The sequence below is a fragment of the uncultured Parolsenella sp. genome (genome assembly GCF_934660935.1).
Lineage (GTDB): Bacteria > Actinomycetota > Coriobacteriia > Coriobacteriales > Atopobiaceae > Parolsenella.
Map to the genome: position 1 here is coordinate 1 of NZ_CAKUIH010000008.1, position 56630 is coordinate 56630.

The 56630-nt window shown below is 62.5% G+C and carries 52 protein-coding genes; 34 read left to right on the forward strand and 18 right to left on the reverse strand.

Translation table 11 applies throughout. From position 1 onward, the window contains the following. Positions 1 to 301 precede the first annotated feature (301 nt). Together Q0H23_RS05330 and Q0H23_RS05335 are read right to left on the reverse strand one after the other, a co-directional pair. Positions 302 to 625, reverse strand: coding sequence for an AzlD domain-containing protein (locus tag Q0H23_RS05330; protein WP_293836414.1), 324 nt, complete (start codon positions 623 to 625; stop codon positions 302 to 304). 5 nt (positions 626 to 630) lie between these two features. After that, positions 631 to 1353, reverse strand: coding sequence for an AzlC family ABC transporter permease (locus Q0H23_RS05335; protein ID WP_293815352.1), 723 nt, complete (start codon positions 1351 to 1353; stop codon positions 631 to 633). Between the two features lie 259 nt (positions 1354 to 1612). Between Q0H23_RS05335 and Q0H23_RS05340 the strand changes: the two genes are divergently transcribed. The 10 genes from Q0H23_RS05340 to Q0H23_RS05385 all read left to right on the forward strand — a co-directional run bounded on the left by Q0H23_RS05340 (position 1613) and on the right by Q0H23_RS05385 (position 10846). Beyond that, positions 1613 to 2629, forward strand: a complete 1017-nt coding sequence (locus tag Q0H23_RS05340; RefSeq protein ID WP_293815354.1) for a LacI family DNA-binding transcriptional regulator — start codon at positions 1613 to 1615, stop codon at positions 2627 to 2629. Between the two features lie 337 nt (positions 2630 to 2966). Continuing rightward, positions 2967 to 3692 (forward strand): hypothetical protein, encoded by a 726-nt coding sequence (locus Q0H23_RS05345; RefSeq protein WP_293815356.1) that lies wholly within the window; start codon positions 2967 to 2969, stop codon positions 3690 to 3692. Between the two features lie 190 nt (positions 3693 to 3882). After that, the gene (locus Q0H23_RS05350) at positions 3883 to 4566 is read left to right on the forward strand and encodes a metallophosphoesterase (RefSeq protein WP_293836417.1); all 684 of its coding nucleotides are present in this window, start codon (positions 3883 to 3885) and stop codon (positions 4564 to 4566) included. Then, positions 4551 to 5270 (forward strand): metallophosphoesterase, encoded by a 720-nt coding sequence (locus tag Q0H23_RS05355; protein ID WP_293836419.1) that lies wholly within the window; start codon positions 4551 to 4553, stop codon positions 5268 to 5270. The genes Q0H23_RS05350 and Q0H23_RS05355 overlap by 16 nt, the downstream gene beginning before the upstream one ends. Before the next feature lie 32 nt (positions 5271 to 5302). Next, positions 5303 to 6274, forward strand: a complete 972-nt coding sequence (gene bsh, locus Q0H23_RS05360) for a choloylglycine hydrolase (protein WP_293815362.1) — start codon at positions 5303 to 5305, stop codon at positions 6272 to 6274. Between the two features lie 73 nt (positions 6275 to 6347). Then, on the forward strand, positions 6348 to 6812 hold the full coding sequence (locus Q0H23_RS05365) for a hypothetical protein (RefSeq protein ID WP_293836421.1): 465 nt from the start codon (positions 6348 to 6350) through the stop codon (positions 6810 to 6812). Beyond that, entirely contained in the window at positions 6809 to 7516 is a 708-nt protein-coding gene (locus tag Q0H23_RS05370) for a class I SAM-dependent methyltransferase (protein ID WP_293836424.1), read from the forward strand. Before Q0H23_RS05365 ends, Q0H23_RS05370 begins: the two co-directional genes overlap by 4 nt. Positions 7517 to 7664: 148 nt before the next feature. Beyond that, a complete protein-coding gene (locus Q0H23_RS05375; RefSeq protein WP_293836426.1) occupies positions 7665 to 8999 on the forward strand; it encodes an amidohydrolase family protein in 1335 nt (444 codons plus the stop codon). A 553-nt stretch (positions 9000 to 9552) separates the two neighbouring features. Then, entirely contained in the window at positions 9553 to 10206 is a 654-nt protein-coding gene (locus tag Q0H23_RS05380) for a hypothetical protein (RefSeq protein WP_293815370.1), read from the forward strand. 223 nt (positions 10207 to 10429) lie between these two features. Further along, a complete protein-coding gene (locus Q0H23_RS05385) occupies positions 10430 to 10846 on the forward strand; it encodes a peptide deformylase (RefSeq protein WP_293836429.1) in 417 nt (138 codons plus the stop codon). Positions 10847 to 11076: 230 nt separating this feature from the next. Here Q0H23_RS05385 and Q0H23_RS05390 read toward each other — a convergent pair whose 3' ends face one another. Continuing rightward, positions 11077 to 12456 (reverse strand): aldehyde dehydrogenase, encoded by a 1380-nt coding sequence (locus Q0H23_RS05390; RefSeq protein WP_293836431.1) that lies wholly within the window; start codon positions 12454 to 12456, stop codon positions 11077 to 11079. Beyond that, positions 12453 to 13835 carry an iron-containing alcohol dehydrogenase gene (locus Q0H23_RS05395; protein ID WP_293836433.1) on the reverse strand — a complete coding sequence of 461 codons (1383 nt, stop codon included), beginning with the start codon at positions 13833 to 13835 and terminating at the stop codon, positions 12453 to 12455. The genes Q0H23_RS05390 and Q0H23_RS05395 overlap by 4 nt, the downstream gene beginning before the upstream one ends. A 339-nt stretch (positions 13836 to 14174) precedes the next feature. Here Q0H23_RS05395 and Q0H23_RS05400 point away from each other — a divergent pair, with 339 nt between their 5' ends. The 3 genes from Q0H23_RS05400 to Q0H23_RS05410 all read left to right on the forward strand — a co-directional run bounded on the left by Q0H23_RS05400 (position 14175) and on the right by Q0H23_RS05410 (position 18258). Continuing rightward, the gene (locus tag Q0H23_RS05400) at positions 14175 to 15734 is read left to right on the forward strand and encodes an aminotransferase class I/II-fold pyridoxal phosphate-dependent enzyme (RefSeq protein ID WP_293836435.1); all 1560 of its coding nucleotides are present in this window, start codon (positions 14175 to 14177) and stop codon (positions 15732 to 15734) included. A 196-nt stretch (positions 15735 to 15930) separates the two neighbouring features. Further along, positions 15931 to 16980, forward strand: a complete 1050-nt coding sequence (locus Q0H23_RS05405) for a hypothetical protein (RefSeq protein WP_293836437.1) — start codon at positions 15931 to 15933, stop codon at positions 16978 to 16980. A 303-nt stretch (positions 16981 to 17283) separates the two neighbouring features. Continuing rightward, entirely contained in the window at positions 17284 to 18258 is a 975-nt protein-coding gene (locus Q0H23_RS05410) for a cation diffusion facilitator family transporter (protein ID WP_293836439.1), read from the forward strand. Between the two features lie 11 nt (positions 18259 to 18269). On the opposite strand, the gene yihA is transcribed toward Q0H23_RS05410, so the two are convergent. From yihA to Q0H23_RS05430, 4 genes are all read right to left on the reverse strand, one after another. Further along, positions 18270 to 18854, reverse strand: coding sequence for a ribosome biogenesis GTP-binding protein YihA/YsxC (gene yihA, locus Q0H23_RS05415; protein WP_293815383.1), 585 nt, complete (start codon positions 18852 to 18854; stop codon positions 18270 to 18272). 156 nt (positions 18855 to 19010) lie between these two features. Beyond that, positions 19011 to 21653 (reverse strand): DEAD/DEAH box helicase, encoded by a 2643-nt coding sequence (locus tag Q0H23_RS05420; RefSeq protein ID WP_293836541.1) that lies wholly within the window; start codon positions 21651 to 21653, stop codon positions 19011 to 19013. A 625-nt stretch (positions 21654 to 22278) separates the two neighbouring features. Then, on the reverse strand, positions 22279 to 22926 hold the full coding sequence (locus Q0H23_RS05425; RefSeq protein ID WP_293836442.1) for an amino acid ABC transporter permease: 648 nt from the start codon (positions 22924 to 22926) through the stop codon (positions 22279 to 22281). 36 nt (positions 22927 to 22962) lie between these two features. Further along, positions 22963 to 23874: a transporter substrate-binding domain-containing protein gene (locus tag Q0H23_RS05430; RefSeq protein WP_293836444.1), complete on the reverse strand. Its 912-nt coding sequence runs from the start codon at positions 23872 to 23874 to the stop codon at positions 22963 to 22965. Positions 23875 to 24144: 270 nt separating this feature from the next. Here Q0H23_RS05430 and Q0H23_RS05435 point away from each other — a divergent pair, with 270 nt between their 5' ends. Beyond that, on the forward strand, positions 24145 to 24834 hold the full coding sequence (locus tag Q0H23_RS05435) for a phosphatase PAP2 family protein (RefSeq protein WP_293836446.1): 690 nt from the start codon (positions 24145 to 24147) through the stop codon (positions 24832 to 24834). 187 nt (positions 24835 to 25021) lie between these two features. Here the strand turns inward: Q0H23_RS05435 and Q0H23_RS05440 are convergent, their stop codons facing one another. The 7 genes from Q0H23_RS05440 to Q0H23_RS05470 form a co-directional block, all read right to left on the reverse strand. Next, positions 25022 to 25951, reverse strand: a complete 930-nt coding sequence (locus Q0H23_RS05440) for a helix-turn-helix domain-containing protein (RefSeq protein ID WP_293836448.1) — start codon at positions 25949 to 25951, stop codon at positions 25022 to 25024. Further along, on the reverse strand, positions 25948 to 26766 hold the full coding sequence (locus Q0H23_RS05445) for a hypothetical protein (protein WP_293836450.1): 819 nt from the start codon (positions 26764 to 26766) through the stop codon (positions 25948 to 25950). Before Q0H23_RS05445 ends, Q0H23_RS05440 begins: the two co-directional genes overlap by 4 nt. A 347-nt stretch (positions 26767 to 27113) precedes the next feature. Next, positions 27114 to 27908, reverse strand: a complete 795-nt coding sequence (locus Q0H23_RS05450; protein ID WP_293836543.1) for an ABC transporter ATP-binding protein — start codon at positions 27906 to 27908, stop codon at positions 27114 to 27116. A 5-nt stretch (positions 27909 to 27913) separates the two neighbouring features. Then, positions 27914 to 28828, reverse strand: a complete 915-nt coding sequence (locus tag Q0H23_RS05455) for an ABC transporter permease (protein WP_293836452.1) — start codon at positions 28826 to 28828, stop codon at positions 27914 to 27916. 156 nt (positions 28829 to 28984) lie between these two features. After that, positions 28985 to 29968, reverse strand: coding sequence for an ABC transporter substrate-binding protein (locus tag Q0H23_RS05460; protein WP_293836454.1), 984 nt, complete (start codon positions 29966 to 29968; stop codon positions 28985 to 28987). Between the two features lie 667 nt (positions 29969 to 30635). After that, positions 30636 to 31646, reverse strand: coding sequence for an asparaginase (locus Q0H23_RS05465; protein ID WP_293836456.1), 1011 nt, complete (start codon positions 31644 to 31646; stop codon positions 30636 to 30638). Further along, complete coding sequence (locus Q0H23_RS05470; RefSeq protein ID WP_293836458.1) at positions 31643 to 32527, reverse strand: HD domain-containing protein; 885 nt, start codon at positions 32525 to 32527, stop codon at positions 31643 to 31645. Before Q0H23_RS05470 ends, Q0H23_RS05465 begins: the two co-directional genes overlap by 4 nt. Positions 32528 to 32927: 400 nt before the next feature. Here Q0H23_RS05470 and Q0H23_RS05475 point away from each other — a divergent pair, with 400 nt between their 5' ends. Further along, positions 32928 to 33077 (forward strand): hypothetical protein, encoded by a 150-nt coding sequence (locus Q0H23_RS05475; protein ID WP_293836460.1) that lies wholly within the window; start codon positions 32928 to 32930, stop codon positions 33075 to 33077. Between the two features lie 143 nt (positions 33078 to 33220). Here Q0H23_RS05475 and Q0H23_RS05480 read toward each other — a convergent pair whose 3' ends face one another. Together Q0H23_RS05480 and Q0H23_RS05485 are read right to left on the reverse strand one after the other, a co-directional pair. Further along, on the reverse strand, positions 33221 to 34048 hold the full coding sequence (locus Q0H23_RS05480) for an HAD family hydrolase (RefSeq protein ID WP_293836462.1): 828 nt from the start codon (positions 34046 to 34048) through the stop codon (positions 33221 to 33223). A gap of 191 nt (positions 34049 to 34239) precedes the next feature. Next, positions 34240 to 35103 (reverse strand): MurR/RpiR family transcriptional regulator, encoded by an 864-nt coding sequence (locus Q0H23_RS05485; RefSeq protein ID WP_293815412.1) that lies wholly within the window; start codon positions 35101 to 35103, stop codon positions 34240 to 34242. A 294-nt stretch (positions 35104 to 35397) separates the two neighbouring features. Here Q0H23_RS05485 and Q0H23_RS05490 point away from each other — a divergent pair, with 294 nt between their 5' ends. The 13 genes from Q0H23_RS05490 (at position 35398) to Q0H23_RS05550 (ending at position 48220) form a co-directional block, all read left to right on the forward strand. Next, positions 35398 to 36603: an MFS transporter gene (locus Q0H23_RS05490; protein ID WP_293836464.1), complete on the forward strand. Its 1206-nt coding sequence runs from the start codon at positions 35398 to 35400 to the stop codon at positions 36601 to 36603. A 143-nt stretch (positions 36604 to 36746) separates the two neighbouring features. Further along, positions 36747 to 37601, forward strand: coding sequence for a class II fructose-bisphosphate aldolase (locus Q0H23_RS05495; RefSeq protein ID WP_293836466.1), 855 nt, complete (start codon positions 36747 to 36749; stop codon positions 37599 to 37601). Between the two features lie 10 nt (positions 37602 to 37611). Further along, the gene (locus Q0H23_RS05500; protein ID WP_293815417.1) at positions 37612 to 38040 is read left to right on the forward strand and encodes a PTS sugar transporter subunit IIA; all 429 of its coding nucleotides are present in this window, start codon (positions 37612 to 37614) and stop codon (positions 38038 to 38040) included. 33 nt (positions 38041 to 38073) lie between these two features. Further along, positions 38074 to 38577: a PTS sugar transporter subunit IIB gene (locus Q0H23_RS05505; RefSeq protein ID WP_293836468.1), complete on the forward strand. Its 504-nt coding sequence runs from the start codon at positions 38074 to 38076 to the stop codon at positions 38575 to 38577. A 39-nt stretch (positions 38578 to 38616) separates the two neighbouring features. Continuing rightward, positions 38617 to 39429 carry a PTS sugar transporter subunit IIC gene (locus Q0H23_RS05510; protein WP_293815421.1) on the forward strand — a complete coding sequence of 271 codons (813 nt, stop codon included), beginning with the start codon at positions 38617 to 38619 and terminating at the stop codon, positions 39427 to 39429. Next, a complete protein-coding gene (locus Q0H23_RS05515) occupies positions 39426 to 40262 on the forward strand; it encodes a PTS system mannose/fructose/sorbose family transporter subunit IID (protein WP_293815423.1) in 837 nt (278 codons plus the stop codon). Before Q0H23_RS05510 ends, Q0H23_RS05515 begins: the two co-directional genes overlap by 4 nt. Before the next feature lie 97 nt (positions 40263 to 40359). Then, the gene (locus Q0H23_RS05520) at positions 40360 to 41307 is read left to right on the forward strand and encodes an aldo/keto reductase (protein WP_293815425.1); all 948 of its coding nucleotides are present in this window, start codon (positions 40360 to 40362) and stop codon (positions 41305 to 41307) included. A 2-nt stretch (positions 41308 to 41309) separates the two neighbouring features. Beyond that, positions 41310 to 42401, forward strand: coding sequence for an alpha/beta hydrolase (locus Q0H23_RS05525; RefSeq protein ID WP_293836470.1), 1092 nt, complete (start codon positions 41310 to 41312; stop codon positions 42399 to 42401). Positions 42402 to 43031: 630 nt separating this feature from the next. Continuing rightward, positions 43032 to 44291 (forward strand): PTS transporter subunit IIC, encoded by a 1260-nt coding sequence (locus Q0H23_RS05530; RefSeq protein ID WP_293836472.1) that lies wholly within the window; start codon positions 43032 to 43034, stop codon positions 44289 to 44291. A 180-nt stretch (positions 44292 to 44471) separates the two neighbouring features. Continuing rightward, complete coding sequence (locus Q0H23_RS05535; RefSeq protein WP_293815431.1) at positions 44472 to 44756, forward strand: hypothetical protein; 285 nt, start codon at positions 44472 to 44474, stop codon at positions 44754 to 44756. A 54-nt stretch (positions 44757 to 44810) separates the two neighbouring features. Next, positions 44811 to 45284: a PTS sugar transporter subunit IIA gene (locus Q0H23_RS05540; RefSeq protein ID WP_293836474.1), complete on the forward strand. Its 474-nt coding sequence runs from the start codon at positions 44811 to 44813 to the stop codon at positions 45282 to 45284. A gap of 2 nt (positions 45285 to 45286) precedes the next feature. After that, positions 45287 to 46063, forward strand: coding sequence for a tryptophan synthase subunit alpha (gene trpA, locus Q0H23_RS05545; protein ID WP_293836476.1), 777 nt, complete (start codon positions 45287 to 45289; stop codon positions 46061 to 46063). Positions 46064 to 46078: 15 nt separating this feature from the next. After that, positions 46079 to 48220, forward strand: coding sequence for an HTH domain-containing protein (locus tag Q0H23_RS05550; RefSeq protein ID WP_293836479.1), 2142 nt, complete (start codon positions 46079 to 46081; stop codon positions 48218 to 48220). Between the two features lie 646 nt (positions 48221 to 48866). Here Q0H23_RS05550 and Q0H23_RS05555 read toward each other — a convergent pair. Then, positions 48867 to 49718 (reverse strand): MurR/RpiR family transcriptional regulator, encoded by an 852-nt coding sequence (locus Q0H23_RS05555; protein ID WP_293836482.1) that lies wholly within the window; start codon positions 49716 to 49718, stop codon positions 48867 to 48869. 305 nt (positions 49719 to 50023) lie between these two features. On the opposite strand from Q0H23_RS05555, the gene gnd reads away from it, so the two are divergent. The 6 genes from gnd to Q0H23_RS05585 all read left to right on the forward strand — a co-directional run bounded on the left by gnd (position 50024) and on the right by Q0H23_RS05585 (position 56151). Beyond that, positions 50024 to 50959, forward strand: a complete 936-nt coding sequence (gene gnd / locus Q0H23_RS05560) for a phosphogluconate dehydrogenase (NAD(+)-dependent, decarboxylating) (protein ID WP_293836484.1) — start codon at positions 50024 to 50026, stop codon at positions 50957 to 50959. Positions 50960 to 50962: 3 nt separating this feature from the next. Further along, positions 50963 to 51451, forward strand: coding sequence for a PTS sugar transporter subunit IIB (locus Q0H23_RS05565; RefSeq protein WP_293815443.1), 489 nt, complete (start codon positions 50963 to 50965; stop codon positions 51449 to 51451). 14 nt (positions 51452 to 51465) lie between these two features. Next, positions 51466 to 52236, forward strand: a complete 771-nt coding sequence (locus Q0H23_RS05570) for a PTS sugar transporter subunit IIC (RefSeq protein ID WP_293836486.1) — start codon at positions 51466 to 51468, stop codon at positions 52234 to 52236. A 2-nt stretch (positions 52237 to 52238) separates the two neighbouring features. Then, the gene (locus Q0H23_RS05575; protein ID WP_293836488.1) at positions 52239 to 53069 is read left to right on the forward strand and encodes a PTS system mannose/fructose/sorbose family transporter subunit IID; all 831 of its coding nucleotides are present in this window, start codon (positions 52239 to 52241) and stop codon (positions 53067 to 53069) included. Between the two features lie 124 nt (positions 53070 to 53193). Further along, complete coding sequence (locus Q0H23_RS05580; protein ID WP_293836490.1) at positions 53194 to 54384, forward strand: M20 family metallopeptidase; 1191 nt, start codon at positions 53194 to 53196, stop codon at positions 54382 to 54384. Positions 54385 to 55263: 879 nt separating this feature from the next. Continuing rightward, on the forward strand, positions 55264 to 56151 hold the full coding sequence (locus Q0H23_RS05585; RefSeq protein WP_293836492.1) for a sugar phosphate nucleotidyltransferase: 888 nt from the start codon (positions 55264 to 55266) through the stop codon (positions 56149 to 56151). The last annotated feature ends 479 nt before the right edge of the window (positions 56152 to 56630 follow it).

The following is a 56630-nucleotide window of genomic DNA, read 5'->3' on the forward strand; positions in this document are numbered from 1 at the left end:
GGCATTTGCGTGCCGGGAGGGCCCCGTCACCCGCGTGGTGGCGGGGCCCTCTTGCGTATGGCGGGGCTCTTTGATTGTTCGCGGGTGTCGGCGGGCCCTTCCTCGTTTATGAGCGCGTTGGTTGTTATTTGAAAGCCCTCAGGCCACCTCTTTTACCGTCGTAAAAGGGCCAAATTTATGGCATCTGTCCAAGGCGAATCGCTATCACATTTTTTGAGCGGTCTATTTGAATTGCTTTGTGCTTTCTCGTGTGAAATTCTGCTGTCTTCCGTTGGCTGCTGGCCATTGACCTCCGTGCTTTCTAGATCAGGCCCAGAACGATATAGGAAGCTACTCCGGCGATGCAGCACCAAATCATCGAGCGTGTCTTCTTGGCTACAAGAAGAACCGCCATCGATGCGATCAGCGGCATAACGTTTGCCCAGAGCCCCATTGCCGATGCTTGCGTTGAGTACAGGTCGTTTGCGATTAAGGCGGCAAAAGCTGCTGGCGGTATATAGCCAAGAGCCTCCGTAATTCGATAGCTAAGTGGGCGGCCCCTAAGAATGAGGGCGGGGAGAACCCTGCAAGTTGCTATTTCGGCGCTGATCACGACCCATATAAGCAGAAACTCGCTGATGGTCATCTTCGTCATCTTTCGGCGTTTTCATCGGCGTGATGCGTCCGATTCATTCCTAGTGGCTGATCAAGTATCAATGCTGATACGACTCCGCAAATTGCTGCAAGGGGAACGGCCACACCCGAGGCACCTATGTTCTTGCAGATAATCACGGTTGCTGCGGCCGCAGCAATTGCTACAAGGTTTCCCTTGGTGTGATTCTGCACGTATAGCAGGTATATGAACATAGAAGTCATTGCAAAGCTGGCTATTGACGTCGGTACGTTCAATGCATTTCCCAGCAATGTTCCTGCTCCACAACTCAATGCCCACGTGATTTGAAGCATCGTCGATAGGGCAAATGAGTGCCGTGCTGTCCATGTTGGATCGGCGGCGAACTTGGAGAGCGTGATGCCATAGGACTCTTCGGTGAAATTGTAGGTTGCGAGGATCGTCTCCCTTTTCGGCTTGTTTTTAAGGAAGGGCGCGAGAGATGCCGAATAGAGGGCGAAGCGTGAGGTGATGGCCGCAGTGGATGCGAGGATGGATAGCATGGGCGTGCCTGCGATCCAAAGATTGCTGATCATGAATTGACCGCCGCCCGAGAGGTAGGTAAAACCCAGCAGGGTGCTCATCCATGGGGTCATTCCCGCCTTGGCGGCTAATACGCCGCAGGCCAAACCAACGGTGACATAGGAGAGCATGAGTGGCCATGCGGCTTCAAATGCGGTTGTGACCGTGCCTTTGTCTCTCATGCTGTTCTTTCGGTTTTGGATGTGCGCCTGCGTCTTTGGCGGGATACCTCGAGATCGAACGCTTTGAAGGACTTTAAACGCACCATCGGCATGTGTGGAGGCTCCGGATGCCGAAATTAATGAACAGCTAACGAATTGTTGGTCGCTAAGCTTCACAATGATTTGATACTGATTCTGCTGGCTTGGGTTCGAACGCTCTTGGGGTTCGCGACGGCAGAGGCCGTGCGTCGCGGCGCGTGCGCGCGGGTTTGGAGGACGCATGGCAGGCACGAGGATCACCGTAAAGGACATCGCGCAAATGGCCGGCGTTTCGGTTGCGACGGTGTCTCGTGTAATCAACCAAAATGGAAGGTTTTCTGCTGAGACCGAGCGCCGCGTACGCAAGATCATCGAAGAGTATGACTACCAGCCTAATCAGCTGGCCAAGGGTCTGCGCCAGAGGCATAACTCCGCGGTTGGCATCATCGTCCCCAATATCGCCAACGAATTCTTCTCGTCAATGATTCTTGCGATGCAAACGAAGCTGTTCGAGTGTGGCTACGCCACCATGATTTACAATACGAATGCTTCCCTTGATCTCGAGAGGCAGTGCCAGGCGCTGCTCGCGGCTCAAAGCGTCTCAGGTGTTATCGCCGTAAACAGCCTTGATGATGTGCGCTCGGCTCTCAAGAGGTCCGTGCCTACGGTTTACGTAGATCGCTTCGTGAACGAGGAGGCGAACGCCGGCAAGGTCGCCTGCATTTCGTCTGACAACGAGCGAAGCGGACGACTCGCGGCGCGCGAGCTACTGAGTGGCGGATGCGTCAGTCCGGCGTTGATTCAGGCGCGCGAGGACTCTCCCATCACCAAGATTCGTACGCAGGGCTTTGTTGACGGGCTGCGAGTGGTTGGCGTAGAGCTGAGGCCCGAGCTAGTGCGTTCCTCTGCCGTGACTTCGTTCGACCGAGGCTATGAGCTTATGTGCGACCTCATTGACTCCGGGCACAAATTCGATGGCGTGTTCTGTCAGGCGGACTGGCTGGCGATGGGTGCCCTTGAGGCGTTGCGTGGACGGGGCATGAGCGTCCCCGCTGATGTTTGTGTCGTTGGACATGACGATATCTCGATCGCTCGCTTTGGACGGCCTCCTCTGACGACGATTCGCCAGGAGCCGCGTGTTCTCGGGGAGAAGGCGGCGGCTGCTCTTCTCGGGATGATGAATGACGAGACGCCGGACCAGTTGGTTACGTATGTTCCGGTCGAGATCGTTCGGAGGGAATCGACTCAGCGGGCATAGGTGCGGGCTGGCGCGGCCTTGGCGCCGAGCGCGCATGAGCATGAGTGGGTTGGATTGTGGCGCCGGGTGCTCATAAGTGTGGCGAAGGCATGAGTGAAACCTTATGAGCGCAAACGTTTACCCAAACGGTTACCCACAAATAATGAACCGCTAGCCGAGCGATCGCGGCGGTGGGTACAGGCGTGCTGGCCTGAATTGAGTAAACGATTACGCTATAAGCAGTCAGAAAGTCCTCGAGCTTGGCTGTCAGAGTAAACGTTTACTTAATTATCTGCAGTAAACGAACGAAGTGATGCCGACAAGCCTTCGACGGAATGTGCGTGAGAAGGAGAGAAGAATGAACAAGCCCCTTATGGCTCCGTCCCTTATGTGCATGGACCCGATGAACGTCGCTCGTGATATCAGCATCATGGACGAGCATTTTGACCTCTATCATGTCGACGTCATGGACTCTCGCTTCTGTCCCAACATGGCTTTGACGCCGCAGTTTGCCAATACGCTGCACAAACACAGCTCGCTTCCCATGGATGTCCACCTCATGGTCGAGGACCCGGTGATGTTCACGGAGATGTTTGAGCTCGGCCCCGATGATTGCCTGTCATACCAGGCAGAGACCGTCGAGCGCAATGCCTTTCGCCTCTATGAACGCACGCGTCAGCTTGGCGTGAAGTTTGGAATCGTGCTCAGCCCGATGACTCCGCTTTCTGCGATCGAGACGATTTGCGAACGCATCGATATCCTTACGATCATGACCATCGACACGGGCTTTGCGGGGCAGAAGGTCATTCCGGAGACGCTCGCCAAGATCGAGGCGGCCCGCAAGCTTCGCGAGAATCGAGGCTGCCACTTTAAGATTCAGGTTGACGGCGGAGTTAAGCAGGCCACTTTCAAGACGTTCCAGCAGGCCGGCGCCGACATCCTCATCGTGGGCAACTCGGGCCTGTTCTCGCTTGACCCGAGCCTTCCGCTTGCTATTGAGAAGTACAAGTTGGCGTTCAAGGCAGAGACGGGCATTGACCTCGACGGTCCGGATGAGCCGGAGTCTCTTCGCTTCTGCGCATGATCTCCTCGGAATAGATAAGCGGCCCGACGTCGGCTATCGTGCTAGCGTCGGGCCGCATTCGTTTTGCCGTCTGGGGCGGGCGAGCAAGTGGGTCTACGGCGATATGGGATTCCAGTTGCCTGTCTCGCCACGGGGCCGTGGCGTGGTTAAGTGTCCGCACGGGAGAGGATAATGGCCAAAAGGAGGCCACATGATCTACTTCACCTCGGATACGCACTTCGGCCATGAGAACGTTATTAGATTCACCGGCCGTCCCTATGGGACGGTCGCGCAGATGAACCATGCGCTCGTGGCAAACATTAACGCACGAGTTCAACCTAGGGATGAGTTGTATATCCTGGGGGATTTTTCGTTTCGGATCACGGCCGAGGACGCCAAGGCAATTCGCGAGCAGATCAGGTGCGAGCGCGTCCATCTTATCCCGGGCAATCATGACAAGGATTGGGGCTCAAAGGGGCTGGCGGGCACGTTTGACGTGATGCCGCCAGTTTCGCGCCTCAAGGTGAATGGCCATAAATACATCCTTTCGCACTATCCGTTGGTGGATTGGGAGGCTATGGAGCGCGGCTCGATGATGTTGCACGGACACATTCACAGCCGGGGCTCAGACTACAACGAGCTGAATCGTATGCAGGGTATCTATCGCTATGACGTGGGCGTGGACGCGAACGGGCTTAGACCGGTTTCGATTGAGGAGGTCGACGCATGGTTTGCCGGTGTCGAGAACGCGGGCATAGCTCGTTGGCAAAGTTGGGTTGCGCCCAATCCGGGGCCTGCGCGAGACATCGCGCGGTCTCTGCTCGCCGATGAGCTGGAGAGGGAGCCGGACAGGCATTCGGCGAACGGGAAAGGAGCGGCATGGCCGTCTTTGTAACGGGAGATATCCACGGTGGATGCGACATGCAGAAGCTCTATGACTGGGATTCGACGGTGGGCGAGTCCCTCGATGCGGATGATTACCTCATTGTTGCCGGGGACTTCGGATATCCGTGGGATTACTCTCGTGGCGAGTGCGATGAAATCGCCTGGCTCGAGGCGCGCCCCTACAACGTGCTGTTTGTTGACGGCAACCACGAGCAGTTCGCCCATTGGGAGACGCGTCCGCTTGAGATGTGGCGCGGCGGCCTTACGCAGCGTCTCTCGGAGGACTCGCCGATTCGCAGGCTTTGTCGTGGTGAACTGTTTGAACTCGGCGGCTCGCGTGTCTTCGTGTTGGGCGGGGCCGCAAGTACGGATATGGACTGGCGCACGCCTGGTATTGATTGGTGGCCTCAGGAGCTTCCCTCTGAGGAGGAGCTAGCGCATGCGGATGAGGTGCTTGCGGGTTGTGGCTGGAAAGTTGACTACGTAATCACGCATACATGTTCGAATCGGATGCTGTCACATGCGCTCTACCCGGATAAGACCTGGCAGACTCCGGAGCGCGATCGCTTCACGGGGTATCTCGACACCCTTGAAGACCGGCTGTCGTTTAGGCGTTGGTATTTTGGCCACTTCCATCGAGATCGCGACTTGGACGATGCGCATACTGTGCTCTATAACGAGGTGGTGCGCTTGGGTGACGGCGTGTTCGGGTAGAACTCCACGTATATGCGTCGAAGGGAGCTTTTATGTGCACGAGCGTTAGGTTTACCAGCAAGAATGGTTCCATGTACCTCGGCCGCAATCTCGATTGGGGCTGCGGCTATGGCGAGCGCGTGCGCGTGATGCCCAAGGGGTTTCTCGTGCGTTATCGCTTCCTTGACGATGCGCCTTCTGCGCACGCGGTAATTGGTATGTGCGTTGACTTCCAGAACCTGCCGATGTTCTTTGATTGCGGCAACGATGCCGGCCTTGCTGTTGCCGGTCTTAACTTCCCCGGCTTTGCGGAATACGCCGAGGGCCCCGCGGAGACGGGGAGAAACGTCTGCGCCTACGAGCTCCCGATGTGGATTGCCGCGAGCTTCTCGAGCGTGGATGAGGTCGTTGCCGCGCTTGAGGGCACCACGGTCGTCGGCGTGCCTGCGGGCGAGGGGCTCGGCGTCTCTTACCTGCACTGGATCGTGGGAGACGCGACTCGCAGTATCGTCATCGAATGCCGTGCGGATGGCATGCACGTGCTTGACGATCCCGTTGACGTTCTTGCGAATCAGCCCTCGCTTGAGTGGCACCTCGAGAACCTCCGCAGCTATATCACCGCGACGAGCGATGCTCCCGCTCCCGCGAAGTGGCGTCGTGCCGAGCTTGCCCCCTATGGTGCCGGTGCCGGCATGCGTGGAATCCCTGGCGACTCGTATTCTCCCTCGCGCTTCGTGAAGGCCGCTTTCCTCAATGCCAACTATCCCGATAAAGAGAGCGAACACGATAACGTCATCCGCATGTTTCGTACGCTCGAGGGTGTGGCCATGGTCGAGGGTTCGGCGCGCATGACGAACGGTGACCTGGAGAAGACCCTCTATACCAGCTGCTTTTCTGCCGAGACGGGCTGCTATTACTACAACACGTACGAGGACCTTGCGATTCGTTGCGTGAGCCTTGCGGATGCCGAGGGAGCGCCCGTGGATAAGCTCGTCTGTCCAGATCCTGTCAGGATTGATGGCTAAGCGCGGCGCTGGGCCGGGCACCTTTCGGGGCGTGGACGGATCGAATGGGGAAGGCGGGCGGACGTCGCCTCGCATGAAGGTTCTCGCGAGCCTGCTCGCCCTTGCGGTTGCCGCGCTGCTTTCCATCGCGGGCGTTGGCGGAGGCTCGGGGCTTGGCGGCTCGGGCATACGGCCCAACGCGGTCGCGAGGACGGAAATCGCGTCCACCGCGTTGCCCTCGTCCGTTGCGGACCAACTGACGGATGCCCCTGCGAGCCAGGTCCAGGCCGCACGGGCCGGCGAGTTGCGTTTCCGCGGGGCGGATCGACTCTCCTCGCACTTCGGGAAGCACGGGGCGGAGGTCGGGTGTTCTACGGAGCCGGAATATGTCGCCGCAGCCAATGCCGTGGTGGCGAATGATGCCGCCCTCCATAAGGAGGAGGCGGACGGTGACGATATCTACTATCTTGAGGAGACGGGTGAGCTCGTCGTCGTTTCGACGAAGGGGTATATTCGCACCTACTTCATTTCTAACCTCGACTATTTTGGACGACAGTGAGCGTGGACACCGTGATGGATGAGATGGCGGGCACCGTGGCGCCGGGTGAGATGGGCTTGACGCTTCCCGAGGGGGTTGAGCTTCGCCGCGTCGACGGGCGGCTCACGCTTATGGCGGACGGGATGGAGCTCGCGGAGGACTTTCGCGAGATGCTTCCGCGCCTGCGCCCCGACCGCCTTGGTCGCGAGCTTCTCGTAAAGGCTGTGCGTGTGCGCGGCGTTGAGGGGATTCGCGTCTTTGATGCGACGGCGGGCCTGGGCGAGGATTCGATGCTGCTCGCCGCTGCCGGCTTTTCCGTGACGATGTGCGAGGGTGACCCCGTTATCGCCGCGCTCCTTGGCGACGGGCTTAGACGCGCGGTGGATGATCCCGAGTTGTCGGGCACCGTGGGGCGCATGAGCCTCGTTGAGGGCGATTCCATCGAGATTCTCCCCTCGCTTACGGAGGCGCCCGACGTGGTCTATCTCGATCCGATGTTCCCGGCGCGCACGAAGAGCGCCGCGGTGAAGAAGAAGTTCCAGCTCTTGCATCGGCTTGAGTCTCCCTGTGCGGACGAGGCTTCCCTCATGGACGCGGCGTTGGCCGCGCGTCCGCGAAAGATCGTCGTCAAGCGGCCGATTAAGGCGCCGGCGCTGGCCGGGGTTCGCCCGAGCCACAGCATCTCCGGCAAGGCGGTTAGGTATGACGTCATCGTGCCGGCATAGCGCGAAAACCAGAAAAAGGGACAGTCCCTTTTTCTGGTTTGCTGGCTTTCCGTTCGCGTAGGGTGCGTGGCCTCCTGTCGAGCGGGTGGCGCGCGCCCTTTACATAACATGTAGGCTTGTCTTCACGGAAGCGGGAGAAGGGGAGCTAATGGCTAAATCCGACGTAACGGTATTCCTGAATGCGACGGTCCTCGATGGCACCGAGCATATGGAGCCGCAGCGTGGTATGGCGGTAACTGTCGAGGGTGGCAAAATCGCCCGCATCGAGCCGTCCGCCGTGGCTCGCGTTGCCGAGGGTGCGAAAACGATCGATCTCGATGGCGCGTTTTTGTTGCCCGGCCTCATCAACATGCATGTGCATTTTTGCGGCTCTGGTAAGCCCGTGAGCTCGGGAGATGCCGGCAGTCTGATGTCGAAGCTGGACAATCCGGTGGGGCGCGCGATTTTGCGACGCATCATCAAGGGTTCTGCGCAGCAGCAGCTTGCCAGCGGCGTCACCACGGTGCGCGGCGCCGGAGACCCGCTCTTTGCAGACATCGCCGTTCGCGACGCTATCGAGTCTGGTCGCTACGTTGGCCCTCGCATCGTCGCTCCCGGTACGGGCGTTACCGTTCCGGGCGGCCACGGCGCCGGCCTCTTCGCCATGGTGGCGGATACTCCCGAGCAAGCTGCCCAGCAGGTGCATGACATCGCCGCGCATGGTGCTGACGTAATCAAGCTCTTCGTGACGGGCGGTGTGTTTGACGCCACCGAGCCGGGTGAGCCCGGCGTGCTGCGCATGTCTCCCGAGATCGCGGCGGCGAGTTGCAAGGCGGCTCACGAGCTGGGCCTTCCCGTCATGGCACACGTCGAGAGCAGCGAGGGCGTACGTGTGGCTCTTGCCGCCGGCGTTGACACCATCGAGCATGGCGCCGAGATGGATGATGAAATCCGCGAGCTCTATAAGGGGGCTGCCGGGACGCAGCTGGCGGGTCGTCCGGCGTCTGTCACTTGCACGATCTCGCCGGCACTGCCCTTTGTTCTGCTTGCGCCTGAGAAGACGCACTCGACGGAAGTGCAGAAGGTCAACGGCGACATCGTCTGCAACGGCATCATCAACAGCGCTCGCGAGGCGCTGGAGGCCGGCATTCCCGTTGGCCTTGGTACGGATTCGAGCTGTCCATACGTCACGCAGTATGACATGTGGCGCGAGGTTGCCTACTTCGCCAAGTATGCTGGCGTCTCCAATGCCTTCGCGCTTCACACGGCAACGCAGGTCAATGCCGGACTTTTGGGTCTTGGTGACGTGACGGGCACCGTCGAGGTGGGCAAGGACGCCGACCTCCTCGCCGTCGCAGGTGATCCGCTCGTCGACCTTTCGGCTCTGCGTGCCCCGCTGCACGTGATGGCTCGCGGCAAGCTTGCGGATAAGCTCAAGGTCAAGCACATTGGCGAGCTCGATCGGGAGCTTGACTGGATCCTCGACCAGCCTGTTGAGCGCTAGATTCTCATCGATCACCCGTAGCGTAGCCGCGGGTTGATAGGGCGGCCCGTCGAACGCGGGCCGCTTTTTTGTATCGGATGCGAGCTTCCACCTTGCGTCGCGAGCGGGTGGTTGCTTGTGCCGCGGGCGGTTGCTTGCGACGCGGGCGGGCCCCGTCTTGCATCGCGAGCGAGCTATCCGCGAGCGTGCGACTATTTGCGCCGCGGGCGGGGCTGCTTGTTTCGTGCGCGAGCCCCGTCTTATGCCGCGCGTGCGGCTCTTTGGATGGCGTTCCGCAGCTCATTTTGCTCTGCGCGATCAACTTTTCCGCGAGTGCTCGGGAGCTTTCAACACGAGACGCGAGGCTTGTACCTGCGGTGTCGGCGTTTGTTTGACGCGTCTTGGCATGTTTTTGCGTTTTCCGGTTTGGAACGTGTCTGATGCGGGTTTGAGCGCATGGGACTTTCTTGGCGCGGAGGCCTTCGAGATCTCCTCTTCCCCGTACTCTCGGGATGAGCGGAGGGCGTGTGTTCATGGTGGCGCGCACGCCCTCCCTTCATTCGAAGGGAGGAATATGAGCACGTATGATCTGGTCCAGGAGGACGTCGCGGATGTGTTCGAGCGCTGGGCGGATAGGGACGCCCCGTATTTCGAGACCTCACGACTCTTGTTCGAGTACCTCGTGATGCCCGCGGCGGAGTATCTGGAGAGCCCGCCGGAGTCGCTTCTCGAGCAGACGAGTCTTGCCTATACGGAGTGGCTGCTGTTCGAGTATCCCATTGACGGCCTACATACGCCCATTGAGCTCTACGCGATGATGCCGCCAGGCATGGTGTCGGAAAGCCGAGCGGGGCGCATCGAGCAAGTGGCGCGAACGCAGCGCTTCTCCCAGTTTGCTCTGGGGGAGAAGAACCCGAGGGAGGGAACGGTTCGCGTGCGAGATGTGAATACGGGAGATGAGCTCGAACTGTGCTGCCCCGATGCGGCAACGCGCCACAGATGGAAGAGGGGGCTTCTGGGGACTCGGATTGCGCTGGTGAACGGCTCGTGGGTCTGCGTTGGGGGCGTGAAGTTCTATGACCGTGCGCCGGATGCGGACCCGAGCCTCAGGGATAGGCCGACGGACATCGACTGTGTCACGGGTAGCTTTTACCTCGATCTTCTGCGAGAGACCATCGGAATTGACGGGGCGTATTTCGACAGCTTGAACCTGGTGCGCCTGGGATAGACGTGCTGCTCGCGAGGAATTGAGCCTCCCACGGAGCCGCGCCTGAGGCGGCTCGCCTGCTCCGGTGCGTTCAAGGGCGCTGAAACGATCGCACCTAGTGCGCGTGGGATGAAGGGAGATGCTGCCGCTGCCGCACGGGCGGGTAATCCCGTATCATCGTGAGGATGAAAAGGCCGCGCGTGCCCGCGGGGACGGGCCGCGCGCTTCGATGAAAGGGAACCACATGATTAAGGACATCGTGAAGGACGAGGAGTTCCTCTCCAAGCCGGCGGAGCCCGCCACTCCCGAGGACGCGGATGTTGCCCAGGACCTGCTCGATACCATGGCTGCCAATGAGGATTGCGCCGGCCTTGCCGCCAACCAGATTGGCTCAACCAAGGCCATCATCGCCTTCCTCGGTGCCCATGGTCCGCAGGTTATGTATAACCCCAAGATTGTTGCCACGATGGTGCCGTACAAGGTCAGCGAGGGCTGTCTTTCGCTCGATCGCGAGACCGTGGTTCAGCGTTTCCAGCTGATTCGCGTCCAGTTTGACGCCCTGGTCAATGGCAAGTTCGAGTCCCGCACGCGCAAGCTCAGCGGCTGGGTTGCCGAGGTTGTCCAGCATGGCGTTGACCACTGTGCTGGCAAGCTGGTCTAACTGGCAAGCTGGTCTAACTGGGCAAGCTAGCCAAGCCGGCAGCTGGTCTAGCGACTGGTGCGTCTGATCGCGTAGATGATGACGAGGGGCGGTTCCTTATGGAGCCGCCCCTCTTTCTGTTCATTGGGACATCTGATGGGGTGCGGGGCGCCCGATGGAGTGTGGGGCCCGACGGGGTGCGAGGCGCCCGATGCGCCGCGGCGCGCCTGCTGTTGGCGCGATTGACGCAGCTAGTGCACGAACTTGCGCACGAAGAAGCGCTTCCAGCTCGCGTAGGGCTGATAACGGAAGGGAGCGTCGAAGAACGTTGCCTTGTCCACGATGCTCTTCTCGTGCGTAAAGGCCTCGAAGCTCTTGCGACCATGGTAGCTGCCCATGCCGGAAGCTCCCATTCCGCCGAAGCCCATGCGGCTTGTGGCGAGGTGCATGATGCAGTCGTTGACGCAGCCTCCGCCAAACGGGACTTCGCGCATGACGCGGCGTGCGAGTGCGCGGTCTTCGGTGAAAAGATAGAGGGCAAGCGGGGTGGGGCGCTCCTCAACGAAGCGCAACGCCTGTCCGAGGTCCTCATAGGCTATGACGGGAAGAACGGGACCGAAAATCTCTTCTCCCATGACGGCGTCGGCGGGGGTCACGTTGTCCATGACCGTGGGCTCGATGCGCAGCGTTGTCTCGTCTGCGCGGCCGCCCATGATGACCTTGGCGGGATCGATGAGACCTGTGACGCGGTCGAAGTGCTTGCGATTGATGATCTTGCCGTATGTGGGGTTGGCGAGGGTGTCGGCGCCGTACATGGAGATGACTTCCTCGCGGATAAGGCCGATGAGCTCGTCCTTCACGGCCTGATCGACCAACAGATAGTCTGGAGCCACGCATGTTTGCCCCACGTTGAGCCACTTGCCGAAGGCGATTCGGCGTGCGGCGACGCGCAGGTTGGCGGTCTTCTCGACGATGCACGGGCTCTTGCCGCCCAGTTCGAGCGTTACGGGCGTGAGGTTCTCTGCGGCGCGGCTCATGACGAGCTTTCCGACGCTGACGCTGCCGGTGAAGAAGATGTTGTCCCAGCGCTGGTCGAGCAGGGCCTCGTTCTCAGAGCGACCACCTTCGACGACGCTAACAAGCTCGGGCGGGAAAGCCTCCTCGCATATCTGGCGCAGCATGGCGGATGATGCCGGTGCGTAAGCGCTTGGCTTGACGACGACGGTGTTGCCTGCGGCGATGGCGCCGGCAAGCGGCTCGAGCGTGAGCAGGAAGGGGTAGTTCCATGGGGCCATGACGAGCGTGACACCGTAGGGCACGCGCTCGACGCGGCTTGTTGCGATGGCGTTCGCGAGGTCGGTTGAACGGCGCCGCGGACGTGCCCAGCGTGCGACGTGGCGCTCCTGATAGCGAATCTCAGAGAGGGCGAGGCCAATCTCGCACATGTAGCTTTCATCGTGAGACTTGCCGAGGTCCTCATAGAGGGCGTGCGCGATGTCGTCCTCGTGTGCCTGGACCGCCTCGCGCAGGCGAGCAAGGTAAGCTCGCCTTGAGGAGACATCCATCGTGGCATGGCTCATGAAGAAGGAGCGTTGACGCTCGACAAGCTCCTTGATCTGCGGTTCTTTCACGCAAACGCCTCTCTCGTCTGGGGCATGCTGCTTGCATTGGCGCCGGAGTTGCTGGCGCGCTTGCCGGGCGATTCAATAGGCGCCTGGACTGCCGCCGCGATCGGGACGCGAACGGTTTCGGGGGCGTTGACGGTCTCCGGAACGTTCGTCGGCGCAACCGCGGGTTCATCGGCGAAGCGGCCGCCGGCAACAATACGATACATGTGCTCGAGGTCCGTGCGATCCCATAGGACGGGAACGGGGTAGAGCGGATTTGCCTCCGCGTCCGCATGGGCTGCCATGGCCTCAAGGTCTTCGGCGCGAATGCCATCGAGATGCTTGGGAATGCCGAGCTTGCCATTCATGTCCTCAATCCAGCGGATGAAAGCGCAGGAGGCGTCGTGGTCCGACGTGCTCGTCGATGCGATGCCAGCGTGGCGCGCGAGGATGGCGAGCTTGGGTGCCGCCGCATCCCCGTAGGCGCGCAGGACATGCGGCAGGATGATGGCGTTTGCGAGGCCGTGGGGAATGCCGTACATGCCGCCGAGGCTGTGCGCGATGGCGTGAACATAGCCCACGTAGGACTGCGTGAACGCGATGCCCGCCTCGTAGGATGCCGTGAGCATGTTGCGACGGGCGGCCTCGCCGTTGCCGTCTTCGAAGGCCTCGAGGAGGTTGTCGTGAATGAGGCGTACGGCGTCGAGGACCATCTCGCGCGTGTGAGCCGTGGTGCTGCGCCCGATGAAGGCCTCAACCGCGTGCGTGAGCGCGTCCATACCCGTCTGGCCCGTGAGGGAGGCGGGGAGCCCGGCCGTGAGGCGCCAGTCGTGGACGGCGATGCTTGGGATGAGGAAGAAGTCGTTGATGGGGTACTTGTAGTGCGTCTTCTCGTCCGTGATGACGGCGGCGAGCGTGACTTCGCTACCGGTACCGGCCGTGGTTGGGACGGCAATGAGTAGGGGTAGACGGTGGTGGACTCGGAGAAGGCCGCGCATGTCGCCTACGGTCTTGCCGGGCCTGGCGACGCGCGCGCCCACCGCCTTGGCGCAGTCCATCGAGGAGCCGCCGCCAAACCCGATGATGGCCTGGCAGCTGTTGTCGCGGTAGAGCGAGAGCGCGTGCTCGACGTTCTCGACGGTGGGATTGGCCACGGTATTGGAGAAGATGGCGCACGAAATGCCCGCACGCTCGAGCGCGTCTTCGAGGCCGTGCGTGAGGCCGACGCGGGCAATGCCCGGATCGGTCACGAGCAAGACGGAATCGATGTCCTTCTCGGCCAGAGCGGCGGGAATTGCCTCGACGGAATTGAGGATTTGCGGCTCGCGATACGGCAAGACGGGCAGAGCAATGCGAAATGCCGTCTGGAAGGTGCGGCACCAGGCCTTACGCAGTGGGTTCATGGTTCTCCTAACGTAACCCGTTGGGGTGGGCGGAAAAGCCTAGCGGGGATTGTATGGCCGAGATGTTAAGCAGTCAACAAAATTTGCGAAGGCTCCATAGGGTGCGCGGTTGGGGCGCGTACGGCTTGCGGCGCTGCCCGCGACCACCGAACGAGTATGCGCGCGTGCAAAAAAGAGGAAGGAAGTTCAATTTGTTGTGCTAGTATTGCCCAGGAATTGAACTACTGATAGCGAAGTTCAATTCCTGCACCTAAGAGCAGGCAAAATTGAACTTTACGCGCCTAGAAGCTTGCCTGTGGACAAGGCGAGACGTGAGGTCTAGGCAAACCTGGAGGGGCCATGAATCAGGAGAAGTTCTCGGAACGCCTTAGGCAGGCGATGGACGTGGCCGGACTCAAGCAGGCGGACCTCGTGCGCCTTGCTGACGAGCGCGGCTCGAAGCTTGGAAAGAGCCAGGTCAGCCAATACGTCTCCGGTAAGGTCACTCCGCGTCTCGCCACCCTTACCCTTGTCGCTGACCTTCTCGGCGTGAGCCCGGCTTGGCTCGACGGCACTTCTGCCGTTGGTGGCCCCTCGGGCGCTCCTGACGCGGCGGCTGCGCGAGCTACCGCGCGGCATACGGCCGCTTATACCTCGAACGCTACATCTGACCAGCAGATTTCAAATAAAGGGAGCATCCTCATGCGCCAGTTCAAGAAGTCCAACAAGCTCGACAACGTGCTCTATGACGTCCGCGGCCCGGTCGTTGACGAGGCGGCGCGCATGGAGGCGGAGGGCGAGCGAATCCTCAAGCTCAACATCGGCAACCCGGCGCCGTTCGGATTCCGCACGCCCGACGAGGTCGTGAAGGACATGCGCCAGCAGCTCACCGAGTGCGAGGGCTACTCTGACTCGCGCGGCCTGTTCTCCGCTCGCAAGGCGATCATGCAGTATGCGCAGCTCAAGCACCTGCCCAACGTGGACATGGAGCACATCTACACCGGCAATGGCGTCTCCGAGCTCATTCAGCTGTCCATGCACGCCCTGCTTGATGACGGCGACGAGGTCCTCATCCCCAGCCCCGACTATCCGCTGTGGACCGCCTGCGCCACGCTTGCCGGTGGCAATCCCGTTCACTACATCTGTGACGAGCAGGCCGAGTGGATGCCGGACATCGCCGACATGGAGTCCAAGGTCACGAGCCGCACCAAGGCTATCGTCATCATTAACCCGAACAACCCCACCGGTGCTGTCTATTCGCGCGAGGTGCTCGAGGAGATCGTCGACGTCGCCCGCCGTCACCAGCTTATGATCTTCTCGGATGAGATCTATGACCGCCTGTGCATGGACGGCGTCGAGCACGTCTCCATCGCGTCGCTTGCCCCGGATCTGCCGTGCGTGACCTTCTCCGGACTTTCGAAGAGCCACATGATCGCGGGCTACCGCATCGGCTGGATGATTCTGTCTGGCAACCTCCGCTGCATGAGCGACTTCATCCTGGGCGTGAACATGCTCTCTAACATGCGCCTTTGCTCGAACGTGCCGGCGCAGTCCATCGTGCAGACGGCGCTTGGCGGATACCAGAGCGTCGAGACGTACGTGCGTCCGGGCGGCCGCGTCTGCGACCAGCGTGACTTCATTTGGCGCGCGCTCAACGAGATCGACGGCATCACGGCTGTGAAGCCCAAGGCGGCGTTCTACATCTTCCCAAAGATTGACGTGAAGAAGTTCAATATCACGGATGACGAGCAGTTCGCGCTCGACCTTCTCCATGACAAGAAGATTCTGATTACGCGCGGCGGTGGCTTCAACTGGGACGAGCCCGATCACTTCCGCATCGTCTATCTGCCGCGCATCGAGGTTCTGGCTGAGTGCATGGATGATCTCGCCGACTTCCTGACCACCTATCGTCAGGAGTAGCTCGCCGTCTTGCTGCGGCGTTTCGGTGGAGGAATGCCGCAGCACGCGTTGGCGCAGCTTACAGGCCATATACTAGTTCGCCGTGCTGGCCACCCCGGGAGGGGTAAGACGAATGACACAGATGATCAGAGTTGAGGAATCCGGCACGCGGCGCGGGAGCGCCACATTCGCCCGAGGGGCGCAAGAAGGAGACACCATGTCTGAGTTCGAGAATGACGAGATGCTAAACGACGAGGTCGAGACCATGGCCGACGCTGACGAGGAGACCCTCGAGGCCGACGACGAGCTTCTCGACGAGACCGAGACCGATGACGTCGACGCCGCCGAGGCTGCCGACGAGACCGAGGACGCCCCCGCGCAGGATCCGGATGACGCCCTCTTCGATAAGGCCAACAAGGCCGCCCGCCTGCTTCGCTGCCGCCGCGCCGTCCAGCGCCGCGAGCAGGAGGAGAAGGGCAACCAGGCCAGCTCTCTGGTCCGCGCACTCAAGCTCCTGCAGCTCAAGCCCAAGATGGAGCAGAAGGAGATGTCCGAGCTTCTCGGCATGCGCCTTCGCGAGCTCGACGCCATGATGGCCGAGGCCGAGGAGAAGGACCTCGTTGCCCGCGTCGAGCCGTCTGAGCCCGACATGCGCAAGATCGTCGTCATGGCCGACGATGACGCCGTCGAGCGCGCCGAGGCCGAGGAGAGCAAGGGCGAGAACCTCGTCCCGGGCCTCTCCGACGAGGAGCGCGAGCAGCTCGTGGCCCTGCTCGACAAGGTCATTAACCCGCTCGTGGCCCTTGGCCTCGACGAGGACCGCGAGGAGCGCGGCGGTTTCCACGGCAAGCGCGATGACCGCGGCCCGCGCGGTGGCTTCGGTGGCCGTGGCGGCGACCGTGGTGGCGACCGCGGCGGCTTCCGTGGCGGCGATCGTGGTGGTAACCGCGGCGGCTTCGGTGGCCGTGGCGGCGACCGTGGTGGCTTCCGTGGCAACGACCGTGGCGACCGCGGCGGCTTCCGCGGCGGCAACGACCGTGGCGGCTTCCGCGGCAACGATCGCCCCGGCGATCGCGGTGGCTTCGGCGGTCGTGACTCCCGCGGTGGCGACCGCGGCGGCTATCGTGGCGGTAATGACCGCGGCGGCTTCCGCGGCAACGACCGTGGCGGCTTCCGCGGCAACGACCGCCCCGGCGACCGTGGTGGCTATCGCGGCGGCAACGACCGTGGCGACCGCGGCGGCTACCGTGGCGGCAACCGCTACTAAGAGCGCTCCGCTCCCATAGCTCGTGACTGAAGGCGTCCGGGGCCGCATGGCTTCGGACGCCTCTTGTTGTTGGGCGTGGGGTTACGCACGTCGCGCGGGCGGTTCGGGCGGCTCACCGTGGCGGCGGGCTACGCGCACCGCACGGGCGATTCGGGCGGCGTGCCGTTGCAGCGGCTACACACGCCGCGTGGGCGATTCGGATACTCTACCGCGCTGGTGGGTATAACGTCGTGATATGCTGCAATCTTTAGTCCTTGAGCGGCATTTGCGGCGTTGAGGTACGAATTGAAGGGAGGGGCGACAATGACCGATTGGCTTTCGCGCATGTTCGTGCGTGATTATGGTCGCGTGAATGATCCGGGCGTGCGCGTCTCCTATGGCATCATGGCGGGCGTTGTCGGCATTGTGCTGAACGTGGCCCTTTGCGCCGCGAAGGCGGCCGTGGGCGTGGCGGCTGGTTCGGTCTCGATTGTTGCAGACGCCGTCAACAACCTCTCGGATGCTTCGAGCAACATCGTGACGCTTACGGGTTTCAAGCTCGCAAGCAAACCTGCCGACTCCGGCCATCCGTACGGCCACGGGCGCTTCGAATACCTCGCTGGGCTGGTTGTGGCCGTTCTTGTGACTGCGGTTGGCTTTGAGATCATTCGCGGCGGCATCTCGCGCATCATCGATCCCGAGCCTGTCGAGGTGAGCCTTCCGCTGCTCATCGTCATGCTGCTCTCCATCGCCGCGAAGGCGTGGATGATGAGCTTCAACACGAAGCTGGGAGACCGCATCGAGAGCGAGACTTTGGCCGCCACGGCGGTCGACTCTCGCAACGATGTCATCACCACGACGGCGGTTCTCGTGTGCGCGCTCGTCTCGCGTTTCACGGGTCTTGAGCTTGACGGTTGGGCGGGCCTTGCCGTTGGCATATTCGTGCTGGTGAGCGGCCTCGCGCTTGTCCGCGATACGGTGAACCCGCTCCTGGGCGAGGCGCCTTCTCAAGAGATGGTCGACCGCGTCGTGGCCCTCGTGCTGGCGACTCCAGGCATCCTTGGCGTGCATGACCTCATGATTCACGATTACGGTCCGGGAAGGAAGGTCGCGAGCGCCCACGCGGAGATGGATTCGCGCACGAGCCTGCTTACCGCGCACACGACGCTCGATGGCATCGAGCGTCGTGTCGCGTTCGAGACGGGCATCACTCTCACGCTGCACTGTGACCCAATCGATGTGAGCCAGGTGCGCAAGCGTCCGAAGGCTGGCGGCGCACCTGCGGGCCTGCGCAAGTAGACCTCGCGGCCCTACTTGCGCAGGGCGCGCTCGATGGTGTCCTTGAGGTCGCCGATACCGGTGCCGGCGGTCGAGGAGACGAGGACCCAGGGAACCTCGGGCTCAAGCTCGAACTGCTTGCGGAGCATTGCTGCCTGCGTGAGACCCTTCGAGCGGCTGAACTTATCCGCCTTGGTGAAGGCGACGCAGTAGGGAAGGCCGAGGCTCTCGAGGTAGCCGATCATCTGGAGGTCGAGCGGGCTCGCGTCATGGCGGATGTCCACGAGGGCGACCACGAGCTTGAGGTTGCGCTCGCCCTCGAAGTAGCCCTCCATGAGATTGTTCCAACGCTCCTGCTCCGTGGCGTTGACGCGCGCGAAGCCGTAGCCGGGCAGGTCGACGAAGTCCACGTTGCCGATGGCAAAGAAGTTGATAGTCGTGGTCTTGCCCGGCTTGGAGGAGACCTTGACGAGGTCCTTGCGGCCGAAGAGTTTGTTCATGAGCGAGGACTTGCCCACGTTCGAGCGGCCGACGAAGGCGATCTCCGGGCGTCCGGGCTTCGGGAGCTGCTGGGCGGTGCCGGCGCTCATCGTGAACTTTACGAGGTTGTAGTTCATGTCATTTCTCCGTTTCTGAGCGGCGATGCCGCTGGGGCTTCTCTGGGTGTAGCGGAAGGGCTGCGTGGCGCAGCTGCGATTGCGTGGTTGGTGTGTCCGTCGCGGAAAGGCGTGGCCGACGGACGCTCCGTCGCAGAAAGGCGGGCGCGGCGGGCGCTACTCCGCGAGGTCCTCGGCCGAGCCGGCGCGATAGCGTTTGAAGCTGACCTCGCCCTCGTTCTGCGTGACGTCGAGGTCAACATCGGCGAGGATGCGGAAGTCGTTGTCGCCGTCGACATCATGGATGATCTGCGTCACGTGCCAGACGTGGTCCGTGAGCTCGTCTGCCGTATCGATCAGGAAGTACGCGGCAGAGCGGGCGTCCGCGTCGAGCAGAACCTCGTCGTGGGCGTCGCGGAACTCCTCCAGGACTTCGCGCCAACGGCGCTCGCCCATACCAAAGGGCTGGTCGAGTTCGCCGAGCGTGGGAATCTCCTCGGCGGCGAAGAGGCGGATGCGGTGCCAGAGGGCGTTGCGCACGAGAATCGTGAGGCCGTGGCGGTCCTGCACGACGGCCTCCTTGGCGCCGGGCGGCAGCTCGCCGGGCATCTGGCCGGCAGACTCCCACTCGTCCATAAGGCTGGAGTCCGTGGTGCGGACGATGAAACCAAGCCATGCGATGGCGTCATCCAGGTAGGGCGTGCGCTTGTCAGGCGGGACCGTGCGGTCGAGGACGCGCCAGGCGTCAGACAGGTAGCGCAGGAGCGTGCCCTCGCTGCGGGAGAGCTTGTAGCGCTGGATGTAGGTCTTGAAGTCCGACATGCTCTCGAGCATGTCGCGCACGACGGACTTGGGACGCAGGCAGTAGTCGCGCGCCCAGGGGACCTCGTCGCAGTAGGTGGCGAAGGCTGCCTCGAGCTCCTCCTCGAGGGGCTTGGGGTAGGCGACGTCCTCGAGCTTCTCCATGCGCTCGTCGTACTCGATGCCCTGCATCTTCATCTCGGCGATGGCGCGTCCCTTGGCCTCGCGCTCCTGCGCGCGAAGTACCTGCCAGGGGTCCTCGAGCGTTGCCTCCACCATCGAGACGAGGTCCATGTCGTACGTTTCGCTCTCCGGGTCGAGGAGCTCGAGCGCGGCGAGGAGGAACGGCGAAAGCGGCTGGTCGAGGGCGAAGTCCTCGGGCAGGTCGACCGTGAGCGAGTAGCTTGCAGTCGCGGCGAGGGGAGAGGCCGCGGCGGCGGGCAGGAACAGTTCGAGTTCCTCGGCTGCGGCTTCGGCAGCCTCCGCGGCGGCGGCGCGGTCTGCCTCTGTGGCGTCCTCATCCGCGGGCAGGCCTTCCTCGCGAACGATGACGCCGGCGTCCATGAGGGTGGCGAAGATCTCATCCGCGCGAGCGACGAGCTGGACCTTCTCGGCATCAGTTTGGAGGGAGTCCGCGATGAGGCGCATGATGCGGGCGTGCGAGTCGCCACCCTGGCTCGTCTCGGAGAGAACCATCGAGTGCGTTACGCGCATGCGGGGCGTGAGGGTCTCCGGCGCGGCCTCGGCGAGGCGCTCGAAGGTGTCCTTGTTCCAGTTGACGAAGCCCTCCGGCGCTCGCTTCTTCTTCAGCTTGCGGAGCTTCTTTGCGTCGCCAGCGGCCTTGAGCTCGAGCTTTGCGTTTTCGATCTCGTGTTCGGGCGCTTCGGCGATGACGCGGCCCTCCGTGTCGAAGCCTGAGCGACCGGCACGGCCGGCAATCTGGTGGAACTCGCGGGCGCGCAGGCGGCGCATGCGGTGGCCGTCGTACTTGGTGAGGGCCGTGAGCAGGACGGTGTGGATGGGCACGTTGATGCCGACGCCCAGAGTGTCCGTGCCGCAGATCACGGGGAGGAGCCCCTGCTGGGCGAGCTTCTCCACGAGGAGGCGGTAGCGCGGGAGCATGCCGGCGTGGTGCACGCCGACACCGCATGCGAGCAGGCGCTGGAGCGTCTTGCCAAAAGCCGTGGTGAAGCGCGTGCCCTTGCAGGCTTCCTTTACGGCATCACGCTGCTCTTTCGTGGCGACGCCGTAACTTGCGAGGGACTGCGCGGTGTTGAGCGCGGCGTCCTGGGCGAAATGGACGATGTAGATGGGGGCGTCTCCCTCGCGCAGGGCGAGCTCGACGGTGGCCTCGAGCGGGGTATTGACGTACTCATAGGTGAGCGGCACCGGACGCTCCGCGTCTGTCACGGAGTCGACGGTGCGGCCGGTCTGGCGCTCGAGCGCTCCGGCGATGGCGGAGACGTCGCCAAGCGTGGCGCTCATGAGAAGGAATTGTGTGTTGGGGAGGGTGAGCAGTGGGACCTGCCAGGCCCAGCCGCGGTCCGCCTCGCCGAAGAAGTGGAACTCGTCCATGGCGACGGCGGCGACCTCGCTTGAGGCGCCTTCGCGCAGGGCCTGGTTCGCGAGGATCTCTTCGGTGCAGCAGATAACGGGGGCGTCCGTGTTGATCTGCGTGTCGCCCGTGATCATGCCGACGCTGTCCTTGCCGAAGGCGTCGACGAGGTCGAAGAACTTCTCCGAGACGAGCGCTTTGATGGGTGCCGTGTAGTAGGCGCGCTTGTGCTGGCAAATGGCGAGGTAGCACAGGCCGAGTGCGACCATCGACTTGCCTGAACCCGTGGGAGTGCCGAGGATGACGTGGTCGCCAGCGGCGAGGTCGAGCAGGGCCTCCTCCTGATGAGGCCAGAGTTCGAGGCCGCGGCTCATGCACCAGTCGAGGTAGCGCTCAAGGGCCTCGTCCGCGGTGAGGGGAGCCTCGGGCTCATAGTCCGGCCATTTCTCGGGGTCAAACCACATGTCCGGGACGAGCTCGCCGAGCGAGCCCGGGGCGAACGGGTCTGTGTTCTGCGGGGTGTCGCTGCCGTGCGCGGGGGATTCGGCGGCATGCGGGAAGTCCCCGTTGGCAACTGGGGATCCGGTGGCCTGCGCGTCCGTTATGTTGGCTGTCTGCTCGTCTGCCACGATGCGTCCTTTGAGCTGCGATTGTTTTTCGCACCCAATCTTACCGAACGAGGCGGCCGCTGCCGGGCGCAACGTCTCGGCCCCGCAAAAGCCGCCAAGACGAGCGACCTCGAGAAGTAAATGCGAAATGACGTGGCAAAAATGGGCCACACAAAGTAGAGCGGCCATTTGCATTTACGAAACCGCAGGTAAACGGCGTGCAGGTATTTCGTCTACTCGTGGATTGCGGTTTTTGCCACGTCATTTCGACTCCACTATTTGCGCGCAGCGCATGGAGCGCGTTCAAAGCCGTGGAAAGCCGGCGAAAATGGCACCAAGGGTACCGTTTTCAATGCAAGGTAGCCCCGACAACTGCAATGCGCGCCATGTTTTGCGTGCGCGGCGTTCTGAGAAGCGGTCGATGATGGCGTTACGAGGGAGTGCGCATGCGCCTGTCGCTCTAGGGGGCGACGCGAGGGCGCTAGGCGCGCATGCGGCGTTCGAGGCGGTTGGCGATGGCGACGAGTGCCATGACAATTACGTAATAGACGATGGCCACCACGATGAACGGCTCGAAGGCGCGGTAGGTGATGGCCTGCACGCTTTGAGCGGCGCGCATCATGTCCATGAGGCCAATGGTTGCTACCAGCGACGAGCTCTTGAGCACGGTGATGACCTCGTTTACCAAGGCGGGGGCCACGCTGCGAAGCGCCTGAGGGATGATGACCTTACTCATCATCGTTATGTAGGAGAGGCCGAGCGCGCGGCTCGCGTCGTACTGGCCGCGGTCGACGCCTTCGATGCCGCCGCGCACCGTCTCCGAGACGGTTGCGGAGCCATTGAGGCCCAACGTGAGAACGCTGGCGGTGAACATCGTGATCTTATAGCCCGTGAGCTGCGGCGTCGCGAAGTAGGCGATGAAGAGCAGCACGATGAGAGGTACGCCTCGGAAGATCGAGGTGTAGAAGTCGAGCAGCAGACGCAGCGGCTTGCAGGGGATGACCTTGAGCACGGCAATGGTGAAGCCCACGACAAACGCGAGCAGGAGGGCGGCCGCCGTCACCTCGCAGGTGACGGCGAGACCGCCCACAAACATCGGCGCATAGGGTTCTATCAGCGAGAATTTCATGCTGAGCTGCCTGGATGCTGACCGGTGGATGAGGTGCTAGTTTGCGGCAACGCCGGTGGTCGCGGTGCCGGAGGCGCTGGTGTCGTCGCCCCACTTGAAGTCATCGCCCACGTACTGGCCGATGAACTCGTCGATCGTGCCGTCGGCAAGCATCTCGCCGATGCACTCGTCGAAGGCGGCGACGAACGAGGCGCCCTTGGCGGCCATGATGCGATAGACGCCCACGTAGTCCTTCGTCTCGGAGCGATCGAGGAAGCCGAGGACGAGGCCCTCGTTGGCATCGCGCATGGACTGGCCTTCCGCGCCGTCGCACAGGTAGGCGTCGATGCGGCCGGAGAGGACCTCCTGCAGGCACTGGTCGCCACCGTCATAGGTGTGGATGTCACCATCGGGCAGGATGGCGGAGATGAACTTGTTCTGGACGGTGCCCGTGGTGCAGGCGATGGACTTGCCCTTGAGGTCGTCGATGGTCTTGACCTCGTCGTTCATCGTGAGAACGCCAACGAGCGGCTGGTAATAGCCGCGCGTGAAGTCGAAGGTCTCCTCGCGCTCGGGATTGGAGGACATGGCCATGGTGAACGAGGTGTCGCTGCTCTGGACGGAGGCGAGGGTTGCGGTGAACTCCTGCGGCTCAAAGTCATAGGTGAAGCCGAGGCGGTTCGCCATCTCGTCTGCGACGGCGATGTCGAGGCCGACGACCTTCTGGGTGCCATCGGCCTGAACCTCGAGGTAGCGATAGGGGGCGAAGGCGTCGTCGCCGACGAAGGTGAGCTTGGCACCGGAGATGTCGGCCGCGCCGGCGGTGGTGGCAGCGGAGGTCGTGGCGGCCTGCTGGTTGGAGCCGCAGCCGGCAAGGGCGAGCGGCATGGTCGCGGCGCCGGCGGCCATGAGCTTGAGGAAGCCGCGACGGTCGATGCCGGCGGAAGTGACGTGCTTGGAAGTGGACATAGTCATCCTTCTCTTTGGGGGAAGCGTTGTTTACATCTTAAACCACTGAATGCTGCGGAGTAACAAGCATGATAGACCTGTCGGCGAGAGGCCGTTATTAATTGTGCGTGTCATATGGGCGTGGCGCTGCGCGGGCGGACGCGGCGCGGGCGGGCGTGGTGCCGCGTGTGTCGGGCGGGCGTGGCTGTGATGCGCGCGGGCCGCGCGGGCTCGCGCGCGCAGGCTTGGGTATCATTCCCGTGTGCAAGTTCGATTTATGGGGGAACGCACATGTCTTCTGGCAAGGGCAGGGATTCAAAGACGATCGCGAGTCAGTTTTGCTCGCTTATCCGCGACAACGCGCGTTTTGTTGTGATTGCCGTGTGCTCCGCGATGTTCGTGATGATTCTCGAGGATGTCCTCGAGCTTGAGTCGATGAGGCTGGATCGTGCGGCATATTGGCTCATCGTCGAGCACCTGCGTCGTCCGTGGCTCACACCAATCATGGAGAGCTTTTCCGCGCTGGCAACGCCGCTGACGCTGCTCGTGCTGCTGCTGGCGGTCGCCGCGTTTGCCCCGGGAAGGCGCCCGGGATGGTGCTGCGCTGTTAACCTCGGCCTTGTTGTTCTCATCAACCAGGCGCTCAAGTTCATCATCCAGCGTCCGCGCCCGGACGGATTCCGTCTTGCGAGCGTGAGCGGCTTCAGCTTCCCGTCGGGCCATTCGATGGTAGCGATGGCGTTCTTTGGTCTTCTTGCCTGGTTCGTCTGGAAGTACGAGAAGGACCGTAGGCAGCGCACGCTTCTGCTTGCCGCCTTTGGCGTCGTCATTGTCATGGTGGGCGTGAGCCGCATTTACTTGGGCGTTCATTACGCTAGCGACGTTGTCGCGGGCTTCTGCCTCTCGCTCATTTGGCTCGCGCTTTACACGCGCATCGCCGTGCCGTTGTTCTTGGAGGACGGCGAGGATCCGATCCACTAGGTGGCGCGTCCGTGATTCGGCGATATGACACGAGGGCCGTCCCGTGGTGGGGCGGCCCTCGTTCGTTTTGGCTCGCGCGGGTGGAGCGAAAACTGGCCTCGAGTTCACGCTCGGATGAGTGTGCGCCAGCGGAGCGGGTCTGGCCTCGGGTTCGTGCCCGGGTGGGCGCGTGCTGGCTCCGGGTGCGTTACTGGTTGGCGCGCTCGCTCACGGCGGCGGCGGAGATGCGCCAGCTGCGACCCTTCTTGCTTGCGGGCAGCTCGCCCGACTCAATGAGCTTATAGATGGTGGGCCGGCTCACGCCGAGAATGGCGACGACCTGGTCGACGCTGAGCGTCTCGTCCGAAGGGGCGGGGACGGTTGCGGGCTCGGGCTGGGCACCCGTGGCGGTTGCAGGCTCGTCACCTGCCGCGGGCGTTGTCTCTGTTGCGGGGGCGGCCTCCTCCGGCTGCGCGTCCTCGCCGGCAGCGGCGGGCGCGGCGTCCTCGACGGGTGCGACCGGCTCCGAGGCCTCGGCAGCCGGCTTCTCTGCCTTGCGGGTACGACGCCTCTTGGGCTTCTCGGGGACGGAATTCTCTGCCGCATCTTCTGCGGGCGCGGGCTTGGGTGCCGGCTCGTGCTCCGGCGTCGTCTCCTGGTCGCTCGCCTCGGCTATGTTGCTCTCCGCGGTTTCGTCCGCCTTCTGCTTGCGGTTGCGGCGCTTCTTCTTGGGCTGGGGCGTCTCCTCGGCGGGCATCTCCTGCTCGTTCGCGGCGTCACCGTGGCCCTCGTACACCTCGGGCTTCGGTTCGGGCTCGGGCTCAGGCTCCGATTCCGGTTCAGGCTCGCGGTGGGTGCGGACCCAGGTGCGAGCGATGCGCTCTGCGGTGAACTCGTCCACCTCGCCGCGAGCGTCCGCGGCGTCCATGGACTCATAGATGGCGGCGAGCGCCGCGTCGAGTGCGTCATCGATGGCGCCGCAGGAAAGTGCGAGGTCGTTCAGTGCCTCGCAGCTCTTGAGGGGGTTCTCGGTAAGGTGCTCGACCACGTCGGACGGAATCTGCGTTCCGGTGTCCTCGATTGCGGCAACAAAACAGCCAACGAGACGAGCGAGCGCCTCGGAAGTCTCGGTTCTCATGGGCTTGCGCCCTCCTTGTTATCGTGGGGTGAGGTAAAGCTAGCGTTGAGCATAGCACGTGCGTGCTGGGGCGTGGGGCTACCTCGGGGGCTCGCGGCGGAGCCGTGCTCTAGTAGTGCTGGCGCGCGAGAGGGGTCCCCTCGCCGGGATTCGGCACGGGTGGGTTTTAACACGCACGCGCCTGGCTCGTCACGGGCGTGACCCGCGGTCTTCTCCAGGTCTGATTGAGCGAGCTCCACAAGGTCGCTCGGTGTCTGGACCAGCTTGTGGAGCGCTGCCAGACGGAGGCGGTTCTCGATGATGAACGTGCCGCCGGGTTTGGTGGCCGAGCTAAGGCGTTTGATCCTCCCGTCGGTGACGATTGCGCCGCGGAAGGGGAGGAGAACAAGCTCGATAAGGCAGGGAATGGTGCGGAAGAGCTCATCCGCCTCGCGTCTGATGAGCTTGACGATGATGAGGCGGGGCGGCGTGCCAGCGTCTGCGGGCAGACAGGAGAATCGTTTGCCCTGGATACCAGTCACAACGAAGCGGCCCATGACGGGGCTGCGCCAGGATGCAATCGTGGCGAGATCCCGCTCGTCGAGGTGCGCGGGATTCTCGGCCAGAAACTCGTCGATGAGCTGAGGGACTTCCCACAAGCGGTCGAGCGCGTCTGACGCGGCGGCGATCCTCGCTTGCAAATCGCGACTCGGGCTACGAGGCGCGTCGCTCCGTACCATCACAAACGTAAGCAGCGCTTTCATGAGGCGGAGGAAATCCGCGTCGCTGCAGGCCGCGTCGTCATTCGCCGCCTTGTCCGTTCGCTTGCCTGTCATCCGGTCTCCCTTCGTATGGTGGGAAGACCCTAGCGGAGACGAACCTGACAGAACCTTGCGGCTGGCAGACACAAACCTGACATCGCAGCTCGGCGTGGGCGTTGCGCAAAAGAAGACCGCCGCTCGCCGACGTGGTTATCGGCGAGCGGCGGTTCATGCGCGTGCGTTGGGGTTCGTTGCGGGTGCCGCCTGCGCGGGGAAGAGAAGACGAGGCCGCATTGGACGGGCCGTGGCGTGTTGCGGGCACCAGGCTAATGCGGTAAAGCGGAAGCCTGGCCGGGTTGGTCGGCGCCGGCGCCTCGGCGAGGGTGCCGTGGCGTGTTGCGGGCACCCGCTGCCCGGCCGCGCTAGCTCAGGAGCATGCGGTCGTTCGCGAGCTCGCCGCCGGAGACCTCCTCGAACTTCTGCAGCAGGTCGGGCACGGTGAGGCTCTTCTTCTCCTCGCCCGCCACGTCGAAGATGACGTTGCCCTCGTGCATCATGATCAGGCGGTTGCCCAGGCGGATGGCGTCGTTCATGTTGTGCGTGACCATGAGAGTCGTGAGGCCGCGCTCGGTGACGATCTGCTCGGTCAGATCGAGGACCTTCTTGGCGGTCTTGGGGTCAAGTGCGGCAGTGTGCTCGTCAAGAAGCAGCAGCTTGGGGTTGGTAAGCGTCGCCATGAGCAAGGTCAGCGCCTGGCGCTGGCCGCCGGAGAGCAGGCCGACCTTGGCGGTCATGCGGTTCTCGAGCCCGAGGTCGAGCGTGGCGAGGAGCTTGGGATACTCCGCCTTCTCCCGTGCGGAGATGCCCCAGGCAAGGCCGCGCTTCTTGCCGCGGCGCTTCGCGAGGGCGAGGTTCTCGGCGATCTGCATGTCTGCGGCGGTGCCGCGCATGGGGTCCTGGAAGACGCGGCCGAGGTACTTGGCGCGCTGCGGCTCGTTCATGCGCGAGACGTCAGTGCCATCGAGCTCGATGGTGCCCGCGTCGAGCGGATAGACGCCGGAGATCATGTTGAGCAGCGTCGACTTGCCGGCGCCGTTGCCGCCGATGACGGTGACGAAATCACCCTCGGCAAGCTCGAGGTTCACGCCGGTGAGGGCGCGCTTCTCGGTCACGGTGCCGCGGTTGAACGTCTTGGTGACGTGGGAGAGCTTGAGCATGGCCATTACTGCTCGCCTCCCTTCGAGTAGGCGCGTCGGCGTTGCGTGCGCTCCCAGACAACGGGGACGCAGAGTGCGGCGGCGACGATGATGGCGGAGAGGAGCTTCATGTCGTTGGCATCCATGCCAAGCTGCAGCACGATGGCGCGGATGAGGAAGTAGACGATGGAGCCCGCCACGGCGGAGATCAGGCGCGGAGCGAACTTCGTGAGGCCGCCGGGCAGGAGGCGCCCGAGTACCTCGCCGATGACGATGGCGGCAAGGCCGATGACGATGGCGCCCGTGCCCATGCCGATGTCCGCGTACTTCTGCTGCTCACAGATGAGGCCGCCGGAGAGGCCGACGAGCGCGTTGGAGAGCGTGAGGGCGATCATCTTGGTGGTGTTGGTGTTCACGCCGAGCGCTCGGATCATGGCCTCGTTGTCACCGGTGGCGCGCAGGGCGGAGCCAATCTCGGTACCGAAGAACCAGTACAGCCCCGCGACGATCACGACGGCGACGACGGCGCCTACGATGATGGCGCAGACGTTGGAGGGCAGCCCCGTCGCGTCGCCGAGTGCGGAGAAGACCGTCTTGCTCGTGAGCAGCGGGGTGTTCGACTTGCCCATGACGCGCAGGTTGATCGACCAGAGGCTGATCTGTGTGAGGATGCCCGCGAGGATAGCGGGAATCTCGAACGCCGTGGTCAGGAATCCGGTGACCGCGCCGCAGAGGGCGCCGGCGATCATGGCGGCCAAAATGGCGAGTGCCGGATCGACGCCGGCGACCACGAGGACCGCGCAGACCGCGCCACCGGTGGCGAAGCTGCCGTCGACCGTCAGGTCGGGGATGTCGAGCAGCTTGTACGTGATGAAGACGCCGAGCACCATGATGCCCCAGAGAATGCCCTGGGAGACGGCGCCGAGCATTGCTGTCAGCATGTCTTTCCTTCCATCCAAACGCGCCCCGGCGGCAATCCCGTCGGGGCGCGCAACGCAAAAACTCAAGCTAGTCTAGCGCGGCGGCATGTCGTCCGCGGTGTAGACGGGCGTGGCGCTCGCCGGCTCGACGACGCCCGCGAGCACGGTGCCGGCGTCCTAGGCGTCGAGCACGGAGAGATCGATGCCGAGGGCCTCGGCCATCTCCTCATTCTTGATGACCTTGAGCTGGTCGCCGGACTCGGACTCGATCGCCATGTCCGCGGGGTCGGCGCCCTCGGTCAGGATCTTGACGGCCATCTCGCCGGCCATCTTGCCGAGCTCGGTGTAATCGATGGAGAGGGTGCAGATGCCCATGCCCATGCACATGTTCTCCTCGCCGGTGACGAAGGGAAGCTTGCCCTCCTTGCAGATCTGGCCGACCTGGGCGGCAGCGGCGGCGATGGTGTTGTCGGTGGGGGAGTAGCCCGCGTCGACCTTGCCGATCATCGACTCGACGACGCTCTGGACCTCGTTGGAGCTGGAGACGGTGAAGCGCTCGTGCGTGAGGCCAGCCTTGTCACACGCGGCCTCGGCCATCTCGATCTGGAGGAGCGAGTTGGACTCGGCGGTGCAGTAGAGCATGCCGACGTGCTTGGCCTCGGGGAGGACCTTCTGGAGCATGGCAATCTGGTCATCGACGGGGTTCATGTCGGAGGTGCCGGTGAGGTTGCCGCCGGGCTTCTCGTTGTCAGCGACGAGGCCGGAGGCGGCGTAGTCCGTGATGGCGCAACCGACGATGGGGATCTCCGTCGTGGCGGCGGCGACGGCCTGAGCGGCCGGGGTGGCGATGACGTAGATCAGGTCATCGTTGTCGCCCACGAGCTTGGAGGCGATGGTGGAGCAGGCGCTCTGGTCATTGTTGGCGTTCTGCTGGTCGATGGTGTAGTTGATGCCGGAAGCGTCGAGGGCGGCGACGAAGCCCTCATTAGCGGCGTCGAGGGCGGCGTGCTGGGTGAGCTGCAGAACGCCGATCTTGTAGGACTTCTCGCCGTCGGCGGCAGCGGTGGTGGCGGAGCTGCCGGAGTTGCCGCAAGCGGCGAGGCCGAGCGCGACGGTACCGGCGCCGGCGGCCACGAAAGAACGCCTGGAAATGGACTTCATGGTTCCCCCTCTTATTTGTGGCGAAGCTGCGCGGAACGCTCGCTAGACGCAACGGCACCACGTTGGTAAGCGTAGGCAGAATTCTAATCGCACGTGCTCTGATGAATGCCTCTGCCTGCGCATTTAAAGGGGCATCAGATACGCAGTTTTAACTTTTGGGGGAGCGTAGAGCTTGCTGGCTCGCCTTCGCTGTCGCATGCGCGTGCGCCGAACGCGTCAACGACATAGATAGCGTGCGTATGGGTGGGGTCACATGGGCGGCGTGCGTATGAGTGACGTGCGTATGGATGGGGTCACATGGCAGGCGCGTGTGGGTGGGGTCACATGGGCGGCGGGGCTTTGGCGCTACGGCAAATTTTCGAGCAGGTGGTCAAAAAGGGCATCTTGGCGTACGCGAGAACCGCTAATAGAGGACTATGACGTGTGACCCGTGCGTTGGCGATTTCTAAAACCGCAGGTAGACGGATTGACTAATTACTGAACCGGAGGCAGTAGCGTCCGGATGGGACCGATGGGCTCGGGACAGGCCCTTTGGGCCAAGAAAAAAGGCGGCTCCAGGGCCTCTGGCGTACGCCAAGATGGGTATTTTGACCACCTTGGCGAAGAAACTCTATTAAGGGATAGCTTTGATTATTGAGGGAGAGCAAAAAGTCCGGAGACGGCGCGTCTAGGCAAGGCGGTCGTGGTTGACGGGGCGATAGAAGAGCTCGCGAAGCTCGCCCGGCTCGCGAGTCTGGCCAAGCGCCCACATCGTCTTGGCGACGAGTGCCTCGCAGGTCATGTCGTCGCCCTTGAGGATGCCTGGGTGCTCCGCATAGGCACGACCAACCTCATATACGCCGAGGTCAAGGCCCTCCTCGGGCACCTGGGTGGTGACCACGAGCGTGCGGTCGGAATCAACCCAGCCAAAGATTGCGTCATGGAGCGAGTCCGGAATGCCGCCAATGCCAAAGGTCTCGAGGATGATCGCGTCGTAGTCTTCGCGGAGAAGTTTGAAGACGTGGGGGTTTACCTCGGGCGTCAGCTTGAGGACGAAGACGCGCTCGTTGAGGTCATGGTAGACGCGGGGCTCCGCGCCCGCCGCACAGCTTGCTACCTGTGTGACGGGCGTCTCCACGGCGCGAACGATGCGATTGTTCCGAATAAGCGCGAGGTCAGGATAGTTAACGCTCGTGAAGGCGTCGAAGCTCATCGTGCGCTGCTTACGCGCGCGGGTGCCGGCAACAACCTTTCCCCCAAACACGACGGAGACGTCGCGCGACGCGGGGTCAGCCGCATAGAGGACGCTCTGAAAGAGGTTGAGGCGGGCGTCGGTGAAGGGGCTCGCCATGGGCTGCTGCGAGCCGGTGAGCACGATGGGGCGCGGGCTGTCCTGGATGAGGTAGGAGAGGGCGGCGGCGGTGTAGGCCATGGTGTCGGTGCCGTGCAGCACGACGAAGCCGTCGTAGTCCTCGTAGCTCGCGAGGATGGCGTCGCCGATCGCCTGCCAGTCCGCGGGGCGCATGTTGGTGCTGTCGATGTTCATGACCTGGACGACGTCGACATCCGCAAGCTGGGCGATCTCCGGGACATATCCGGCAAGCTCGTCGCCCGTGAGCTGGGGTGTGAGGCCGGAGCCCTCCTCGGCGGAGGCGATGGTGCCGCCAGTGGCGACGATGAGGACGCGTGGCTTGCTCATTCGTGAACCCCTTCAAGATAAAGGTCGAGCTCGTGCGCCATGCGCTGGAGCTCCGACCGGGTGTGCGGATTGTGGAACGGCGCTTCGATGCCAAAGGGCTTCGTGAGAAGTGCCGTCGCGTAGCCTTGCTCCCTCATTATCCCGCGACTTTGCGGGTAGGCGACCTCGAACGCGAAGCAGGCGAAGCTGACGAGGAAGTCCGCGGGTTGGGAGCGGTCGTCGCGCAGCATGCAGCGACGAGCGTCGAAGGCCTGTGTTGCCTCGGGTGAAAGTGAGCTCGCGAGCAGCTCGTCTGCGTCGCAGCCGAGGATGGTCTCGGGAGTGTCCGCGTCGACGGTGCGGAGGATGTCGATCTTGTCGGCATCGCGAACGAGTTCAGTGAAGGCGTGTGTGCGCGGGTCGAGGTCACGGGGAAGCCTGTAGTCGCTATGCAACTCGATGGCGGTGCGAATGACGGCGTCTTCCGCGGACGAGTCGATAAAGTCGCGGATGCGAGGGATACCGAAGGCCGGAGTGCCGGCGGGGACGGGTTCTCCGAGGCACTCGCGTTCGCCGAAGAGCACGGAGGCGCCCAGCTTGGCATGGCTACAAGAGACGGCGTCGCGGAAGGTGTTCCAGCGGCGTACCTGCTCGAAGCGACCCATGTCGTGGAGGAGGCCGCAGAGCCAGGCGAGGTCGATGTCGGCGGCGGGCCAGCCCTGCTCGCGGGCGATGCGGTCGCAGAGGTCTGCCACGTGGAGAGTGTGCGTCACCTTGAGCGCGATGCGTGGGTTGTCGGGGTCATACGGCGCGACGTAGGCGAGAAAGGCGGCGCGAGCGCGCTCGCGGTTGATGGCAGGGCAGTTGGGCGCGAGGCCGAAATCAGCGGGCGTGTCGGGCATGGTGGCGTCTCCTGGTTTGATGGCGCTGTCATCATGCGCGCTTGAGCTGCGATTTATTTGAGTCTCTGTCCGTGCCATCTGCCGTACGTGCCCCTTCGCGCCTCGATCTTGGCTCGCGGGATTGAGCCGTGTCTTGGCTGAGGGTACCACGAGCGTGCGTGGGCGCGCGGGGTTCATGCGGGAGGGCGGCTTGGGGGGCGTGCGTGGGCGCGCGTGCGTGGACGTGGGCGGCCGCGAGTATGCGGACGGCCGTGCCCGGACAATCGCGCGGATGCAGGTGCGCAAGCCTGCCCACTCCTCTCCTTACAGAACTGAAAGCTGGGCGTAAGGCAAATCGATGGCACGTGACCTGGGCTTTCGCGACCATAGACAGTGAAAAGCGAAGGCTAAGGAGGCCATCATGAACAAGATGTATGACAACTGGTTCTGGCGTGCGAATGACATGGCAGTGGCGGGCGACATGAACCCCATAGTACGCGTCCTGTGGGTGGCGCTTATCGTGGGCATCGGCATCGCGACCATGGCAACGCTGTGGGTTGTGACCAGGTAACGGTGGGGCCGCCGCGAGACGGGCTAGGTTTGTATCGAATCGCCGCATGAACGCAGTCACGCCGCAGGCGGCAATAAGCAGCGGGCGCCGAGAGATTTCTCGGCGCCCGCTGTTGGTTTCTGCTCGGAGGGCCGCCCCTCGCCCTAGCTCTGCTCCCGCACGATCTGCTCGATCAGCTGTGCCACGGAGTCGTCCGCGGCGTCGCCAATCAGGAAGTGCGCGGCCTCCTTGGCCTCCGGCGTCGCGCTCGCGACTGCGTAGGAGTGCGGCACCTTCTCGAGGAGCGTCACGTCGTTTTCCGAGTCTCCGATAAAAGCGATCTCGTCTAGTGTGATCCCAAGGCTGCCGAGCAGCGCGTCGAGCCCGTTCACCTTGCTCCAGCCGGCTGGAACAACATCCAGGAAAAACGGGGCGGGCGCTGGGAAATCAAGCTCTGGGCAGGCTTCCTTGCATTGGCTCCGAACGACTTCCGTCGGGGCGGAGTCGACGTTGACGAAGATACCAGCGGTGATGACGTCGCGGTTGGTGGGCACATCTCCGGGCGTCATGTCCCTTCCGGAGTCCTCGACGACCCCCAGGGCGAATTCGTCATCGGGCTCGACGCCGCAGAGGAACTGCTCGCAGCGCATGCCCGTCTCGTCGGCATCGGCGACTAGCCAGAGCGATGTCCCCGCGTAGGGGCGCACGGCACCCTCGAGTTTGACGAGAGCCTCCGTCGAGAGCGTCTTTTTGAACACGAGCTTGCCGTCGGAGAAGACCTTCTTTCCGTTGGCCATGATGCCGGTTGAGAAACAACGCGCATCGCCGTCAAAGGCATCGGCGAGATCGACGTAGTCGCGGCCGCTGGCCGGACCAAACGAGATTCCCGCCGCAAGGGCGGAGAGAATCGCCTGGTGCGTGCGCTCCGATATGACTCTCGAGCCAAAAGGCAACAGGGTTCCGTCCATGTCTGCGAGGATGAGCTTGATCATGCCGCCTCCTATGCCCCCGCTCGTGCGGTTGGCCATTTATCTGCGTGACGCTGACTGTGCTGTGTGCCGTGTGCGCTGGTACCAACCGCGCGCGTTGATGTCGCGCGTTGCTGCCGCGCGTTGGTGCCGGCCGTGCCCCACGCATGCGCGCCGCACGGCCGGCGCACCCTTTTGCGTCGGCGCCCGTCGACCTAGCTGTATTGCCTGTCTCCCATAAGGTTCTTCGAGATGATCCTATTGAGTTCGACGGGGTCGTCCCAGCAAGAGACGAGGAAGAGGAACAGCAGCTCGATAATGAAGTTGATCGAGTTGTGGGAGAAATAAATCTCGCTCCCGACGATGGCTCGGTCGCGCGAAACGGCTCGAATGATATGCGTTGCGCGTTTTGCGAGGGGTGTATCGGGACTGTCGGTGATCATCACGATGGGGGTATTCGAGTCCTCGGCGGAGTCAAAGAGGTTGACGAGGCGCTTCGAGTATCCAGACGTTGAAATGACGAGCAAGACATCATTTTCCGTGAGGTTAGCGGCGACGGAAGCCATGGCCTCAGTGGTGCTGGGGCAAAAGGCCCTAACCCCAACTTGCGAGAGCTTGAACGCCGCGTTCGCGCCCATGCTGATTGTGTTGCCCACGCCGGCAACCAAAACGAGGTTGGCATTGTGAAGCAGATTAACAACAGCCGCAAAGTCATCGGAGTCAATGAGCGAGGTCGTCTCGGCGAGCTCTTTGACCTTGTGCGACAAAACGTACTTGATTGATCCCTCGATGTCATCGAGGGTGACCTTGCCGCCGGTGGCCTTCTCTTCGCCGGATGCCCTGCTGATTGAGATACCTAGGGCCAGACGCATATCCGAGTACGTTCGGTAGTCGAGGGTCCTAGCGAACCTCGAGACGGACGCCGGTGACGTACCGGTCTCCGCTGCCAGTTCGCGAACGGTCATCGCCGCGACGTCAGACGGATGGTCGAGTACGTATGACGCGATTGCCTTTTCTGAGGGGGATAGGCTGCTCATGACCGCACAGATGTGGCTGAGCACGTCCCCTGTCTTATCCATGGTTACTCCTTACCCCTGGTTTGGTTTGTATGTTAGGGCAAGCGAGATGAAAACCGGGCAAGTTATTCCAAGAATTACGAAACAGCGTTTCACCGTCGATTTACTACCGTTCGCGGCAAACCGACGCCTCTGGGGCGGAATCGCAGCGTGAGTGGCTATCTTATGAGCCGTGAAACAACAGCACAAAGAACATGAAACATGTGAACGAAGTTCCAATACTAAGTAACAACGTTTCAGGTTCAGTTCAGAGAAAGCGCCGTCAGACGAGACGCGAGCGGCCGGGAGGAGGGGAACATGGCACAGCCTGGCAAGAAGGAGACCGGCATGGTCACGTTGTTCTTCGCGAACGTCCTCTACTGGGTCTGCGCCGGCGTGTACTCGCCGTTCCTCTCCGCTCACTACACGAGCCTCGGGCTCACCGCCGCCGAGACCGGCATCCTCCTCGCGGCGACTCCGGTGTGCGCCCTCGTCATCCAGCCGCTCTGGTCGACGACCGCCGACAAGCTCGGGCGTCGCCGCGCGGTCATCGTGGTCCTGTGCCTGGCCGCCGCGGTCCTCGCTCCTCTGTACTACCTCGCCAAGACGTTCATCCCGGTCCTTCTCGTGACCTTCGCGTTCTCGGCGTTCTTCTCGGGTCTTCTGCCCCTGAGCGACTCCCTCGTTATCGAACTCGCGGATCGTTCTGGTCTTGACTTCTCCCGCATCCGCATGGGCGGCACCATCGGCTATGCCATCGTTGTCTTGATCGTTGGCCGGCTGCTTGATGTGGCTCCGCAGATCCAGTTTGCGGTGGTCTCCGCCGCCCTGGTGGTTTTCGCGGCCCACATGTGGCGCCTTCCCGAGGCGGGCGCTCGCGCCACTGCCGCGGACGCACCCAAGGTGGCTCACGGAAAGGGTCTCCTCTCGCTGTTCACCAGCAACGAGATTGCCTTCGTCTTGGTCTTCGCCTTTATCAGCTCGGCCGCGATCGGCTTCATCGGGGCGTTTCTTGGCCGCTATGCGGTCGAGCTGGGCGAGGGTCAGAACCTCGTGGGCGTGATGAGCGCCGTCTCCGCTGCGAGCGAGATTCCCATCCTGCTCGTCTCCTCCAAGCTCGTTAAGCGCTTCGGCGAGATGAACCTCCTGATCTTCTCCTGCTTCATGGCGGCGCTCAGGCTCGTACTCGTGGGCACCGGCATCGTTCCGGTCATGATTTGCGGCCAGCTCCTCCAGAGCGTGAGCTACATGACCGTGTACTACTCCTGCGTTACCTACATCGCCAATCACACCTACGAGGATTGCCGCGCCCGAGGTCAGAGCGCCTTCGCGATGGTCCAGAGCGGTCTGTCCGTTGTGGTTGCGAACCTGTTTGGCGGTTGGGCGTGCGACGCATTTGGCACGCATACGGGTTTCCTGATCTTCGCCCTCGTTTCAACGATTGCTGCGGTCGTTGCTCTTGTGGCGTACACAGCGTGGCGTCGCAACGCGGCGCCACAGTCTGAGACCCAGACGGCTGCATAACTCCGCTCCATCAGCGTTTCCGCACTTCAGCACTGCGCTTCGATGCCGCAACTCAGCGGCCCCGCACTTTACTTCGTGTTCAACCAGCTGACGAGCTGAGAACTGTCCGATCCAATGGTTATCCAGGTGAAAGGAAGACAAAGATGTCTCTCATCAAGGTCAACGAGCTTCTTCAGCATGCGACCGAGCACCACTACGGCGTGCCCGCCATCAACGTCATCAACACGGAGACCATCCGTTACGCGATCCAGGCCGCCGAGGATGAGCACATGCCCATCATCATCCAGTACTGGCCCGGCTTCGAGGACCACTGCGCCCTCGACATCATCGCCTTCGCCGCCCGCTACTACGCCGAGCGTGCCAGCGTGCCCGTCGCCGTCCACCAGGATCACTCCGCCGGCTACGAGATCGCCGTCAAGGGCGTCAAGGCTGGCTTCCCCTCCGTCATGGTCGACGGCTCCTCGCTTCCCTATGAGGAGAACTTCCAGCTCACGAAGGAAGTCGTCCAGGTTGCCAAGATCTTCGACGTCGACATCGAGGCCGAGCTCGGCCACGTCGGCAACGGCTCCGACGCGAACGACTTCGTGAACAGCGATCACTACACCGACCCGAACCTCGCCGAGGAGTTCGTCGAGGGCACGGGCTGCGGCTCGCTCGCCATCGCTGTGGGCAACGCGCACGGTCCGTACGTCAAGGTCCCGAACCTCGACATGGAGCGCATCAAGGCCTGCAGGGAGGCCGTCAGCGTGCCTCTCGTCATGCACGGTTGCTCCGACATTCCCGACGAGCAGCTCCAGGAGGCCGTGAACCTCGGCATGAGCAAGTTCAACATCGCCACCGAGTACTTCCGCTCCATGTACCGCGCCTTCGAGAAGGACATCAACTCTGGCAAGAACGACGGCAACGGCGTTGGCCTCCTGATGGACGCCGCCCCCGACATGCGCGCCTTCGTCGCCAGCAAGATTCAGCTCCTGAACCCGAACCACTACTCGCTCTAGGAGGGGCTTGATGAAGAAGATTCTTGTCGCGTCGCACGGCCACCTCGCAAGCGGAATCAGGAGCTCGATCGAGATCCTGACCGGCATGTCCAATCTGGTGGAAGCGGTTGACTGCTACGTCGACGACACGGACTTCACACCGCGTATCGAAGCCTTCATTGACTCGGTGGGCCCTGATGACGACGCGGTCATCTTCACCGACATCTACGGTGGCTCCGTCTTCCAGAAGGTCGTCCTCATGGAGCCGGAGAAGCACGGAATCGTCCACGTCACCGGCATGAATCTCGGCCTCGTGATCGAGACGCTCATCAGCGCAGAGCCGGTCACGGCAGAGTCGCTCAAGCAGAGCATTGAACTTGCGAGGCAAACGATGCAGGTAGTGGAGCCGCCGAACAGCGTTTCGGACGATGGGGAATCCGACGGCGACTTCTTTGACTAACGGTCTATTCAATACGTGGGGAAGGGAACGGCAATGATTGTTCAGGTTCGAGTCGATGATCGTCTGATTCACGGGCAGGTCGCCCTGGTGTGGACCAAGGAGCTCAACACCACCAGGATCATCGTCGCCAACAAGCACGCGGTGGAGAGCGATGCCCTTCGCATGACGCTTTCCATGGGCACGCCGGCGGGCCAGAAGCTGCTCGTCAAGGACGTTCCGGATGCCTGCCGCATCGCGAACGACCCGCGTGCGGATTCCATGCGCATCTTCGCGCTCACCAACTGCGTACGCGACGTGCTGGAGTTGGTCAAGGGTGCCCCGGGCAAGATCGAGGGCGTGAACGTGGCCAACGTCGGTCGCTTCGACAAGTCTGACCCCGCCACCAAGGTCGCCCTTAACGACACGATCATGCTCAACCCGGACGAGCTTGCCGCAGCCAAGGAGCTTTGCGAGCAGGGTATTCCGGTCTTCCATCAGCTCATCCCGTCTCACACCAGGACTCCTCTCAAGAGCCTGATCGAGGCGGCGGAGAAGTAAGGGGCTGGCCATCTGGCCAGACGAGGGAAAGGAAGTCAAATGATTGGGTTGGCAGTAATGGCCTGGTTGACCGTGCTGATTTGCTACGGTGGTAACTGGGTTCTCGGTCAGTGCATGATCGAGCGTCCTCTTGTGGTTGGCCTTGTTGCAGGCCTCCTGATGGGCGATGTCAAGACCGGTGTCATCATCGGTGCCTCTCTTGAGGCGATCTTCATGGGCGCGGTGAACATCGGTGGCGCTATCTCCGCCGAGCCCGTTACCGCGACCGCTCTCGCCGTCGCCTTCACCGTTGGCGCTGGCATTGACCAGGGCGCGGCCATCACGCTGGCTGTTCCCGTGGGCGTCGTCACCGCGTTCCTCTCGATCTTCATGAACAACGTGTTCCTCGCGTTCTTCGCGGCCACCTTTGACAAGATGGCCGCCGAGGGCAACGAGAAGGGCCTCGCTGTTCAGCACTTCGTCCTCTGGTTCGTTAAGTACGCCGCCTTTGGCCTCATCGCCTTCCTCGGCGTTTACCTTGGTGCCGAGCCCGTTGCCGCTATCGTCAACCAGATTCCGGCCAACGTCATGAACGGCCTCAACGCCGTGGGCGCCCTCCTGCCCGCCGTTGGTATGGCGCTCCTGCTCCAGATGCTCTGGAGCACCGAGCTCAGCATCTACTTCTTCCTGGGCTTCACGCTCTACCAGTACCTCGGCCTCCCGATGATCGCCATCGCCGTCCTCGGCGTCATCATCGCGATCGCCTCCGCCCTCCGCGACAAGGAGATCTTCGACCTCACCAAGAAGGGCGTGTCCACCCAGGCCGTTTCCGGCGACTCTGCAACCAGCGACGAGGAGGATTTCTTCGCATGAGCAACCTGACCAAGAATGTGAGCCCTGAAGACAAGAAGATGCTCAACAGCATTTTCCTGCGCTCCTTCTCCGTGTTCGCTTCCTGCGCCGGCGGTTCCGTCAAGGCTGGCGCCGACGGCTGGCTGTATTCCGTCCAGCCCGCGCTTAACCGCTACTACGCCGATGACCCCGAGGCTCGCGCCGACGCCATGAAGCGTCACACGACCTGGTATAACATCACCCAGAACGTCGGCACGTTCGCCATGGGCCTCGTTGCCTCCATGGAGAGGGAGAACTCCGAGCACGATGACTTCGATACCGAGTCCATCGACGGTATCAAGGTCTCCCTCATGGGCCCGATGTCCGGTATCGGCGATGCAATCTTCTGGGGCGTCCTGCGTGTCATCGCCGCCGGCATTGGCATCAACCTCGCCATGAGCGGCTCGCCCCTCGGCGCGATCATGTTCCTGCTGATCTACAACATCCCGTCGATTCTCTGCCGTTACTTCATGACCTACCTCGGCTTCAGCATGGGCACCAACTTCATCTCCGAGATGTACGAGGGCGGCCTCATGAAGCTCATCACCAAGGCCACCTCCACGATCGGCCTCGTGATGATCGGCGCCATGACCGCGGCGAACGTCAGGTTCAACACGATCCTGTCCATCCCGGTCCAGGATTCTGACCCGGTCATGATCCAGACCTACCTCGACTCCATCTTCAAGGGCCTCGTGCCCCTGGCCCTCACGCTCGTCGTCCTGTGGCTCCTGCGCAAGAAGAACGTCAACGTCAACATCATCCTGGTTGGCATCATGGTTCTCGCGCTCGTCCTCGGCCTCGTGGGCATCGTGTAAGGCGGCTTCAGGGATATCCGAAGCTTGTTCAAGGTAATTCCTGGCGGCACGCGTTCGAGCGCTTTCGACGCGTGCCGTCCTATTAGAAGGGGAAACTATGCGCTACACGCACCTCAAGAACTCTGACGTTGACGTCTCCCAGCTCGCCGTGGGCACCTGGGCGATCGGCGGCGACTCCTTTGGCGAGAACGACGGCGACGCGGCCAGCATGTCCGCCATCCGCACGATGCTCGAGCACGGCGTCAACCTTGTCGACACCGCTCCGTGCTATGGCAATGGCACGTCCGAGAAGATCGTTGGCAACGCGCTCAGGGGCATCGACCGCGAGAGCTACCTCCTCTCGACCAAGGTTGGCCTCATCACCAGTGCCAACGGCTATGACCGCGACTCCTCGTTCAAGAACATCATGAGGGAGGTCGAGAGCTCGCTGCGCAACCTCCGCACTGACTACATCGACTTCTACTTCGTGCACTGGCCGGATGCCAAGACCCCGTTCTCCGAGACGATGTGCGCCCTCCAGCTCCTCAAGGAGCAGGGCAAGATCCGCCACATCGGCGTCTCCAACTTCACGACGGAGATGATCGAGGAGTGCGAGAAGGTCGCCCAGGTCGACGTCCAGCAGCCGCCCTACTCCATGGTCGATCGTTCCTCCGAGGACCTTATCAAGTGGGGTTACGAGCGCGGCATCGACTCCTTCACCTATGGGTCCCTTGGCGCGGGCATCCTTTCCGGCAAGTTCCGTGAGCTGCCGAAGTTCGAGGAGGGCGACGTCCGCGGCGGCTTCTACGACTACTTCCAGGAGCCCAAGTTCTCGCGCGTCCAGGAGCTGCTCAAGGTCATGGACGAGATCGCCGAGGCTCACGATAAGCCCGTGGCGCAGGTCGCCGTGAACTGGAGCACCCAGAAGGAGTACGTGGGCACCGCTCTCGTAGGCGTGCGCACGGACGCCCACGCGATCCAGAACTGCGAGACGTTCGAGTGGGAGCTTTCCGCCGATGAGATGGCCAAGCTCGACGCCAAGCTCGACGAGCTGAAGATCGGCTAATCATGGAAGCCGAGGAGAGGAAGTACCCCACTTCCGAGCTTGAAGTACTTGAGCGTGGAGTCAGGGAGGTCGTCGAGCCTAACGGCCTGAAGCTTGTGCTGAAGCCCGTGCCGGGTGACGACCGCGAGCACGTGCTCGACCCGCGCGTCTATGCTCGTGCGCACGCGAAGCTCGCTGCGGCTCCTGCGGCAGGGTCGGCGCCGGCCGGACCGGTGGACGTGATCGCGTGGCGCTCTGCACCCAACAAAGAGACCCATGTCGTGAGGGGCGCGAACGTTGCCAAGAAGACCGTCGTCATGAACTTTGGCGACAGGGGCATCCCGCTGCACATCTTCACGCCGGAGGGGCATGAGGATGGGTCCGCCGCGCTCGTGTTCATCCATGGCGGCGGCTTTATGGTGGGCAACATCGGCCAGTACGAGAACTGCCTGCGCGACATCGTGGAGCGTACGGGTTGCGTCGCGATCTATCCGGAGTATCGTCTGTCTCCCGAGACGATGTTCCCGGGCGGCGTCGAGGACTGCGTGAAGACGCTCGACTGGCTTGTCGATCACGCTGACGAGTTGGGCGTTGATGCGACTCGTATTGCCGTGGCTGGCGACTCTGCGGGCGGTAGCCTGACGAATGCCGTCGTGCTCGAGGGCTCTCACGCGGATAGGATCAAGGCGGTTGTCGAGCTTTACCCGCTCGTTGACGGTGGTCCTATTCCGGATGAGTGGTCCTACGACCTGTACGAGATCGTGGATGAGCAGAGGGCCGAGGCTCTGAGCAGGGTTGATCGCATTCGCCTCGCCAACGACGACCTGCCGCCCATGTACGTCAACGGCGACATGGACAAGATGCTCGATCCGTTGATTTCCGCACTGCTCGCGGAGGACGTGAGCATGTATCCGCGTACGGTCATCATCTCTTCCGAATATGACTACCTGCGCTATCAAGACGAGCTCTTCGCGAAGAAGCTACAGGACGCGGACGTTGACGTTACCGCGATTCGCTACTGTGGCTGCGACCACGGCTTCTTTGAGACGTATGGCGTGATGCCCCAGGCGGAGGACGTCTGTCGCGTCATCTCCGGGGAGATTGCGAAGATCTAAGGGCTTGCTGCAGCGGGCTCGCGGGGGGGGTTGCCTGGCCTGGCCGGACGCATTGCGCGTCTGGCCAGGCTTTTTGTGTCTGGAGCGCGGGACGGGCGGCGCCGTGCTCTGGGCGGGCGCCGGGGTGCGACGGCGATACTGGGGCGACGGGCGCGCCGCGCTCATGGAGGCGGCGGCCTATTTGCGTTGAGGTTGTCTTCCGGTCTGTTATGAGACTATCCCTTAATAGTTATTTCCGCGCTGATGGTCAAAAACACCATCTTGGCGTATGGTCCGCTGCTTGTAGTGGCCAACTTGCTTGACCACGGTCAAACAAGTGGGTCGTGAATCGCGTGTTTTAGCGCTTGCGAGTGATCGAACGCTTCCATTTGGGTCCTTTCGGGGTGGCTGTTGGCCTGTCCGCGCGTCTGAACGGCTCGCGTGCGTACGCCAAGATGGTCTTTTTGACCACCCGCCCCAGAAAACGGGTCGCCAATCAAGCATCGTTGCCCGATCGTGCCGCGCATCCGAGGCGCGCGCCATTCGCCTGTTCAAAGTTGCAGGATTTCGCAGTGAAACAACTGGTCATTTTGGCAGGCATTGCCGCCCATAAACTCAGTCTCAAGGTAACTCTCAGAAAGGGAGGCACTAATGGACGTCATTATGGGCGCCTTGAACTGGTACGCGGCGCTGCCGTCATCCGTCATGGTTATGATCGGAATCTTTTTGGTTGGCTTGCTCCTTGCCAGGCTGAAGGTGGGCGAAGCCCTGCGCTGTTCCATCTACGTCGCCGGCGCGCTCGTTGCGATGAGCACGATGGTCGGCATGTTCTCCGGTGCGGCAACCCCAATCCTCATGCAGGTCGTCGAGGCGACCGGCCTCAAGCTCGACATCATCGACCTTGGTCTCGGCTCGGCGTACTCCTCCGTCCTCTTTCCGCTGAGCTTCTACGCGATCCTTCTCGTCGTCGGCCTTGCCGTTAACGCCCTGATGATCGTCCTCAAGCTCACGGACACCTTCGACGTCGACGTCTTCAACTACTCCGTGTGGGCTCTGGCCTCGTCCTACGTCTGGGCCATCACCGGCAGCGTGCCCCTCGCCATCGTCGCTTACATCATCAACGAGGTCGTCGTCCTCAAGCTCGCCGACATCACCGCGCCCGCCATCCAGGACGCCTACGGCCTCGACGGCGTCTCGATCCCTCACGGCAACGCCGTCATCTTTGCCCCGGTCGGCATGGCCGTGAACTGGGTCATCGAGAAGATCCCCGCCCTTGCCAAGATCGACTGGAGCACCGACAAGATTGAGGAGCGCTTCGGCGGCCTCATCTCCCCATCCATGATCGGCTTTGTCATGGGTATCGTTCTCGGCATCGCCGGCGGTCAGAACGTGGGTCAGACCCTTCTCCTTGGTGTCACCATCGCCGCCTTCATGATCGTTTTCCCGCGCGTTGAGAACGTCCTGGTCGAGGGCATCACTCCGGTCGCCGACGGCATGCGCGAGATTTGCGCCAAGAAGTTCAACCGTGAGCTCAACATCGGCCTCGACGCCGCCATCCTCATCGGCATGCCCGACGTCATGGCAACGGGCATCCTGGTCACCCCGGTCGTGCTCCTGCTCGCGTTCATCCTCCCGGGCAACCGCGTCCTGCCCATGGCCGATCTCGCCATCGCAGCCCCGTTCCTGATCAGCTGCTGCATGCCCTACTGCAAGAAGAACATCTTCCGTGGCTTCATCGCGGGCGTCATCGTCATGATCATCACGCTCTACGTCTGCACCGCGACGGCTGGCTGGTACACGCAGTGCGCAGCGATGAACGGCCTGCCCTTCGAGTCGATTTCCACGACGCTGGGCATTGGCTCGAGTTGGGTCGCGTGGGCAATCGGCCAGGTATTCGCGCTCTTCGCCTAACGGCTCCCTTCTCCGGACGGCGGCGCGGAGTCCCTCCTCGGAGCGCCGCCGTCTGTCTCGTACTTCCGCGGGTCCGTTGCTTGCGCCTTCGCGGCGCCGCCCGCCTTCCGCTTGGGTCACCGGCGCGTAACGGCGGAACCCGAGCGAATTCCCTCATCCGCAAATCGAACGGAGGCACTTATGGACACCAAGAAGATCGTCGTCGCCTGCGGAACCGGTGGTGTGACCTCGAAGAACATCGCAATGAAGATCGAGAAGTACCTCAAGGGCAAGGGCATCGATGCCAAGACTTCGACCTGCCGCGTGAGCGAGGTGGCCGCCCTGGTCTCCCAGATTCACCCGGACGTCGTCTGCTCGGCGACGCAGCTGCCGCCGCTCGACGTACCCACGATCAAGGCGACCGCCATCCTAACGGGCGTCGGTGCGGACAAGGTCTTCGAGCAGATTTACGACATCGTGAAGTAGAGAACGCTCTAGGGCGGCGCGCCAACGCCGCCCTTGCATTTGGAAGGGACTAACGTGAGCGAAAAGATTGCGATAAAACCCGAGCTGGTGATTCCGGATCTCGTAGCCGCCGATTCGCAGGACGCGATCAGGCAGCTCGGCGAGGCTCTCGTGTCCGCCGGCTATGCGAAGGGCTCCTACGTCGACGCCGTGCTTGAGCGCGAGAAGAGCTATCCCACTGGCATCGAGTTCCCGCTTTGCGGCGTTGCGATGCCCCACGGCGAGCCGGACGATGTGCTCGGCGCTGCCATCGCGATTGGCCGCTGCGCCAATCCGGTTCCCTTCAAGCGGATGGAGGACTTCTCCCAGGAGGTGGACGTCCGGCTTGTCGCGATGCTGGCGGTGGCGGACCCGGCCGGGCATCTCGACGTCCTTGGCAAGCTGATCGCCGCCTTCTCAGACGAGGAGACGTGCGCGGCGCTTTTGTCCAGCGATGACCCGGCGGCGATCGCGAAGATTGTCGACGACGCAATTAACGGAGGAGAGTGACCATGAACCACATGGAACAGGTCCTTGGCGAGAAGAAGGCCGCCGGGCACAAGATCTTCGTGGGGTACTTCCCCTTGGGCGACCCTGCGATGGGAGACCAGGTCGCGCGTGTAGGCGAGTTCATCGCCGATGGCGTTGACGTTCTCGAGCTGGGCATTCCGTATGAGAATCCCGTGCTTGACGGAGCGGTTGTCTCCGCGTCGATGGCGCGTGCCCTTGAGGTGACGACTTCCGTCGCGGCCATGGACTCGATTGCCGAGCTCAGGGCGGCATATCCGGACGCGTGCCTCCAGATCATGTGTTACTACGAGACGATCGAGGCCATGGGCACCGAGGCGTTCTGCGAGCATGCCGCCGCCGTCGGCGCAGATGGCGTGCTCGCGCCCAATGTGCCGAGCGGGGCGAAAGCAGGCCTGGCGGAGGCACTCGACCGCGCGGGCCTCCTCCAGCCGCTGTTCGTTCCCGTCGATCTGGCAGATGCCGATGTCGCCGCCTTTGCCGAGGCGGGCCGCGGGTACATGTTCCTGCAGGCGCAGGAGGGCAAGACCGGGCCTCGTGACGGCGTGTCTCCGAGCGTCGAGGACAACGTCAGGCGTCTGCGGGAGGCTGGCGCCACGGCTGCGCTTTGCGCGGGGTTTGGCATCTCGAAGCCACAGCAGGTCAAAGACTTGATGGCTATGGGCGCCGACGGCGTTATCGTGGGAAGCAGCATCATCGATGCGGTTATCGCGGGTGACTCCCGTGAGTACATCTCGTCGCTAAGGGCGGCGCTGGACTAGACGAGGAGCGTGCGAATGCGACAGATGAGCGCTCGCTCGTGGGACATCCTGCAGTGTCTCATGAAGGATCCGTTCACTGCCATGACGGCGCAGCAGCTCGCGCGCAAGCTCGGCGTCTCCGAGCGGACCGTAAGGTATGAGATCGCCGCGCTCTCCGATTGGCTCGGGGAGCGCGGCATTACGCTCGAGCGGGTTCCGCGCAAAGGGTTCTTCGTGGCCTCGCAGGACGTCGCCCGTGCCGCCGAGATTGCGTTCGAGGGCGAGGGCGCGCCGGATGCGGAGAGCGTGTACCTCTCCGCTGAGCAGCGTGCGAATGCCATCGTTGCCGCGTTGCTTGACGAGACGTGCCCCAAGACCATGGCGGGCATGGCCGAGGCGCTTGGCGTGAGCCGCGCCACTGCCGCGCGCGACCTGAAGCGCGCGGGGGAGTGGCTCGCCTCGCACGGCGCGCCACTCGTCGCGACGCCGCACGGTGGCTGGTCCCTCGAGGCGAGTGAGTACCGCCGACGCCAGGTGATGGCGGAGTTCGTCAGGAAGGGGCTTGGTGGATACGCTGGCCTTCTCGCGGCGTCTGCCGCGGACTATGACGAGGAGATTCGCAAGAAGGGCTTCGTCTGCGAAGAGCAGCTCGAACGGATGGCCACGGCGCTCGATCGCTATCTCGATGAGACGAACGACGACCTGACGGATGCCGCCTTCATCGAGATGACGTGCTATCTCAACGCCGTGCGCCACAGGACGTGCCAAGGGCGCTACGTCTTCGAGCTTCCCGGCGGCCTCGACGAGGTGCCGACGGATGAGCGCCGCGCTCTCGAGGCGCTGCTTGCTGCCATCGGGGCCGAGGCGGAGGGCGAGAGCCTCTCGCGCGAGGTCGAAGCCTTGGCTGCCATGCTCGCCGCTTTGCCTCGCATGCGCGCGGATTCTTCCGGTGTGATCCGTGCGGGCACGGCGGAGCGCATCCTGAACACGCTACTCTCGGTCGCTTCGGAGGAGACGGGCTGCGACCTCTATCTCGACACGGAGCTCGTCGATGGTCTCCGCGTGCACGTTCGCGCGCTGCTCGCGAGGGAGAGGCTGGGCCTCCAGGCGAAGTGCGAGCTCTTGCCGGATATCCGCAAGCGTTTCCCCGAGCTTTTCGAGACGTGCGCCCGGGCGATGCTCGTCGCGCAGGGGGAGTATGGGCTGAGCGCGATCGACGATGAGGTCGCGTTCGTGGTCCTGTACGTGGGTGCCGCGCTCGAGAGGCTGCGCCAGGGGCCGACGATCGACCGCTCCGTTCGCGCGGCTCTCGTCTGCGGGGCGGGTATCGGGACGGTCGCGTTTCTGTCGAGATCGCTCGCGAAGGAGTTCTCGCATCTCGAGATAGTCGCGAAGCTCTCGACGCGCGACTGCTACGCGTTCGACTATTCCGGCGTTGACGTCGTGCTGACGACGGTCGAGCTGCCGCAGGCGCTGCCGCGGCCTGTCATTCGTGTTACGCCGATGCTGACGCGCGTCGACGTGCGCAGAATCGAGGCGTTTCTTCACTCGCCCGCGAACGGCGACGAGGGCGTATTCGTCTCGCGTCTGCTTGACGTGGTGCGCGCGAATTGCGACGTGCGCGATGAGGAGGCGCTGGAGCGGGACGTCCGCGAGCTTCTTGGCATGGGTGGCGGCGAGGAACGTGGCAAGCTCGTGCTTCCCGGATTCCTGCGGCTCGACGAGCTCGTGAGCGAGGAGTTCGTCGAGGTCGGCGTTGTGGCGGAGACGTGGGAGGATGCCGTTGCTAGGGCGTCGAGGCCCTTGCTCGACGCTGGATGGATGACGGAGGACTACTACCGCGGGATTCTCGACTTTGCCAAGCGCTACGAGCAGTTTGGCGTGATCCTCGCGCCGCTCTGCGCCCCGCATACGGAGCCTGACGAGAGGAATCGCCCCGCGATATCCGTGGTGACGCTGGCGGACCCCGTGCGTGTGAGGATGGGCGGAGAGGACGTCGCGCTGAGTGTTGTCATGGTGCTCTGCCTGCAGACGCCGGTCGCGCACTCTGCGGCGCTCGATGAGCTGTTTAGCATTGTGGACGAGTATCCCGGGTTCATCCCCGCGCTCGAGGTGGCGGCAAGCCCGGCTGCGCTGGTCAGTGTTGTCTCCGAGTATTGTCGTCGCGTGCGGGCGTAGGGTGCGGGCGGCGCGGCGTGCGGGGTTGATGGCCGTCGCGGTGTCGTCGTTGATAGGACGTTGCATATGGTTGTCAGGTGCCATATCAAGTGCTTCTAGGGCGTCCGTAAATAGTAAATTTCCGTGCCGGTGGTCAAAAATACCATCTTGATGTACGGAACGCCGCTGAAATGGGGCCAGTTGCTTGACTGCGGTCAAATAACCGGCCATTAACCTGCATCAGTGAGCGCCTGAGCACTTGATCTCGGGCCCCTGCTAGCCTGAAACGGTCCGGCTGCGCCCATGGATGGCCTTTGGGCGTACGCCAAGATGGTATTTTTGACCACTCACCCATTAAATTGTCCGTTATTAACAGTCGGAGACGCGAAGCGTGCGCAAAAGTTTGTGTGGTGGCACCATAAAGCAATCCTGCCGATATGATTTCGCACGTTCGAGGTCGTCGAATTGCCAAACTGTTTAGCTGCGCAAACGTAATTCCGCACGCCGCGCGTAAGGTAAAAACCGAAGCCTGCTGCCAGTAAAACCGAAGCCGAGCATCCGAAGGCGACGTCCGAGTCGAAATCCCCACCCTTGGTCTCAAGAACGGCGCAGCCGTTCGGCTGGCTGAAGGCAGATAACTGCTGCTAAAGCGGTCGCAGAGTCGCCGTTACTCCTCCTTTGTGGGAGAAATGGCGTTGCGGATGCGGCGCAGCGGCTCTTTGGCCCGGTCCTGGCTGGCGAACATCACGATCGTGAATAGCGAATCAACGATGGCAAGTTGCGCGATCCTGCTCGAGAGCGACTCAGAGCGATAGCCGGTCTCGTCGGAGGAGGAGAGAAGGATGACGTCGGCGAGCTCGGCGAGGCGCGGCGACGAGTAGCTCGTGATCGCGATGACGCTCGCGCCCGCCTCGCGGGCGATGTTCGCGATATCGAGTGTGTCGCGCGTAAGACCCGTGTGCGTTGTGACGACGGCACAGTCGCCTGGCTTGAGCAGGGCCGCCTGCATGCGCTGGACGTGAACGTCCATGCCGTACTGCACGTGAAGCGGCGAGCGCATGAACTTGTGGAAGGCGTCGTATGCGACGACGTTCGAGCCGCCAACGCCAAAGAAGGACACCGTGCCGGCTTCGAGCAAAAGTTTGCTCGCGCGCTCGACGTTGCTCGCGCTGAGGAGCGCATTGGTGTCTTGAAGTGACTTGACGCTGGAGGAGAAGACCTTGTGCGCGATTGCGAGGGCATCGTCCTTCTCGTCAATGTTCTCGTGAATGGACACCTCGGGGTCGAACTCCTCGGAGAGGAGCTCGTTCCTAAAGTCGCGGAAGCCCTTGAAGCCAAGCTTCCTGGTGAACTGGAAAACAGTTGACGGGGCGATACTCAGCGAGTCGGCGATCTCGTTGATTGTCATTCGCGAAACTTTTTTCGGGTCCGAGAGGATGAAGTCGGCGATGCTCGCTTCCTTGGCGCTGAGCGAACGGTAGAGCGACCTGATTGCGAATTGAATCGACTGCTGTGCCATTTCGGTCACCATCCTGATAAATCCCTGGTCTTTGGCCCATTCTATCGAGTCTTCCAGACCTCTGCCTACCCTAATTTACCGTTCGCGCCAAATACGTGGCCGTTCACCGCAACAAAAATTACTTCTTTGACAATGATATCAGACCGAAAAAACTTCGCATATAATGACGCCAGCTTCAGAACGGAGTTTTTCGGGTGCTGGCTTCCAGAAGGCAACAAGCTTGGCGGGCTGCGACTGCGCAAGAGCGGCGAGAGTAAACCGAACCAGCCGACAGCACGCCCGCTTTAAGCACGACGAAGAGGGTGGTGCATTTGGAGATCGGAATTGTAGGACTTGGAAAAATGGGGGCCAATATCGCCCTTAACCTGGCGGATCACGGGCACAAAGCGGTCGGTTTCGATTGTTCAGAAGCTTCTGTGGCTGCCGCCGCTGCCTCAGGTATCGAAGTCGCCTCCACGCTCAAGGCCCTTGTCGAGGCACTTTCCATGCCGCGAGTCCTTTGGGTTATGGTGCCCTGCGGCGACCCGACGGAGTCCTGCGTGACGAGCCTCCTCGAGATTCTCGACGAGGGTGACATCCTCATCGACGCCGGTAACTCGTTCTACAAGGATTCGCAGCGCCACGCGGCGATGGCCGCGGAGAAGGGCGTCCGCTTCCTTGACGCCGGCACCTCTGGCGGAAAGTCGGGCGCTCGCACCGGTGCCTGCATCATGGTTGGCGGAGACCGCTCGGCGTTCGATCACGTCGAATCCGCTCTCGAGGACCTTACCGTTGAGGGAGGCCTGCTCTACACCGGCCCCGCCGGAAGCGGCCACTTCATGAAGATGGTCCACAACGGTGTCGAGTACGGAATGATGCAGGCCATCGGCGAGGGCCTTGCCGTGATGCGCGCGAGCGGCTTCGGCTATGACCTCGAGGCGGTGGCTCACAACTGGAACCACGGCTCCGTTATTCGCGGCTGGCTCATGGAGCTCATGGAGGACCAGCTTGCCTCGCATCCGGACCTCGCCGACATCCGCGGCGTCGTTGCTGCGAGTGGCGAGGCCAAGTGGACCGTGGAGACGGCGCTTGACCTCGAGGTTCCCGTTCCTGTGATCGCCCTCTCGCTCATGGAGCGCAATGCCACCCAGATCGAGGACTCTTTCTGCGCCAAGGCCGTGAGTGCGCTGCGCAACGGCTTTGGTGGCCATGAGTACGTGGGGCTTGACGGGCAGAACCACACGAGTGCGGAGGAGAAGTAGTCAATGGCAGAGATCAAGCTGACGCGTGTCGACTATCGCCTGGTCCACGGGCAGGTCGTGACGCAGTGGGTGAAGATTTGCGGGGCGGACCGCATCATCATCGTGAACGACGAGCTTGCGGACGACGAATTCATGACGGACATCTATCGCATGTCCGCTCCCGCGGGAGTGTCCGTCGAGGTCAAGACCGTCGACCAGGCCTGTGAGGAGTACAAGGCTAATGCCTTTGGCGGCGGCAAGCTCCTCGTCCTCTTCAAGCGCGTCGAGGACGCGCTCGCCGCGGTCCGCGGTGGCGTTGAGCTCGCAGACGTCCAGATTGGCGGCCTCGGTGGCGGCGCCGGGACGACGACCGCGTTTGGTATCGCATTCAGGCCGTCTGACGTTGACGCCATGAAGGCGCTCGACCAGGAAGGCGTCCACGTCCACGTTCACGTCGTTCCCGCGCAGCAGGATGTTGAACTCCCTGACCTTATTAATAAGCTCGGCTTCTAGGAGGCGTATCGAAGATGTCTGGCATCGCAATCGCTCTGTTCTGTGGCCTCTGGCAGGTGATCTCGACAACCGACTTCGGCTACACCCTGTCTGACACCCTTGGCCAGCCCGTAGTGGTGGGTGGCGTCGTGGGTCTGCTCATGGGAGACGTCCAGACCGGACTCGTCCTCGGCGGATCGCTCGAGCTGCTCTACCTGGGCATTATCTATCCTGGCGGAACTGTGCCCGCGTGTGCGTCCTCCGCGGCGCTCATTTCGATCCCCATCGCCATCTCCACGGGGCTCGACGCTGGCGCGGCGACGGTTCTCGCCGTTCCGTTTGGCATCCTCGGCTCCGCGCTTTGGACACTCAAGGGCGCTGCCAATAACATCTGGTCCGTCAGGGTCGATGCCTGCCTCGAGAAGAACGATTTCCGCGGCGTGCGCATGAACACGACGATCCTGCCGCTGCTCGTCTCGGCTGTCATCTTCTTCGTGCCGGTGTTCCTCTGCAACATCCTCGCTGCGGAGGTAGTGACGGCGATGATCGACGCGATTCCCGAGTGGGCTATGAACGGCATCGAGGTTGCCGGTTCGCTGCTGCCCGCCATCGGCTTCTCCATCGCGATCTCCATGATCGGCAGGAAGGAGATCATGCCGTTCTTCTTCATTGGCTACTTCGCGGTTCAGTATCTCGGTCTTGGCGCCATCGCCATCGCGATCTTTGGTGCGTGCGTCGCGGTTCTCTACTACTTCCTGGGCAACGCCCCCGAGAAGCAGCCCGTTACTAACAAGGGAGGCGAATAGCCATGGCAGAAGAGGAGAAGGACCAGCAGATCCTCACCAAGAAAGACATCAACAACGCCTGGCGTACGTGGTGGCTGTATGCCGAGGTCCAGAGCAACAACGTCGTGTTCCAGGGTCTTTCGCACATGCTGTCGCTTATGGGCCCGCTCCGCAAGCTCTACCCGGATGACGACGACTACCGCGAGGCGCTTAAGCGCAACAGCCAGTTCTATAACACGGAGGGCACCATCGGCGCTGTTGTGAACGGCATGACGCTTTCGATGGAGGAGGAGCGCGCGACGGGTGAGAACGTGCCCGACGAGGTCATGTACTCCATGCGCACGGCGCTCATGGGTCCCATGGCCGGCATTGGCGACAGCCTTGTCTGGGGAACTTGCAAGACCATCTCGCTTTCGATTGCGACGACCTTCGCCCTCTCGGGCAACCTGCTCGCCGTCCCCGCGGCGCTGATGTTCCCGCTGGTGACGTACTTCATTGGCCGCTGGCTGTATGGCCTTGGCTATGATCTTGGCCGTACCGCCGTCATGAACATGCTCAAGAGCGGCATCATGGACAAGATCATCATGGCCTGCGGAATGCTTGGCCTCATGGTCATGGGTGCCCTCTCCGCCGAGAACGTGGCGCTTGAGATTGCGACGGAGTTCACGCTCGAGAACGCGGCTGACCCCATCTCGATTCAGGGGATGATCGATGCGGTGGCACCCGGCCTTCTGCCGCTCGCGGTGATTGGGCTGGTCTATCTCTACCTTAAGAAGCACAACAATAAGTATGGCCTGCTGATCGTTGGGATTATTGGCCTTTCGATTGTGGCGAGCTTCTTCGGGATTGTGTAGATCTGGGCGGGACGTCGTTGAGCCTAGACTTTGGGCTCGCGTGTGATTGCTTGGGTGGCGCTCGGGCCGTTGCGCCCGGGCGCCACTTTCGATATCTAGCTCATGGCATGAGAGGTGGTTCACGATGCTTCAAGACGAAGTGAGGAAGTTCGTTGGCGATGCCGTTGACGGGGATATCGACGCCATGTGGGCCGTGTCCAAGGATATCCACGCGCATCCGCAGGTTGGCTTCGAGGAGACCTACGCGAGCGCACTCTGCCGAGAGGTCCTCGCGAAGGAGGGCTTTGCCGTCGAGGACGCGTGCGAAAATCTGCCCACGGCCTTTAGGGCTTCGTGGAACAACGGCGAGGGCCCTCGCATCGCCTTCTTTGCGGAGTACGATGCGCTTCCCGAGCTTGGCCATGCGTGCGGTCACAACCTCATCGCCACGAGCGCCATGCTTGCGGGCATTGCCGCGAAGCGCGCGATGGCGCAGTTTGGCGTCGCCGGCTCGATCGAGGTCTTTGGAACGCCAGCGGAGGAAGACGGCGGCGGCAAGATCATCATGCTCGAGAGGGGCGCGTTTGACGGACTCGACGCTGTCTACCTCATGCATCCCACGAGCGCGATGACGCGAATTGGTGGAGAGTGTACGTCGTTTAAGGGCGCGTATGTTACCTATGTGGGCAAGCCCGCGCACGCGGAGTCTCATCCGGAGGAGGGCGTGAACGCCTTTGACGCCGCATCGTTGTTCCATCAGGCGCTGGGCGTCTCTAGGCAGCAGCTCCCGGATGATGTGCACGTCTGCGACGTGATACTCGATATCTCGAACGACATCGGGCGCATCCCGGCGAGGGCCAAGCTCGAGGTAGAGGTGTCTTCCACGAACGGCTCTCACGTTGAGCCGGCGATGGACGTGGTGAGGCGCGCGGCGCGCGGCATCGCCATGGCGACGGGGTGCGAGGTTGAGATCGAGGAGCTCGGCGGGTATTTGGGCCGCATTCCCAATTCCGTGCTGGGCGACGCCGCGCGCGGAGAGCTCGAGGCCTTTGGCGAGCCGGTCATGGAAGGGATGCCCGGCGACAAGGGCGGCGAGGATCTGGGCGATGTGAGCCGCGTCATGCCGGCTTGCAACATCTTTGGAACGATTCTGCCGGAGAGGAAGATCTCTGGGCATACGCCCGAGTTCCGCGAGCTGGCGATTTCCGAGAACGGACGGCACTGCCTGCTCGTGACGAGCAAGGCGATGGCGTGTGCCGCCTTGAATCTGCTGCGCAACCCGGAGCTTCTCGCGCAAGCGCGCGAGGAGCTGGCGGAAAGGCTGGCTGGGGAGTAGTAGGTGCGCGAGCGGTGCGCGCGTGTGGCGCGCGCGGGACCATTCGGGCCCTTCCCGCATGCGGGGAGGGCCTATTTGCGCGAGCGGTAGTTGGGGTGCGAACGCGCGCGAGCGCCTCGGGACCGGCGCGCTGCGTCGCGGCCGGCTCTTATTAGTGCGAGGGGACACCATCGATAGACGTTGCGCTGCGGCGTCGAGCGCGTTCGACGCTGTTAAGCCATCCCTTAATAGCGTTAATTCGAGCCGCTGGACAAAAACGCCATCTTGGCGTACGGTCTGCCGCTTGCGGCGCCCTAGTTGCTTAACCGTGGTCAAGCAACTAGGGCGTGAACCGTGCATTTTAGGGCTCGAGAGCGGCTAGGCGCTTCTCTCCGGTCCCTCTTGGGACGGGTATTGGCCCGTCCACGCGCTGAAACGGTCCCTGGGCGTACGTCAAGATGGTGTTTTTGACCACCTGCGACGGAAAACGGTTCGACAATCAAACGCTGTCGCTCGGAGTGTGCGGACGCATGGGCGTTGGGTGGCCTGGGGCGCTTGCCTTCTCAGACGTATGCCCTGGCAGACGGACTGATGTATAGCTCCGTTACCTGCACAAACGGAAAATCCGAATCAAAACGACGGAAAATCCGAATGCTACGCGCATGAAAATCCGAATCCCGCGGCCAGCAAAATCCGAATCCAAGGACGACTTGTGGCGCGTCGCGCAGCTACTCGCCGTCCGCCCGACATGCCCGCCGCCTGCGCATATCCCGTGGTATTTTGCGAGTTCGCTCGTTTTGCGGTCGTTCAGGGCGCACTATATGCAACGCAGCCGTTGGCAAGCTGCGATTACAAGCCAAATCAACAAGCCAAACAACAAACCAAACGGAGGGCAACGCAATGAAGTCCATTATCCCCGCCGCCGGTCTGGGTACCCGTTTTCTCCCTGGTACGAAGGTCACGCCCAAGGAGATGCTTCCCGTCCTCGACAAGCCCGTCATTCAGTACGTGGTGGAGGAGGCCCTTGCCCCGGCCGAGGTCGACGAGTGCATCATCGTGAGCTCCCCCTCCAAGCCCCAGATCGCCAGCTACTTCACGCGCGACCCTGGCCTGGAGGACCTCCTGCGCTCCCGCGGCAAGGACGCCTACGCCGACGCCATCGCTGAGGCCGGCAGCGTGCCGGTGAGCTTCTGCTACCAGAGCGAGCCCCGCGGCCTCGGCCACGCGGTGCGCTGCGCGTCGTTCGCCACGAACGGCGAGCCGTTCTTCGTGCTGCTCGGCGACTACGTGGTGCCCGACAAGAAAATCCTCCCGCGCATGAAGGAGGTCTCGGACGCCCACGGCGGCGCCTCCGTCATCGCCGTGGCCGCCTGCCCGGCGGACGAGGTTTCGCGCTACGGCATCATCGCCGGCGAGCCCGTCGGCGCCGTCGCGGACTTCCCCGGCGCCACCGGCGACGAGGAGGGCGCCGTCTGGCGCATGACCGGCATGGTCGAGAAGCCCGCCGCCGAGGACGCGCCCAGCCGCCTGTTCGCCGTCGGCCGCTACCTGCTGTCGCCGCGCGTGATGGAGCTCCTGTCCGATCAGCAGCCCGGCGCCGGCAACGAGATCCAGCTCACCGACGCCATGGTCCGCGCCATGGCCGAGGAGGAGCTCTACGCCCTGGTCATCGACGTGCACGAGGGCTATGACACCGGCACCCCCGCCGGCTGGATCGCCACGAACGCCCGCCTCGCCGCGGCCGACCCGCGCTTCGCCGCCGCCTTCAAGGAGGCTATGGAGGGGTAACCAGCAGCTGGATTGGTAGATCATTCTTTTCCTATTTTTTGGCCGCCTACTTCGCATGGAGAAGTGGGTGGCCATGCTGTTTACAAAGGGCCTATTGTGTGCTGACGACTTCGTTTGCAGAGGAATCGTCAAATTAGTTCGGAGTGCGCTCACGGAGGATAAGGTGGGAGAAGCTCAAGTTTATTTTGGACTTATTCTTTGCGACAAAGAATTTGGGGGATAGCACCATCTCTTTCGCTCCGGGCAAGAGCCGCTCTGTCGCCGTTGCGGTTGGAGGGGCGGTGCTCCCGAAATTGTTGAAAAGGCCTAGTGTGTCAGGTGAAGGGCTTGGCCAAGCTCCTTAAGTACTTGCTGTAATCAACGTATCGGGTGTGAGCGGCGGTTTACGTCCGTTATGTCAGGTCGTGGCCGGCTCCCCATAATTCCATTGTGAATCGCAGCGTTGGCCGTACGGCAAGCCGGTTATCCTTGCTTGGGGT

Excerpts from the sequence above, each read along its gene's own strand:
- Q0H23_RS05330 (WP_293836414.1), bottom strand. The coding sequence starts at position 625 with ATGACCATCAGCGAGTTTCTGCTTATATGGGTCGTGATCAGCGCCGAA.
- Q0H23_RS05335 (WP_293815352.1), bottom strand. The coding sequence starts at position 1,353 with ATGAGAGACAAAGGCACGGTCACAACCGCATTTGAAGCCGCATGGCCA.
- Q0H23_RS05340 (WP_293815354.1), top strand. The coding sequence starts at position 1,613 with ATGGCAGGCACGAGGATCACCGTAAAGGACATCGCGCAAATGGCCGGC.
- Q0H23_RS05345 (WP_293815356.1), top strand. The coding sequence starts at position 2,967 with ATGAACAAGCCCCTTATGGCTCCGTCCCTTATGTGCATGGACCCGATG.
- Q0H23_RS05350 (WP_293836417.1), top strand. The coding sequence starts at position 3,883 with ATGATCTACTTCACCTCGGATACGCACTTCGGCCATGAGAACGTTATT.
- Q0H23_RS05355 (WP_293836419.1), top strand. The coding sequence starts at position 4,551 with ATGGCCGTCTTTGTAACGGGAGATATCCACGGTGGATGCGACATGCAG.
- bsh (WP_293815362.1), top strand. The coding sequence starts at position 5,303 with ATGTGCACGAGCGTTAGGTTTACCAGCAAGAATGGTTCCATGTACCTC.
- Q0H23_RS05365 (WP_293836421.1), top strand. The coding sequence starts at position 6,348 with ATGAAGGTTCTCGCGAGCCTGCTCGCCCTTGCGGTTGCCGCGCTGCTT.
- Q0H23_RS05375 (WP_293836426.1), top strand. The coding sequence starts at position 7,665 with ATGGCTAAATCCGACGTAACGGTATTCCTGAATGCGACGGTCCTCGAT.
- Q0H23_RS05380 (WP_293815370.1), top strand. The coding sequence starts at position 9,553 with ATGAGCACGTATGATCTGGTCCAGGAGGACGTCGCGGATGTGTTCGAG.
- Q0H23_RS05385 (WP_293836429.1), top strand. The coding sequence starts at position 10,430 with ATGATTAAGGACATCGTGAAGGACGAGGAGTTCCTCTCCAAGCCGGCG.
- Q0H23_RS05395 (WP_293836433.1), bottom strand. The coding sequence starts at position 13,835 with ATGAACCCACTGCGTAAGGCCTGGTGCCGCACCTTCCAGACGGCATTT.
- Q0H23_RS05400 (WP_293836435.1), top strand. The coding sequence starts at position 14,175 with ATGAATCAGGAGAAGTTCTCGGAACGCCTTAGGCAGGCGATGGACGTG.
- Q0H23_RS05405 (WP_293836437.1), top strand. The coding sequence starts at position 15,931 with ATGTCTGAGTTCGAGAATGACGAGATGCTAAACGACGAGGTCGAGACC.
- Q0H23_RS05410 (WP_293836439.1), top strand. The coding sequence starts at position 17,284 with ATGACCGATTGGCTTTCGCGCATGTTCGTGCGTGATTATGGTCGCGTG.
- yihA (WP_293815383.1), bottom strand. The coding sequence starts at position 18,854 with ATGAACTACAACCTCGTAAAGTTCACGATGAGCGCCGGCACCGCCCAG.
- Q0H23_RS05420 (WP_293836541.1), bottom strand. The coding sequence starts at position 21,653 with ATGTGGTTTGACCCCGAGAAATGGCCGGACTATGAGCCCGAGGCTCCC.
- Q0H23_RS05425 (WP_293836442.1), bottom strand. The coding sequence starts at position 22,926 with ATGAAATTCTCGCTGATAGAACCCTATGCGCCGATGTTTGTGGGCGGT.
- Q0H23_RS05430 (WP_293836444.1), bottom strand. The coding sequence starts at position 23,874 with ATGTCCACTTCCAAGCACGTCACTTCCGCCGGCATCGACCGTCGCGGC.
- Q0H23_RS05435 (WP_293836446.1), top strand. The coding sequence starts at position 24,145 with ATGTCTTCTGGCAAGGGCAGGGATTCAAAGACGATCGCGAGTCAGTTT.
- Q0H23_RS05440 (WP_293836448.1), bottom strand. The coding sequence starts at position 25,951 with ATGAGAACCGAGACTTCCGAGGCGCTCGCTCGTCTCGTTGGCTGTTTT.
- Q0H23_RS05445 (WP_293836450.1), bottom strand. The coding sequence starts at position 26,766 with ATGACAGGCAAGCGAACGGACAAGGCGGCGAATGACGACGCGGCCTGC.
- Q0H23_RS05450 (WP_293836543.1), bottom strand. The coding sequence starts at position 27,908 with ATGCTCAAGCTCTCCCACGTCACCAAGACGTTCAACCGCGGCACCGTG.
- Q0H23_RS05455 (WP_293836452.1), bottom strand. The coding sequence starts at position 28,828 with ATGCTGACAGCAATGCTCGGCGCCGTCTCCCAGGGCATTCTCTGGGGC.
- Q0H23_RS05460 (WP_293836454.1), bottom strand. The coding sequence starts at position 29,968 with ATGAAGTCCATTTCCAGGCGTTCTTTCGTGGCCGCCGGCGCCGGTACC.
- Q0H23_RS05465 (WP_293836456.1), bottom strand. The coding sequence starts at position 31,646 with ATGAGCAAGCCACGCGTCCTCATCGTCGCCACTGGCGGCACCATCGCC.
- Q0H23_RS05470 (WP_293836458.1), bottom strand. The coding sequence starts at position 32,527 with ATGCCCGACACGCCCGCTGATTTCGGCCTCGCGCCCAACTGCCCTGCC.
- Q0H23_RS05475 (WP_293836460.1), top strand. The coding sequence starts at position 32,928 with ATGAACAAGATGTATGACAACTGGTTCTGGCGTGCGAATGACATGGCA.
- Q0H23_RS05480 (WP_293836462.1), bottom strand. The coding sequence starts at position 34,048 with ATGATCAAGCTCATCCTCGCAGACATGGACGGAACCCTGTTGCCTTTT.
- Q0H23_RS05485 (WP_293815412.1), bottom strand. The coding sequence starts at position 35,103 with ATGGATAAGACAGGGGACGTGCTCAGCCACATCTGTGCGGTCATGAGC.
- Q0H23_RS05490 (WP_293836464.1), top strand. The coding sequence starts at position 35,398 with ATGGCACAGCCTGGCAAGAAGGAGACCGGCATGGTCACGTTGTTCTTC.
- Q0H23_RS05495 (WP_293836466.1), top strand. The coding sequence starts at position 36,747 with ATGTCTCTCATCAAGGTCAACGAGCTTCTTCAGCATGCGACCGAGCAC.
- Q0H23_RS05500 (WP_293815417.1), top strand. The coding sequence starts at position 37,612 with ATGAAGAAGATTCTTGTCGCGTCGCACGGCCACCTCGCAAGCGGAATC.
- Q0H23_RS05505 (WP_293836468.1), top strand. The coding sequence starts at position 38,074 with ATGATTGTTCAGGTTCGAGTCGATGATCGTCTGATTCACGGGCAGGTC.
- Q0H23_RS05510 (WP_293815421.1), top strand. The coding sequence starts at position 38,617 with ATGATTGGGTTGGCAGTAATGGCCTGGTTGACCGTGCTGATTTGCTAC.
- Q0H23_RS05515 (WP_293815423.1), top strand. The coding sequence starts at position 39,426 with ATGAGCAACCTGACCAAGAATGTGAGCCCTGAAGACAAGAAGATGCTC.
- Q0H23_RS05520 (WP_293815425.1), top strand. The coding sequence starts at position 40,360 with ATGCGCTACACGCACCTCAAGAACTCTGACGTTGACGTCTCCCAGCTC.
- Q0H23_RS05525 (WP_293836470.1), top strand. The coding sequence starts at position 41,310 with ATGGAAGCCGAGGAGAGGAAGTACCCCACTTCCGAGCTTGAAGTACTT.
- Q0H23_RS05530 (WP_293836472.1), top strand. The coding sequence starts at position 43,032 with ATGGACGTCATTATGGGCGCCTTGAACTGGTACGCGGCGCTGCCGTCA.
- Q0H23_RS05535 (WP_293815431.1), top strand. The coding sequence starts at position 44,472 with ATGGACACCAAGAAGATCGTCGTCGCCTGCGGAACCGGTGGTGTGACC.
- trpA (WP_293836476.1), top strand. The coding sequence starts at position 45,287 with ATGAACCACATGGAACAGGTCCTTGGCGAGAAGAAGGCCGCCGGGCAC.
- Q0H23_RS05550 (WP_293836479.1), top strand. The coding sequence starts at position 46,079 with ATGCGACAGATGAGCGCTCGCTCGTGGGACATCCTGCAGTGTCTCATG.
- Q0H23_RS05555 (WP_293836482.1), bottom strand. The coding sequence starts at position 49,718 with ATGGCACAGCAGTCGATTCAATTCGCAATCAGGTCGCTCTACCGTTCG.
- Q0H23_RS05565 (WP_293815443.1), top strand. The coding sequence starts at position 50,963 with ATGGCAGAGATCAAGCTGACGCGTGTCGACTATCGCCTGGTCCACGGG.
- Q0H23_RS05570 (WP_293836486.1), top strand. The coding sequence starts at position 51,466 with ATGTCTGGCATCGCAATCGCTCTGTTCTGTGGCCTCTGGCAGGTGATC.
- Q0H23_RS05575 (WP_293836488.1), top strand. The coding sequence starts at position 52,239 with ATGGCAGAAGAGGAGAAGGACCAGCAGATCCTCACCAAGAAAGACATC.
- Q0H23_RS05580 (WP_293836490.1), top strand. The coding sequence starts at position 53,194 with ATGCTTCAAGACGAAGTGAGGAAGTTCGTTGGCGATGCCGTTGACGGG.
- Q0H23_RS05585 (WP_293836492.1), top strand. The coding sequence starts at position 55,264 with ATGAAGTCCATTATCCCCGCCGCCGGTCTGGGTACCCGTTTTCTCCCT.